27 protein-coding genes are annotated in these 43,141 nt (G+C 71.0%); 15 read left to right on the top strand and 12 right to left on the bottom strand.

Features of this window, described 5'->3' with window-relative positions; all coding sequences use genetic code 11:
* Positions 1 to 410: 410 nt before the first annotated feature.
* From MXD95_RS26985 to MXD95_RS26975, 3 genes are all read left to right on the top strand, one after another.
* Positions 411 to 1,187 carry an SDR family NAD(P)-dependent oxidoreductase gene (locus MXD95_RS26985; RefSeq protein WP_250643552.1) on the top strand — a complete coding sequence of 259 codons (777 nt, stop codon included), beginning with the start codon at positions 411 to 413 and terminating at the stop codon, positions 1,185 to 1,187.
* Between the two features lie 103 nt (positions 1,188 to 1,290).
* The gene (locus tag MXD95_RS26980; protein ID WP_250643551.1) at positions 1,291 to 1,764 is read left to right on the top strand and encodes an ester cyclase; all 474 of its coding nucleotides are present in this window, start codon (positions 1,291 to 1,293) and stop codon (positions 1,762 to 1,764) included.
* Between the two features lie 32 nt (positions 1,765 to 1,796).
* A complete protein-coding gene (locus MXD95_RS26975; protein ID WP_250643550.1) occupies positions 1,797 to 2,324 on the top strand; it encodes a nuclear transport factor 2 family protein in 528 nt (175 codons plus the stop codon).
* A gap of 63 nt (positions 2,325 to 2,387) precedes the next feature.
* Here MXD95_RS26975 and MXD95_RS26970 read toward each other — a convergent pair whose 3' ends face one another.
* On the bottom strand, positions 2,388 to 3,197 hold the full coding sequence (locus tag MXD95_RS26970) for a TetR/AcrR family transcriptional regulator (protein WP_250643549.1): 810 nt from the start codon (positions 3,195 to 3,197) through the stop codon (positions 2,388 to 2,390).
* A 171-nt stretch (positions 3,198 to 3,368) separates the two neighbouring features.
* Here MXD95_RS26970 and MXD95_RS26965 point away from each other — a divergent pair, with 171 nt between their 5' ends.
* The 7 genes from MXD95_RS26965 (at position 3,369) to MXD95_RS28755 (ending at position 14,785) form a co-directional block, all read left to right on the top strand.
* Positions 3,369 to 4,880: an MFS transporter gene (locus MXD95_RS26965; RefSeq protein WP_250643548.1), complete on the top strand. Its 1,512-nt coding sequence runs from the start codon at positions 3,369 to 3,371 to the stop codon at positions 4,878 to 4,880.
* Between the two features lie 613 nt (positions 4,881 to 5,493).
* Positions 5,494 to 5,694, top strand: a complete 201-nt coding sequence (locus MXD95_RS29455; RefSeq protein ID WP_374122159.1) for a putative leader peptide — start codon at positions 5,494 to 5,496, stop codon at positions 5,692 to 5,694.
* 297 nt (positions 5,695 to 5,991) lie between these two features.
* Positions 5,992 to 7,644, top strand: a complete 1,653-nt coding sequence (locus MXD95_RS26960; protein ID WP_250643547.1) for an ABC transporter substrate-binding protein — start codon at positions 5,992 to 5,994, stop codon at positions 7,642 to 7,644.
* Positions 7,645 to 7,655: 11 nt separating this feature from the next.
* The gene (locus MXD95_RS26955; protein ID WP_250643546.1) at positions 7,656 to 8,678 is read left to right on the top strand and encodes an ABC transporter permease; all 1,023 of its coding nucleotides are present in this window, start codon (positions 7,656 to 7,658) and stop codon (positions 8,676 to 8,678) included.
* 4 nt (positions 8,679 to 8,682) lie between these two features.
* Positions 8,683 to 9,561 carry an ABC transporter permease gene (locus MXD95_RS26950; protein ID WP_250643545.1) on the top strand — a complete coding sequence of 293 codons (879 nt, stop codon included), beginning with the start codon at positions 8,683 to 8,685 and terminating at the stop codon, positions 9,559 to 9,561.
* A 116-nt stretch (positions 9,562 to 9,677) separates the two neighbouring features.
* Positions 9,678 to 11,729, top strand: a complete 2,052-nt coding sequence (locus MXD95_RS26945; RefSeq protein WP_250643553.1) for a dipeptide ABC transporter ATP-binding protein — start codon at positions 9,678 to 9,680, stop codon at positions 11,727 to 11,729.
* On the top strand, positions 11,726 to 14,785 hold the full coding sequence (locus MXD95_RS28755; protein WP_285223789.1) for a helix-turn-helix transcriptional regulator: 3,060 nt from the start codon (positions 11,726 to 11,728) through the stop codon (positions 14,783 to 14,785). The genes MXD95_RS26945 and MXD95_RS28755 overlap by 4 nt, the downstream gene beginning before the upstream one ends.
* Positions 14,786 to 14,795: 10 nt before the next feature.
* Here MXD95_RS28755 and MXD95_RS26930 read toward each other — a convergent pair whose 3' ends face one another.
* On the bottom strand, positions 14,796 to 15,581 hold the full coding sequence (locus MXD95_RS26930) for an AfsR/SARP family transcriptional regulator (RefSeq protein ID WP_250643544.1): 786 nt from the start codon (positions 15,579 to 15,581) through the stop codon (positions 14,796 to 14,798).
* A gap of 177 nt (positions 15,582 to 15,758) precedes the next feature.
* Entirely contained in the window at positions 15,759 to 17,447 is a 1,689-nt protein-coding gene (locus MXD95_RS26925; RefSeq protein WP_250643543.1) for an RNA/DNA-binding domain-containing protein, read from the bottom strand.
* A 219-nt stretch (positions 17,448 to 17,666) separates the two neighbouring features.
* Between MXD95_RS26925 and MXD95_RS29065 the strand changes: the two genes are divergently transcribed.
* The gene (locus tag MXD95_RS29065) at positions 17,667 to 20,984 is read left to right on the top strand and encodes a tetratricopeptide repeat protein (RefSeq protein WP_250643542.1); all 3,318 of its coding nucleotides are present in this window, start codon (positions 17,667 to 17,669) and stop codon (positions 20,982 to 20,984) included.
* Positions 20,985 to 21,034: 50 nt separating this feature from the next.
* Here the strand turns inward: MXD95_RS29065 and MXD95_RS26915 are convergent, their stop codons facing one another.
* Complete coding sequence (locus tag MXD95_RS26915; RefSeq protein ID WP_250643541.1) at positions 21,035 to 21,787, bottom strand: hypothetical protein; 753 nt, start codon at positions 21,785 to 21,787, stop codon at positions 21,035 to 21,037.
* A gap of 183 nt (positions 21,788 to 21,970) precedes the next feature.
* Here MXD95_RS26915 and MXD95_RS26910 point away from each other — a divergent pair, with 183 nt between their 5' ends.
* Both MXD95_RS26910 and MXD95_RS26905 read left to right on the top strand, forming a co-directional pair.
* A complete protein-coding gene (locus tag MXD95_RS26910) occupies positions 21,971 to 23,152 on the top strand; it encodes a hypothetical protein (protein WP_250643540.1) in 1,182 nt (393 codons plus the stop codon).
* 108 nt (positions 23,153 to 23,260) lie between these two features.
* Positions 23,261 to 24,499 (top strand): ATP-binding protein, encoded by a 1,239-nt coding sequence (locus MXD95_RS26905; RefSeq protein ID WP_250643539.1) that lies wholly within the window; start codon positions 23,261 to 23,263, stop codon positions 24,497 to 24,499.
* A 51-nt stretch (positions 24,500 to 24,550) separates the two neighbouring features.
* Here the strand turns inward: MXD95_RS26905 and MXD95_RS26900 are convergent, their stop codons facing one another.
* The 5 genes from MXD95_RS26900 to MXD95_RS26880 all read right to left on the bottom strand — a co-directional run bounded on the left by MXD95_RS26900 (position 24,551) and on the right by MXD95_RS26880 (position 34,454).
* Complete coding sequence (locus MXD95_RS26900; RefSeq protein ID WP_250643538.1) at positions 24,551 to 26,260, bottom strand: protein kinase domain-containing protein; 1,710 nt, start codon at positions 26,258 to 26,260, stop codon at positions 24,551 to 24,553.
* A gap of 82 nt (positions 26,261 to 26,342) precedes the next feature.
* A complete protein-coding gene (locus MXD95_RS26895; RefSeq protein ID WP_250643537.1) occupies positions 26,343 to 29,468 on the bottom strand; it encodes a type I restriction endonuclease subunit R in 3,126 nt (1,041 codons plus the stop codon).
* On the bottom strand, positions 29,465 to 30,610 hold the full coding sequence (locus MXD95_RS26890) for a restriction endonuclease subunit S (protein WP_250643536.1): 1,146 nt from the start codon (positions 30,608 to 30,610) through the stop codon (positions 29,465 to 29,467). Before MXD95_RS26890 ends, MXD95_RS26895 begins: the two co-directional genes overlap by 4 nt.
* 89 nt (positions 30,611 to 30,699) lie before the next feature.
* Positions 30,700 to 32,682: a type I restriction-modification system subunit M gene (locus tag MXD95_RS26885; RefSeq protein ID WP_250643535.1), complete on the bottom strand. Its 1,983-nt coding sequence runs from the start codon at positions 32,680 to 32,682 to the stop codon at positions 30,700 to 30,702.
* Positions 32,679 to 34,454, bottom strand: coding sequence for an HsdM family class I SAM-dependent methyltransferase (locus MXD95_RS26880; RefSeq protein WP_250643534.1), 1,776 nt, complete (start codon positions 34,452 to 34,454; stop codon positions 32,679 to 32,681). The genes MXD95_RS26885 and MXD95_RS26880 overlap by 4 nt, the downstream gene beginning before the upstream one ends.
* Positions 34,455 to 34,903: 449 nt before the next feature.
* Between MXD95_RS26880 and MXD95_RS26875 the strand changes: the two genes are divergently transcribed.
* Positions 34,904 to 37,393 carry an AAA family ATPase gene (locus MXD95_RS26875; protein WP_250643533.1) on the top strand — a complete coding sequence of 830 codons (2,490 nt, stop codon included), beginning with the start codon at positions 34,904 to 34,906 and terminating at the stop codon, positions 37,391 to 37,393.
* Positions 37,394 to 37,463: 70 nt separating this feature from the next.
* A complete protein-coding gene (locus MXD95_RS26870) occupies positions 37,464 to 37,880 on the top strand; it encodes a hypothetical protein (protein WP_250643532.1) in 417 nt (138 codons plus the stop codon).
* Positions 37,881 to 38,030: 150 nt separating this feature from the next.
* On the opposite strand, the gene MXD95_RS26865 is transcribed toward MXD95_RS26870, so the two are convergent.
* From MXD95_RS26865 to MXD95_RS26855, 3 genes are all read right to left on the bottom strand, one after another.
* Complete coding sequence (locus MXD95_RS26865) at positions 38,031 to 40,967, bottom strand: polynucleotide kinase-phosphatase (protein WP_250643531.1); 2,937 nt, start codon at positions 40,965 to 40,967, stop codon at positions 38,031 to 38,033.
* 8 nt (positions 40,968 to 40,975) lie between these two features.
* Positions 40,976 to 42,592: a 3' terminal RNA ribose 2'-O-methyltransferase Hen1 gene (locus MXD95_RS26860; protein ID WP_250643530.1), complete on the bottom strand. Its 1,617-nt coding sequence runs from the start codon at positions 42,590 to 42,592 to the stop codon at positions 40,976 to 40,978.
* Between the two features lie 91 nt (positions 42,593 to 42,683).
* On the bottom strand, positions 42,684 to 43,141 hold a 458-nt coding region (locus MXD95_RS26855; protein ID WP_374122158.1), incomplete at its 5' end, for a WD40 repeat domain-containing protein.

The following is a 43,141-nucleotide window of genomic DNA, read 5'->3' as shown; positions in this document are numbered from 1 at the left end:
CGACGAAGAGCTCCTCGACGATCTCCTTGAACGTCGGCAGCATGCCGGCGTGGTGGGGGGGGGGGGGGGGGGGGGGGGGCCGCCCCCCCCCCCCCCCCCCCCCCCCCCCCCCCCCCCCCCCACGCCCCCGTTGTTGTTCTGTCGGCGCTCCACCGGTTCACCGCTGGCCATCCGGCCATTGTTGTCCGGGACCGGAGAGAATCCGGCGCAAAGGCCTTACCTGGCGTTTACGTTCCTTGTAGGTTCGACGAAACAGTGGATACCACGGGCCACCATCGCCGGCCGGCGCGACCTCGAACCGCGGCGCACGGAACCTCAGCAGGCCGCGCTCCGCGCGCCGCACCATCGAGAATTTCTATTACTCGATTGCGACCGCAATGTTGCAGACGCTACAGAAAGAGGGGTACTCCATGCCGACGGGAGCAGTTGTCGTCACCGGTGCCGCGGCCGGCATCGGACGGGCGTCCGTCGAGTTGTTCGCCGAACGCGGCTTCGGTGTCGTCGCCCTCGACGTGTCCAAGAAAGGGCTCGACGGCCTGCCCGAGCATCCGAACGTCGTCACGCTCGCCGGTGACGCGGCCGACCCGGCAGCCAACGACGAGGCGGTGGCCCTGGCGGTGGAACGCTTCGGCCGGCTCGACGCGTCGGTCCTCAACGCCGGGCTCGGCGGCACCCCGCCGATCGAGGCACCGGGCGCGGTGGAAAGGCTCGACGAGATCCACGCGGTCAACGTGCGCGGACTGCTGCTGGGCATCCGCTCGGCCGCCCCGGCGCTGCGCGCCGCCGGCGGGGGATCGATCGTCGTCACCGCCTCCGCGGCCGGCCTGCGGGGTGACCCCTACACCTGGGCGTACAACGCCAGCAAGGCCGCCGCGATCAACCTGGTGCGCGCCGCCGCACTGGACTACGCCTATCAGAACATCCGGATCAACGCCGTCGCGCCCGGGCTCACCGAGACGCCGCGCACCGCCGGGCAGCGCGCCGACCCCGAACTGTCGGCCGCGCTGACCCGCCGGATCCCGTTGGGCCGCTGGGCGAAGCCCCGCGAGCAGGCCGAGGTCATCTGGTTCCTCACCTCGCCGGCCGCCTCGTACATCACCGGCGCCGCCATCCCCGTCGACGGCGGGCTTACCGCCTCCAACGGCATCCTGCTGGCGCCGACCTACGACGGCGAGCCACCGAGCTGACCCGACCAAGCCCGACCCGCCTCGTTCTGCCTGTTCCTGCCTGTTCCTGCCCGTTCCGCCCAGGCTCGGGCCGTCCTCGCCCGCCGACCCGAAGGAAGCACCGATGAGCATCGAGACACAGCCCGACGTCCAGATCCACCCGGACGTCCAGATCCAGCCCGGCATCGCGGCGCAGAAGGACATCGCCCGGCGCATCTACGAGGAGGTGGTCAACCACGGCCGGGTCGACCTGCTGGAGACGTTCATCGCCGACGACGGTGACGACACCACCCGGGCGCGCTCCGGGTGGTCCAGCGGCCGCGACGGGTTCGTCGAGCACGTGCAGTGGCTGCGCACGGCGGTGCCGGACGTACGCACGACGGTGACCGACCTGCTCGCTGAGGGAAACCGGGTCGTCGTCTACTGGCGGATCGAGGGCACCCAGCGCGGCGAGCTGTTCGGGGTCGCACCGACCGGACGCCGCATCGACGCGACCAGCATCAGTCTGTTCACCTTCCGCAACGGACAGGTGATCAACTACTCGGTGCAGCCCGACCGACTCACCATCCTGCGTCAGCTCGGCGCGGTCGAGGCCTGACCAGGCACCGGCCGCACACGAGAGGGGCACCCGTGGGCCACACCGTGACGGCGACGCTGTCCGCCGCCGACCTCGCCGAGATCGGGCAGACGCTCGCCCTGTTCGCGCATGTCTGCGACAACTGGCGGGAGATCAGCGGGCGACAGGATGGCGGCCAGCCGGACGACCGGCCACCGGACGCGCTCGAACTCGTGTTCACCGAGGACGTCCGGTTCGAGTTCGCCCGCAGCGGACGGGTCCTCGACGGCCTCGCCGAGATCCGCGCGTTCCTGCGCGGGATCGGGCCGGACGCGGCCGACCATCAGACCGTCAACACGGTGGTCCTGGTCGACGTGGACGGGACCGTGCGAGCGCTGAGCCGCTACCTCGCCATCCTCGCCGACGGGTCGGTGACGAACGGCGAGTACGAGGACGTCCTGGTGCGGGCCGAGCCGGGTGGCTGGCGCATCCGGTCGCGGCGCTCGGTCCACCGTTACCCCCGCGCGTCCCAGGAGGCGCCGCTGCCGCGGGGCGAGGCCTGGCGTCCGAGCGCCGACCGGTTGCCGAGCCTGTTCTCCTGACGGGCCGGCCCGGCTCGTCGCCGCCGGGCCGCGCCGCCGCGCCGCCGGGCCCCCTGGCCGACGTCAGCCCGCGGCGGACGCCTCGGGTGCGGCGGACGCCTCGGGTGCGGCGGGCCGGGGAGCCGCCGGGGCCGCTGACGCGGCGGGGAGCCAGCTGGCGAGCAGCGCGCACAGGTCGCGCAGCTCGTCCCGGTACAGCCGGGCCGGATCGTTCACCTGCGGCCGCAGGTGGCCGTACACCTCCAGAGCGACCAGGCCGTGCAGCCGCCCCCAGACCCGCAGCGACAGCGCTGCGGCGCCGGGTGGCAGCCCGGGGAAGGTGTCCCGTGCCATCGCCGCGAAGTCGGGACGGAAATCCGACCACCGATACTCCGGCACCTCGAGCCCGGCCGCCGCGGGCCGTGTGCCCGGCGCCGCCGGCCAGGCGTCCGCGACGATTTTGATCAGAACGCCGCAGGCCCGGTGCTCGGCAGCGAGCTCGGCACCGTCCTCGGGCACCTGGTACCCCGGCAGGGGGTCGCCGTAGACGAGCTGGAACTCGGTCGGGTGGGCAACCGCCCACTCCCGGTAGGTCACCCCCACGGCCACCAGCTGCCCGAGCGGGTCGCCCGGGCGGCTGAGGCGAGCGGCCTGCAGCGCGCTGGCAAGGCCCGTGTAGATGTCCACGATCAGGGCGGTGATCAGGTCGTCCCGCGTGTCGTAGTAGCTGTACAGCGCGCCGGCCGTCATCCCCATCTCGCGGGCGATGGCCCGAAGCGAAAGCGCCGCGGCTCCGCTGTCGGCCATGTGCCGAAGCGCGATCTCCTTGATGTCCCGCACGGTCTCGGCCCGCAGCCGCTCCCGCCGGCTGAGCTGCACCCCATTCACTTGCATGACTCTACATCGACGAGTAAGTACACAGTGTTCAAGTTCTCATTGCCACTCACTGAACTCAACGGCAGACGAAAAATCGAACACTGTGTAGACTTGCGCCGTCCGGTTCGTCGGCCGCCCGCTCGGCGGCGGCGCCACGGCGGAACACGCACCCGACGAAAAGAGCCACTGGTGGTTGCCTCAGCACCCCGATCGCGGTCAGGGCTCGGGCTGACGCTCGCGCTCCTCGCGTTCGCCGAGTTCATGATCGCCATCGACTACAACATCGTTTACGTCGCCCTCCCCGACATCGGCCGGGAGCTCGGCTTCACCACCCATTCACTGCAGTGGGTGGTGAGCGCCTACGCGGTGACGTTCGGTGGCCTCCTGCTGCTGGGCGGGCGCGCCGCCGACCGGCTCGGCGCCCGTCGGGTCTTCGTCGTCGCCGTGGCGCTCTACGGGCTGTCCTCGCTGCTGGGCGGCCTCGCCGGCGAGCCCTGGCTGCTGATCACGGCCCGGGCGGTGCAGGGCGTGGGCGGCGCGCTGCTGTTCCCGACGATCCTCACCCTGATCAACACCACCTACCCGGCCGGTGCCGAGCGCACCCGGGCGATGGCGGCGTGGGGGGCAGCCGGGGGCGGCGGGCTGGCCGCGGGCGCGCTCGCCGGCGGGCTGCTGACCAACTACCTGGGCTGGGACTGGGTGTTCTTCGTCAACGTCCCGGTCGCGGCGCTCATCCTCATCGCCGCCCCCCGCCTGCTCCCGGCGGACACCCCCCGCGCCGATCGGTGGGCGGATTTCGATCTTTCTGGCGGGCTGCTGGCCACCGCTGGCGTCGCCCTGGTCGTGTTCGGCCTGGTCAGCGGGCCGGATGCGGGCTGGCTCTCGCTGCGCGCGGCGGGCGCGATCGCCCTGGGGGCGGTGCTGGTCGTGGCCTTCGCCGTCCTGGAGTCGCGCCTGCGCACGCCGCTGCTGCCGCCGCGGTTGCTGCGGTACCGCAGCCTCACCACGGCCCTGCTGGCCGTGTTCGTGTTCTCCGGCACCCTGTCCGGCGAGTACTACCTGTTCACCACCTATCTGCAGGGCGTGCTCGGATACAGCCCGCTCAAGGCTGGCCTGGCGTTCCTCCCCCTGACTCTGATCTCCATGGCCGGCGCCGGGCCCCTGGCCACCACGGCGGCCCGCCGCCTCGGTTACGGCGCCACCCTGGCACTCGCGCTGCTGCTGTGCGGGATCGGCATCGCGCTGCTCGTTCCCGGAATGTCGACGGACGGCTCCTACGTCGCCCTGCTGCCGGGCATCGCCGTGTGGGGCATCGGCGGCGGGATCGCGTTCACCGTCTGCTTCGCGGCCGCGGGGCATGGTGTCGCGCCCGAGGAGCAGGGCGTGGCCAACGCGGTGGCCTCCACCTCGCAGCAGATCGGCAGCGCGGTGGGCCTCGCGGCGATCGTCGCGGTGGCGAGCTCCGGGCTCGACGACGTCGCCCGTCCCGCCCAGGTCGTACACGGCCTGCGGGTGGGCGGGCTGGTCTCGGCCGTGGCGGCGGCGGCCGTCAGCGTGGTGATCGCCCTGTTCCTGCGCGACCGGCCGACGGCCACCCCCGCGACCCCGGACGATCTCGTCCGCCCGGGCGCCGCTCCCGACCCCGTCGCACCCCACGAGGTGCCCACGCCTCACCCAGCTAGCACAGCCTCACCCAGCTAGCACAGCCTCACCCAGCGAGCCGACCACGAACGTTGGCGGTGGTGAAACGACCGGCGTCACCGTAGGTGCTCACCCTCAACTCCATTGATCACATCGCGGGTCGCCGGTGGTCGTTCTGGTAGGGCAAATCGGACACGAAACCGGTAACTCGGACCACAGCGGTCTCCTGCCACGCAGACATCCGACAAATCAGACAGAAAGGCCGGTCACTGCGGTCGCTATGAGTAAGTATGGCGACCGTTATAGATCGCGGACAACGCACTACCACCCGCCCCAATGAGCAAGCACCGCCTCATCCCGATCAGCATGGCTTGCCCGGCCGCCGCGCCCTGGCCCCGCGCGGCGCTCGCCGGCGTCAGTCCACCGTTCATCCGCCGTCCGATCACCGCCGCATCGCGCTCCGGCGGGAATTCCGGTAAGGAACTCCCGGATGGCGAACTCCCAGTACGGTCTCCCGGCGCCCGCACCATCTCCCCATCCGTCGACGGGGAGATGGTGCGGGCGCCGAAGAATATCCGATGCCCTCGGCGCGCCCGCCCGGCCCAATTCCCAGGATGCAAGGTGGCCACTTTCACATCCCCATCCGGGGTAGGCAAATGGCTCCATTAGCCCTATGATCTGGAACGTGGATGAGCGACGGTCGGCGGCAAAGCCTCACATTCGCCACCGCCATCTCCACGCCCACCCGGTGCCGTGGAATCCGAAGGCGGCATGCCGGCCCAAGGCATACCTCGGCCTACCGCCGGTCCGTGTGTTTCTCACTGCCCGTCGGCACATCGATCTGCTTCGCGTGTCCAGCGCCGCCTGTCGCTGACCGCCGCACCGTTCCAGGCCGGCAATGGCGCCTCGCCTGGTTCAGTCTGTTTCCCGCTCCCCCGCGGATCCACCTTCGGCCACGGCTCTGCCCGGACACCAGTCTGCCCGGACACCAGTCTGCCCGGACACCGCTCTGCCCGGAACACCTCACCGGTGCCCTGGCCGAGATACATCCGCACCCAGAGAAAACCCGGGTGCGGCCATACCGTCCGTGCTCTGCCTTTCGCGGCGCGCAAGAACCATGACCGCTCTGTACCCCCCTCGTCGCCTTCCTGTCTACTTTCGGAGCCCACGCATGCGTCTCGCCAGACCCGTCCGCCTCGCACTGGTTGCGACGGCGACGGTCGCCACACTTGCCCTCACCGCCTGCGGCTCAGGTTCCAGTTCGGGCGGCGGCGCCGCGGCCGGCGCCCCGAAGGCCGGCGGGACGGTGACCTACGCGCTTGACGTCGAGCCCACCTGCTTCGACCTGCAGGTCAACCCACAGGGCATCACCGGCGACATCGAACGCGGCGTGGTCGACTCGTTGGTGACCATCGACGCCAAGGGCGCCTTCCACCCCTGGCTCGCCACATCATGGAAGGTCGCTCCGGACCTGAAGAGCTACACGTTCACCCTGCGTGACGGCGTGAAGTTCACCGACGGCACCCCCTTCGACGCGGCGGCGGTCAAGGCCAACTTCGACCGCGTCGCCGACCCGAAGACGAAGTCGCAGTACGCGGCGACCCTGCTCGGGCCCTACAGCGGCACCGAGGTCATCGACCCGCACACGGTGAAGGTCTCCTTCAGCAAGCCCTTCTCCCCGTTCCTGCAGGGCGCCAGCACGCCGAACCTCGGCTTCTACTCGCCGAAGTCGCTCACCCGCGGCCCTGACGCGCTGTGCGCGGGCGGCAGCTCCATCGTCGGCACCGGCCCCTACGTCTTCACCGGCTACACCAAGGGCCAGAGCGTCACCCTGACGAAGAACCCGGCGTACAACTGGGCGCCGCAGTCAGCCTCGCACACCGGCGCCGCCTATCTCGACAAGGTCGTCTTCCGCTTCCTCACCGAGGACCCGGTGCGCACCGGTGCCGTGACCAGCGGTCAGGTCGACATCGCCACCAGCATCTCGCCCTCGGACATCAAGACCGTCCAGGCCGACAAGAACCTGACGATCCGCAAGGTCGAGGACGCGGGTGGCACCTACGCCATCTACATCAACACCGTCCGCGGCGCGACGGCCGACGTCCGGGTCCGCAAGGCGATCCAGCTCGGCACCGACATCGACCAGATCGTCAAGACCGTCTACTTCGGCCAGTACCAGCGGTCGTGGAGCCCCCTGACGCCGTCCACCCCGTCGTATGACAAGTCCCTCGAGGGCAGCCTGAAGTACGACCCGGCGCAGGCGAACAAGCTGCTCGACGAGGCCGGCTGGACCGGACGGGACGCCCAGGGCTACCGGACGAAGGACGGCAAACGCCTGACCGTCGACTGGCCGTGGAACCCGCCGCACACCCGGGAGCAGCGCGCCGTCGTCGCCCAGGCGATCCAGGCCGACCTGAAGAAGGTCGGCATCGACATCAGCCACCCGGCCCTGGACATCGGCGCCTTCGTCGCGCTGGCCGGCACCGGCCAGTACGACCTGTACGACTTCTCCTGGACCCGGTTCGACCCGGACATCCTGCGCGGCTTCTTCAACTCGGCGAGCACCCCGGCCACCGGCGGGCAGAACGCGGCCAACCTGAAGGACCCGCGGGTCGACGAGTGGACCGACGCGGGCGCCGCCACCCTGGACACCGCGAAGCGCGCCGAGCTCTACGCGAAGGTGCAGCGCCAGGTGACGCTGACCGACGCCGCGGTGCTGCCCATCTATGTGCCGACCAAGCTCGTCGCGGTGTCCAGCCACGTGGCCGGGCTCGCGGTGGATCCGAACGGCAAGCCGCTGCTCTACGACACCTACCGGTCCTAAAGCGGCCCGCGATGACGAGCACCTCCACGACGGCGCTGCCACGGCCGCTGCCGCCCGGGCCCGGTACGGGCGCCGAGCCGGCGGCGCGCCGGGGCCTGACCGGGCGAACGGTGGCGCTGGCCGTCGCCCGCCGGGCCGGGTCCGCGCTCGCGGTCCTGCTCGGCGCGGCCACCACGGCCTTCGCCGCGCTCCAGCTCCTGCCGGGCGACCCGGTGGCGATCATTCTCGGCCCGTCGACGATGGCGTCGGCGCAGGTCCGCGACCAGATCCGCCACGACCTCGGCCTGGGCGACCCCGTGGTGGTGCAGTACCTGCACTATCTGGGCCGGCTGCTGCATGGGGACCTCGGATGGTCCTACCAGCTGCAGCAGCCGGTGTCGGCGCTGATCGGCGACCAGCTCATGCCCACGGTGCAGCTGGCGCTCGCGGCGATCGTCGTGGCGGTCGTGCTCGCGGTGCTCTCCGCGGTCATGACCGCCGGGCGCCATCCGGCGCTGCGCGCGGTGGCGAGCTTCTGGGAGCTCGTCTCGGTGTCGACGCCGCCGTTCTGGCTGGGCATCCTGCTGCTTACCGTCCTGAGCTTCAAGATCCACGCGTTCCCGGTCGCCGGCGCGCAGGGGTTCGGCGCGCTGGTGCTGCCCGCGCTGACCCTCGGCCTGCCGGTCGCCGGGATCCTCGGCCAGGTGCTGCGTGAGGGGCTCGAAGCCGCCCTTGAGCAGCCCTTCGTCACCACGGCGCGGGCCCGCGGGCTCAGCCAGACGGGGATCCGCGCCCGCCATGCCCTGCGCCACGCCGCCGCCGGACTGGTGACCCTCTCCGGCTGGCTCGCCGGCACCCTGCTCGGCGGTGCCGTGCTCGTCGAGAAGGTCTTCGCCCGCCCGGGCATCGGGGCGCTGACCCTGCAGGCGGTGAGCAGCCGCGACATGCCCGTGGTGATGGGCGTGGTGATGCTCTCCGCACTGGTCTTCGTCGCGATCTCCACCGCCGTGGACCTGCTCTACCTGGTGATCGACCCTCGACTGAGGACGGACTGACGCCGTGACGACCATCGATGTGGCGGTGGACGTCGCGGCCAGCGCCGGGCACCGGACGGCTATCCGGGCACGCCGCCCACCACGGCTCGGTCTGGCCCTGTCGGTGCTGGTCGTGGTCGTACTGGCGCTGGCCGTGGCGGCACCCGGACTGTTCACCAGCCGCCCGGCCACCGGCACCGATCCGCTGGCGGCACTGCGCGGGCCGAGCGGAGCGCACTGGTTCGGCACCGACCAGCTCGGCCGGGACGTGTTCAGCCGGGTGGTGCACGGGGCCCGCCGCTCGATGTGGATCGGCCTGACCGCCACCACGCTCGGGGTCGTCGGCGGCGCGGTGCTGGGCCTGGCCGCGGCTCTCGGCGGCCGGGTCGCCGACGCGGTGCTGATGCGGGTGGCGGACGTCCTGCTGGCGCTGCCGCCCCTGCTGCTGGCGCTGCTGGCGATGACCGTGCTCGGCAACGGCGCGATGAACCTGGCGCTGGCGGTCGCGATCTCCAACGTGCCGGGCTATGCCCGGGTGGTCCGCTCGGAGGCACTGGTGGTCCGGCGCTCCGGTTACGTGGAGGCGGCGGTCGGCCTCGGCCTGCGCCGCCGCCTGCTCGTCGGGCGCCACATCCTGCCCAACACGCTCGGCCCGCTGCTCGTCGTCGCCACGGTCGGGTTCGGCACCACGATGATCGCCGTCTCGGGCCTGAGCTTCCTCGGTTTCGGTACCGAGCCACCCACGCCAGAGTGGGGACTGATGCTCTCCGAGGGCCGCAACTACCTGTCCACCGCCTGGTGGGCCGGGGTGTTCCCGGGCGCGGCGATCACCGTGACCGTGATCGCGGTGAACGTGGTCGGACGGTTCGCCCAGGCGCGCTACAGCCGGAGGTCCCACCGTTGAGCAGCTCGCCCCCCGCCCCGGCCAGCACCGTGCCTGGCAGCCCAGCCACCTCCCGAACCGCTCCGGCCGAAGCTGCCTCGGCCGGGAAAGGCGCGAGCGAAACCAACAGCGTGACGATCGACAGCGCCGCGACCAGCGGCCCGCAGAGCAGTGGCAGTGGCAGTGGCGCTGGTCCGGCGCTGGTCGTCGACGGGCTTACCGTCACGTTCGACGGTGCGTCCCGGCGTGGCGGGAACCGGCAGGTGCACGCCGTGCGGGACGTCTCGTTCACGCTTGAGCGGGGCGAGTGCCTGGCCATCGTCGGCGAGTCGGGTTCGGGCAAGAGTGTCACGGCGCGCACCCTCGTCGGGCTGACCGGTCGGGGCGCCACCGTGCGCGCCCGGGCACTGTCGTTCGGCGGGCAGGACCTGATCGGGCTGCGCGAGGGCGCCTGGCGCCAGGTGCGCGGGCGGCGCATCGGCCTGGTGCTGCAGGACGCGCTGGTCTCCCTCGACCCGCTGCGCACCGCCGGGGCGGAGATCGCCGAACCGCTGCGCACCCACCGCACCGTCGACCGCGCCCACCGGTATGAGCGGGTCCTGCGCCTGCTCGCCGATGTCGGCGTGCCCGAGCCCGCGCGGCGCGCGGCGCAGTACCCCCACCAGCTCTCCGGCGGCCTACGCCAACGGGCCCTGATCGCCTCGGCGCTGGCCGCGGAACCGGAACTGCTCATCGCCGACGAGCCGACGACCGCCCTCGACGTCACCGTGCAGGCCCAGGTACTCGATCTGCTGCGCCAGCTCACCGTGGACGGCATGTCGGTGCTGCTCATCAGCCACGACCTGGCGGTGGTCGCCGGGCTCGCCGACCGCGTCGTGGTGATGTACGGCGGGCTGGTCGTCGAGCAGGGACCAACCCGGTCGGTGCTCGCCCATCCGCGGCACCCGTACACCCGCGCCCTGCTGGCCGCGGTGCCGGCGCTGCACCCTCGGGGCGCGCGGCTCTCGGTCGCGGCGGCCGGCCGGCCCGGTCATCCGCGGGGCTGCCCCTACGCGGCCCGCTGCGCCCGCGGCGACGACCGATGCCGCACCGAGCTGCCGGCCATGCCACGCGCGGGGTCCGCGACCGACGCGGACGCTCCCGGCGCGGTTGTGCCCGGAGCGGTTGTGCCCGGAGCGGTGGATCTGGACGTACCCGGCGCGTTCGAGCACCAGGCGCGCTGCTGGCATCCGGAGCCGGCGGACGGGCCCCCCGCGGCGCCGGCAGTCGTACCCGCGCAGGCCGGGCCGGCCACGGCGACTCCGCTCGACACCACCCCAGCCGACACCACGCCAGCGAACACCACGCCAGCCGACACGACGCCGCCCGACGCCACCCCGCTCGACGCCACGCCGGCGGCCACTCCCACCCAGGCCGCCCCGTTGATCGAGGCGGACGGCCTGCACAAGCGGTACCGCTCCCCCGACGGGACCTGGCGCACCGTGGTGCGGGACGTGTCGCTCACGCTGGGCTCCGGGGAGGTCCTGGGCGTGGTCGGCGAGTCCGGCTCGGGGAAGACGACGGTGGCCCGGATCGTGCTGGGCATGGTCGAGCCCGACGCGGGCAGCGTGCGGCTCGCGGGCGAACCCTGGAGCGGGCTGCCCGAGCGCACGCGCCGGGGACGACGGCCGGGCATCCAGGCGATCCACCAGGACCCGCTGGGATCGTTCGACCCCCGGTTCACCACCGAGCGGATCATCGGCGAGGCGGTGGCGGCGGCAGGTGTCGGTCGTGCGCGGGAGCGCCGGGACCGGGTCGTGGAGCTGCTCGACCAGGTCGGGCTGGACGCCGGCCTGCTGCGGCGCCGTCCGCTGGAGCTCTCCGGCGGGCAACGGCAGCGGGTCGCCATCGCCCGGGCGCTCGCCCCCCGCCCCCGTGTGCTGGTCTGTGACGAGCCCGTCTCCGCCCTCGACGTCTCCGTGCAGGCACAGATCCTCGACCTGCTCGGCGACCTGCGCCGTGACCTGGGCGTCGCCATGCTGTTCATCTCCCACGACCTGGGCGTCATCCGCCATGTCAGTGACCGGATGATCGTCATGAGGGACGGTGCGGTCGTCGAGGCCGGCGAGGTGGACCAGGTCTTCGACCATCCGCGCGCGGACTACACCCGGGCGCTGCTCGCCGCCGTGCCGCGGCCGGTCCCGCGATGAGCGGCGCGGCGTTCGCGGCGCGCCGCCAGGCCTCGGTGCGCACGACGCAGCGACGCCGGCTGCTGGCCGCACTGGACGACGTCGTGGCCGGCCAGGGCGGCATCGTCGAGGTCGGTGGCGACCCCGGCTTCGGCAAGACCCATCTGCTCGGCGAGCTCACCCGGCAGGCGGCCCGGCGCGGCGTTCCCCTGCTGACGGGCCGCTGCGCCGCCGTCGACCAGCAGGTCCGCTTCGGCGTCTTCCACCGTCTGCTGGCCGTCGCGCCCGCCGGCGCATCCGATGACGGCGAGGCGCTCCTGCCAGGCGGGATGCTCACGGCGCTGCTCGCCGAGGTGCGCACGGGCGACGACCCGATCGGCCTGTTCGACACGGCCCGGCTGCTGCTGCGCCGGATTGCCGGCGACGGCCTGGTTCTGGTCGTCGATGACGCGCACTGGGCGGACGAGACGTCCGTCGCGCTGGTGGGCCATCTCGTCCGCTGGCCGGTGGACGCCCCGCTGCTGCTGGTCGTCGCCCACCGGCCGCGGCAGAGCTCGCCACGCCTGGTCGACGCTCTTGCCCGCGGCGGGGAACTGGACACGGTCGACCAGATCGTGCTGGAGCCACTCACCGTGGACCAGTCGGCTCGGCTCGCCGGTCTGCCCCCCGACGACGAGAGAGTGCTGGACCTGCATGAGGCGAGCGAGGGCAACCCGCAGTACCTGCTCGCGCTCGCCCGCGATCCGCAGGGTCCCGCCGGTCCGCCGTGGAGTGGACGGGGCACGGCCGTAGGCCTGACCGGCCATCAGCTCATCGGCACGGTGCTGGCGGAACTGGCCGACCTCGGACCGGAATGCGCGAGCGTGGCCTGGGCCGCCGCGGTCCTCGGCGGTGCCTTCGACGTCGACACCCTCGCGCCGGTCGCCGATCTGGCGATCACCCCGACCTGTGCGGCCGTCGCCCTGCTGACCAGCCGCGACCTGCTGCGCCCGGTGCACGGCGAGGCCACCTACCGGCTGCGCGACACCCTGCTCGCCGGGGTGGTGTACACCTCCCTGGACCCCCACTGGCGCCGTGAGGCGCACCGCCGGGCGGCCCGGACGCTGGGCCTGGCTGGCGCGCCGGCCGCGGTCCTCGCCGTCCACATCGAACGGTTTCCGCAGGACGCCGGGCTGCACGAGGTGCACCTGCTGGCCGACGCGGCGCGCGAATCGCTGGGTTCGTCCGCCCAGGACGCCGTGCGCTGGCTGCGGCTGGCGCTGCGCGTCCTCGCGCTCGCCGATCTTCCTGATCCGCGCCAGGTCGACCGGCTGCGCGGAGAGATCTCCCTCAGTCTCGCCCGGTCCTACGGCAGTGCCGGGATGGTCGCCGAGAGCCGTACCCAGATCCGCCAGACCCTGGAGCTCGCCTCCGCCCGCCCGCCCACCGAACGAGCCGGCATCGCCAGCCTGTGCGCCATGCTCACCTACGCGATCGGGCAGCACGCCGACGCCCTGGCGATGCTGGGCGCGGAGATCGAGGCGGCCATCGGTGACCCGTCGGGCGGCGTCGACGGTTCCCCGCTCGCCCATCCCCCCAGGTCCATCGGTCCGGCCGAGCCCGCGCCCACCAGCGAGCCAGCCACCAGCGAGCCAGCCACCGCCCTCTCCGCCGTCGCCGCCGCGGCCGCCCGACGGGTGATCAGCCCCGCCGCGCGGCCCGCCGTGATCAGTCTGCTGCTCGCCCGGGCCGCGGTGGGGCTGCTGAACGGCTCCGCGCCGCCGCCGGGCGAGCTGGGTCTGCTCCTGCACCTCGCCCGGGACGAGGGTGACCGCACCGCGGAGGTCGGGGCACTCGCCCTGCGCGGGGTCGTCGAGGCGCTCGGCGGCGACATCGCGGCCGCGGCGCAGTCGGTGACCGGCTGCGCGACCCTTGCCGACAGCCTCCCGGACGCGGCGCTCGCCGACCATCCCGAACATCTCGCGTTGCTGGGCTGGGCGGACTCCGTCCTCGGCCGGCAGATCGACGCCGAGCGGCATTTCAGCCGGGGCACGGCGCTGGCCCGCGCCTCCGGCCGAGGTGACGCCCTGCCGCTGCTGCTCAGCGGTCTTGGCGCGGTCTACCAGCGGGTCGGCCGGCTGCCGGAAGCCCGGCGGGTCGCCGCCGAGATGCAGCAGCTGATCCGCAACACCCGACGGGGTCACCACACGAGCCTGGCCGAGGCGCTCGAGGCGCTCGCCGGCATCTGGATCGACGGGCACGGCAGCCGGCGGGCCGCCGCCCTGGTGGAGCAGGCCGCGGTCGAACGTTCCGCCGCACGCCCCGCCGCGCGCCGGTCCTGGTGGTGGGACGTCGCCGCGATCTGGACGGCGTACGCCGCCATGGCGGACGGCGGCGAACCCCGCCGGATCACGGCGCTGATCCTCGACACCGGCGGCGGCGAATCGCTGGAGCTCATCTCCCCGGTGCTGCATCCGATGGCCTTCGAGGCTCTGTGCGCCGCCGCCGAACGGCTGGGCGACGTCGATTCGGCGCGGCGCTGGGCCGACCAGGCCGAGCAGGCCGCCCAGCGGCTGGGGCTGGACTACCAGCGGGGCCACGCGGCGGCCGCGCGGGCACACGCGCTGTGCGCGATGGAGCAGCCCGAACCGGCCGGCCAGCACTACGCGCGGGCCGCGGACCTGTTCGCCGCCGCCGGCATGCTCTCGCTGCGGACCTACCTGCTCGTCCAGGCTGGCCGGTGCTACGCCAGCGCCGGCCAGCCCGCCGACGCCGAGCGCCTCCTCACCCAGGCCGGCGAGCTCGCCCGCCGCTGCGGAGCCGTCCGGCTTGGCCGCCAGGCGCTCACCCTGCTGCGCGGACTAGAACGCCTCGACCCGGGAACCAACGTCCTGGACGTACTCACCCCCCGGGAACGCCAGATCGCCACGGCGGCCGCGGGCGGCGCGACCAGCCGGCGCATCGCCCTCGACCTGGGGCTGAGCCCCCGCACCGTGGACGCGCACCTCACCCGGATCTACCGCAAGCTCGGCGTCTCCTCCCGGGTGGCGCTGGTCCGCCTGACCGGCCTCGCCGATGCTCCCGCCGCCCGGGGTTAGCCGGTCGCGGTCAGCCGGTGGAGGACAGCACGAAAGGGTCGTCGTCGAAGCGACCGTCGTCGGCCAGGATCGCCCGCTGGATCTCACGCAGCGGGCGGCCCGGTTCGAGGCCAAGCTCGTCGGCGAGGATCTGCCGGGCCCGCTGGTAGACGCGCAGCGCATCCGCCTGCCGCTCGGAGCGGTAGAGCGCGAGCATGAGCTGACGGTAGAAGGCCTCCCGCAGGGGATGCTCCAAGGTCAGCTCGAACAGCTGCCCGGTGAGCTCGCGGTGCCGTCCGCCGAGCAGGCCCACCTCGATCATCATCTCGAGGCACTCGAGCCGGGACTCCTCCAACCGGGTGACGAACCCGTCCACGATCGGGCCGTCGCGCACGTCGCCGAGCGCGGGCCCCCGCCACACCGCGAGCGCCTCGGCGAACCGCTCCGCTGCCTGCAGATGCTGCCCGGCCCGGGCGAGCACCCGCCCGGCCATGACCCCGCTCTCGAACTGGTGCAGGTCAACCGACTGCGCGTCGACGTTGAGCAGATAGCCCGGCGGACGGGTGAGGATGGGGCACACCGGGCGCAGCGGGCAGGTCAGCGCCTTGCGCAGCTGGGACACGTAGACCTGCAGCGTCGCGGTCGCCCGCCGCGGCGGCTCGTCCGGCCAGATCTCGGCGACCAGCAGGTCGCTCGCCACCACCTGCCCGCGCCGGGCCAGCAAAGCCGCCAGCAGCACCGTCATCTTCGGCGCGCTGAGCTGCACCCGCCGGTCACCGGACAGCACCCGCAAAGGTCCCAGGATCTCGTACCGCACCAGGATGCCCCTCAGAGGTAGTAGTCACCGATCCCGCGGGGCCGCCGGCTTCGTCGGCGGTGCCCACGTTGGCACCGTCTCACGCGCCGGTACGGGTGCGTAGAGCGAGAAACTTCGTAGTCCGGGCGAACCGCTCCGGTGGACGCAACAATCGAGCAATGTCCTGGGAGACGCGCGTCACGAAAGAGTGTAATGGGCGCCGCGCCGGGTGCCCTCGCGTATGAGCTGGCCCGCCGTCACCATCCGCCGCAGCAGACGGGTGGCCTGCTCCGGCGTGACCGCGCAGAGCTCGGCCGCCTGCGCCCGGCTGACCCGGCCGTGGGCGCGAACATACTGCAGCACCATGACCTCCTGCTGCGACCGTTCGAACCCGCGGACCCGGACGTAACCAGCGGGCGTGCGCAGCGACCGGTGCAGTGCGGCGGACAGGTGCCAGGTGCGCCCCTTGCCATCACCGCGCGCCTCCACCCAGCCTCGTTCCACCATCCGGATGAGGATCTGCCGGGTCTCCGCGGGGGTGCGCTGCACCAGGGTGGCGAGCTCCCCGGTCGTCGCCCGGCCCTCCTGGCTGAGCTCGGCGAGCACCTGCAGTTCCGCGAGCCCGATGGCGCGGCCCTGCCGCTGTTCCTGTTCCAGCAGCCAGCGGGTCATCGCCAGGTTGGCCGGGCCGCCGGGCAGGATCGCGACGACATGGTCCGAGGTGGTGCGCCCGTAGTCGGGCGCGGGCCGCCCCAGCCGGAGCTGTTCGGCGAAGATGCGGTTGACCCCACGGCCTGTCCGCTCGGCGAGGCCGGTGCGTTTGAAGGCGTCGGCGAGCAGCCGGCTTCGGGGATGCGGCGGCGCGACGAGCAGGGTGTCAACTCGGATGTCGGGCGGAAGACCGCCTGGACTTGAAAGTGCGAGATGATCATCATGCCACTGCACGTGGACCGCGCCGAGCCGGGTGTAGTCCCGGTGGATGAGTGCGTTGGCCAACGCCTCGCGGAACGCCGTCTCCGAATACGCCGGCACGGCGACACGGAACAGCCCGAGCTGGATCTCCTCGGCACTGTTGCGCGCGGCGAACCGTGCGAAGACCTCCTCCGCGAGCCGCAGCAGCGGAAAGTACATGAACTCGTTGACCTCGACATCGAGCCCGCGCAATACCTGAAACGCCGCCTCATGGGTCGGCACGTGGCGCCGCAGCGATTCAACCCGCCCGAACAGCAACAGCGCGCCGGTGGTGATCTCGCCGTCGGCGCGGGCCAGCCCCAGAGCACGGACGATCTCCTGGTCGGCCAGCGTGGCGAGCACCCGGTCGGCCAGGTCGCCGGCGCGGCCGACCATCGACCGCAGCCGCTCGAACTCCAGGGGGTCGAGGTCCTGCCAGGTCGCCGTGGCGGCCCGCAGGGCAGCCCAGTCCACCGCTCCCCGGTCGACCTCGTGCGCCAACATCTCGTGTGCGTGGTACGGCAGGCACACCGGCCGGCCATCAGCGCCGAGCGCCCGCCGCACGTACGTACCACGCATCGTTCCGATCACCCGAGGACTGTCGGGCACCTCGATGACGATCACATCCTGACCGTCGACATCCACGACGTCCGCGGTCACCGACAGCGGCGGCTGGGTGCTGTTCGCCACCAGTGCCTGCAGGCGAAGCGGGTCGGTGCGGGCCGACTCGTGTCGGGGCCGCGCGCCCGTGACGGCGCCGTCGTCCTCGACCCCGACGAGCAGGACGCCGCCCCGGCCGTTGGCCAGGCACACCACGGCCTCGATCAGGTCCCGGTCCGCAAGCGGCCGGCGCGATTCGCCCTTGAACTCGACGTCGAACCGCTCGCCCCTGGTCACCCAGGCGCGGACCCTGGTCGCCAGATCCTCCGCCGGCACGTGATCGCCTCCGGTTATACGACACTTATGCAATAGTTATGCGACTCGCTGGCAGGGGTCGCAGGATGCATCATAAGTGCTTCATAACTGAGCGCCGGCCAGGCCACCGAACGTGCCGGCCGCCCATACTCGCTCACCTCTGTAACGATTGCTCGCGACGGCCGTCCGGCGCCGGTGGCCGTACCGTGCTCGTTTGGGTGACTATGCGATGCTGTCCGGGTGACGTTCGGGGGCGAAGGGGACGCCGTCGACTGTTTCGTGTCGTATGCCGGGGACGGGCAGCCCTGGGCGGAGTGGATCTCCGCGGCGTTGGAAGGGGCGGGGCACCGAGTCGCCAACCACGCCTGGGATGTGGTGCCCGGCACGCACGTGGTGGTCTGGCTGGACCGGATGATCCGGCAGGCCGGCTGCACCATCGCGGTTGTCTCCGACGACTACCTCGACTCCGCGCAGGCCCAGGCCGAATGGGGCGCCGCCTGGTCCCCGCCGGTCGACGGCACCGCCCAGCGCCCGCTGCTCGTCGCCCGGGTCACCGAACGACCCATCCCAGGGCTGCTCGGTCAGATCGCACCGATCGACCTGGTCGGCCGCGGCGAATCGGCCGCCGAATCCGTGTTGCTCGGCGCGGTGCGGGCGAGCCTGGGCCGGGAATCGCCCGGCGCCGGTGAGAGCGGGCTGGTGCGGTTCCCGGGGGCGGCGGCACGGCCGGTCTACCCGGCGGAACTGCCCGCGGTCTGGAACGTGCCTCGACCGGCAGCCCGTTTCCTCGGCCGCGCCGACGACCTCGCCCAGCTCGACACGGCACTGGCCGGCAGTGGACTGGTCGCGGTGACCGGACTCGCCGGCATCGGCAAGACCAGCCTGGCCGCCGAGTTCGTCAGCCAGCATCGGCTGGACTACCAGGCGGTCTGGTGGGTACCCGCCGGCCGTCCCGAACTCGTCGGGCAGCAGGTGCGGGCGCTCGCTCCAGCGCTCGGCCTGCCATCCCATGCCGAACCGGCGGCCGTGCTCGCCCACCTCGACATGGCCGGTGGACGCTGGCTGCTCGTCCTCGACGACCTCGCCGACGCCGCCGATCTGCCCGGCTGGCTGCGGCCGTCCGAGGGCGCCGGACGGGTGCTGGCGACCTCCCGCGGCTCGACCTGGGACTGGGAACGCCAGCTCAGCGGCCCGTGGAACGGCCAGGTCCTCGGCCTGCGGCCGCTGCCGCGCGCCGAATCGGTGGCCTTGCTCGCCGACCGTCTGCCCGGCCTCGACGCGGCCCTCGCCGACCGGGTCGCCACCCATCTCGGTGACCATCCGCAGGCACTCGACCAGGCCGCGCACCAGATCATCGACATTCACGGCGACGCCGACGGCTTCCTCGCCGGCCTGGAACGCGCCGCCGTGCCACTGGCCGCGCTCGGCGACCGTCCGGTGCCGGGACGACCCGAGACGACCATCGCCACCCAGTGGGATGAGGCGATCCGCCGGCTCGACGCCGACAATCCCGCCGCGGCGACGCTGGTGCGGCTCGCCGCGCACGGCGACTCCACCCGCCTGCCGCTGCGCCTGCTCACCGCGGAAGCCAGCACCGGAACCAGCATCGGCGGCACCGGCACGGATACCGACATCGGCGCCGGCACACTGCCCGGCGACCGGTTACGCGCCGTCGCCGCCGACCCGCTGGCACTGGCCGCCACCACCGCCGCCCTCGAACGCACCGGGCTCGCCCACCGCGACGGCTCCGCCGTGGCGATGCACCCGCTGGTACGCGCCGCCGTGCGCGCCCAGACCACGCCGGAACAGGCCGCCGACCTGGTCGACGGCCTCGGCCGGATGCTGCACGCCGCCCTGCCCGAGACCGTCACCGCGCACCCCGAATCCTGGCCGGCGTGGCGCGAGCTGCTCCCCCACGCCCTGGCCGTCCTGGACGCCACCGCCCCTTCCCCCGAAGCCCCGCATGCCCCCGGTGCCCCGCCTGCCGGCACCCAGCCCGCCGAGGCGCCGCCCGCGGACATCCCGCCCGCCGACACCGTCCGCACCGACACCGCGCACACCGCCTGGCTGGCCGAACACGCCGCCGCCTACCTGCTCGAGCAGGGCCATCCCGAGCAGGCCGAACCGCTGGCGGCCCGCGCCGTCGCCGCCCGCGAGCACCTCGACGGCCCGCGGCATCCGGACACCCTCGCCGCCCGCGACGTCCACATCCGCACCGCCCTCGCCGCCGACCACCTGACCGTCGCCGGCCCGCTCGCCGAACGCAACGCGGCCGACCGCGAGCGCCTGCTCGGACCGGAGCATCCCGACACCCTCGCCAGCCGGGAGACCCTGGCCCGCGCCTACCAGCAGGCCGGCCACCTCGACCACGCGCATGACCTGATCACCCGGAACCTGGCCGACCGCGAGCGGATCCTCGGTCCCGAGCATCCCGACACCCTCGAGAGCCGGCACCGCCTCGGCACGGTCCTGGACGACACCGGCCGGGGCGACGACGCCGCCCGCGTCCTACGCCCCACCCTCACCACCCGCGACCGCGTCCTCGGACCCGAGCACCCCGACACCCTCACCACCCGCTACCAGCTCGCCACCACCTACCAGCGGATGGGTGCCGTCGGCGATGCCCTCGCCCACGCCGAACCCGCCCTGGAGGCCCGCACTCGCGTCCTCGGACCGGATCATCCCGCCACCCTCGACAGCCGCCATGGCCTCGGCGTCACCTACGAACAGGCCGGCCGGACGGCCGACGCCACCCGCGAACTCAACCAGACCCTCACCGGACGCGACCGCATCCTCGGACCCGACCACCGCCGCACCCTCGACAGCGCCGACGCTCTTGGGCGTATCCATCGGCGGACAGGTCAACCGGAACTTGCCCTGCCCTTGTTCGATCGCGCTGCGACCGGTCGCGATCAAGTGCTCGGTCCCGACCATTCGGCGTCCGTCCAAAGCCGCGAGCAGCTTGCCGCCGTATTCGTCGCCATGGATCGACCGGCCGAGGCAATCCCCCATCTCGAACGTGTCCTCGACCGGCACGAACGCGTCCTCGGGCCAGCGCACTCCCTCACCATCGAAGCTCGCGAGAAAGTCGCGGATCAGCTCCTCGGCGCCGGTCAGCCCGAGGCCGCCCGCCATCACCTGGAACGGCAGCTCGTCATCCGCGCGCATACGGCCGGCGCGAACGACGAGCGCACCCTGCGCACCGCCGCCACCCTCGCCGAAACCTGCCGCCGGACCGGCCGGCTGCCGGAGGCCGTCCACCTCAGTGAGCGCGTGCACACCGGTCGCACCGACACCCTTGGCCCGGACCATCCCGAAACCCGTGCCAGCCGGTTCGTCCTCGCCGACACCTACCGCCAGGCTGGCCGGCACGCCGACGCGGCATCCCTCGATCGGGCCAACCTCGCCGACTCGACGCGCGAGCACGGTCCGTTTCACCCGGACACGGTCCGCGCCCGGCTCTCCCTCGCGGACGCTCCCCGCCCGGAGGCGGGCGAACCGCGTCCTCCCGAGCGACCGGCCGCCCCCGAGCCCAGGTTTCTCCGGCCCGGCCCCTGATCGAAGCCACCGATCCGCCGCGCGGGAGGACTACCGCGGACGGCCAAACGTCAGCGTGCGCCAGGCGAATCTCCGGAGTCGTCGCCCGGTCGCTCGTCCACGTCGTCGTCCCACACGCGCCCGAGGTTCTCAAGCCGGTCGAACAGGCTCTGCTTCCGATTGCCAGCGGCCGCCTCACCGGCCGCGCGGTCCCGCGCCTGCCGTTCCGAGGCCGCACGCTCCCGATCCGCCCGGGACCAGGCCTCCGCCCGCGCCCTCGCCTCCTCCTGCTGCTTCCGGCTGAGCTCATCCAGCTCCCGTTGAGCCATCTTGTACTCGTGCTCGGCGGCGAGGCGGTTCGTCACCTCGTGGTCCCAGCGGGAGTCCCAGGTGCGGCTGAACGAGCGATCCCAGTCGACGGGACGCAGGGGCTTCGCCGGCGCCGGTGCGGACTCGGTCGGCCAGACAGGCGCGTCCGCCTCCGGCCAGGCGGCCGGCTCGGCAGACGCAGTGGACTCAACCGACCCGGCGGGCTCCGCAGGCCCAGCGGACTCAGCGGGCCCAGCAGGTCCAGCGCTGGCGACCACACCGGCTGATTCGGTCGACTCGCCTGCCCGGTCGGGCGTTACGGGCGTGACGGGTACGGCGGGCGTGACGGGTACGGCGGACGCGGCCGAGTCGTCACCGGCCGGCGGTGAACTGGCCCAGTGCTTCGTGGCTTCGAGCCAGGCCGCGATGCCCTCACCCGGCCGCCCAAGGTCGTCGAGCGTCAGGTCCTTGGCGGGTTCATGGTCTGGCTGCGGCTCGGGGGACGACTCGGGCATGGCGGACCTCCAGCGGCTACGACTACCAGTCATGATCCCACCGCTGTCCGACCGCGCGGGCGGTAACCCCTGCCACGACAGGTCCCAGCCAAGCCCCACGACCAACCATGACCAACCACGACCAAACTGATAGACCACCTGGCTCCACCCGAAGGTGTGTCCGGCGGATGGCAACATGGCCGCATGGCAACGGTCAAGGTCCAAGCTGGGCAGTCGATCCTGGAGGGGTTCGACAGCAGGGACCAGATCAGGCTGGAGGATGACATCGAAACGCCCCGCGGCCGTCTGATCCTGGCCGCACGTGACGCGCTCCGCGACTACCTCGCGGAGCGGCAGCGAATTCGCGAGTCCGCCACCATCCAGCGATGGCGCGACGAGGGTGTATGGCCCTACAAGGTGGAGCCCAAGACTCCAGTCGAGGCCGCAACCCGCGACACCTTTCGAGTTGTGGCCATGGCGGCTTCACGCACCATCGACGAAAGCAGGAGCAGCCATTCGAAGGCGCTCGCTCTACGGCTCCTCAAGGAGACCTTCGAAAGCGATCCCGGTTCCCTGTTGCCAATACTGACCGACTTGGCTCGCCTATCGAAGTCACGTGTTGACGAGCTTGCCCGACTCCTTCAGCACACCACGCTTAGTCAGCTGATCCAGACCGGCCACGAGATCGGGGCGCGGATGGAATTCCTCAGTGGGCTAACCACCATCCTGTTCGACCGACAGATCAAAAGCCGCCTGCTTGAGCGTCGCCAGCTTCATCGGATCTTGGCGCACGAGACTTGGATCTTCGGCGAGGAGTGGACCCTCACCGGCGACGACGAGCGGCTGACCAAGGTCCTCGGCAAATTTCTGTCCAAGCTCGGCAAGGATGTCGAACTAGCGGATCTCAAGGAGGTGCGGTTGGAGGATGGCTCCGACGCCATCCCGGATCTGGTCCTCGGCCGGCGCCTCCAGACCAACGCCGACTCCTTCGAGCAGCTGGTCGTTGAGCTCAAGCGGCCGAGGCACAGACTCGACGACGATGATGTCAGTCAGCTTCGGGGGTACGCCAGTGCCATCGTCAACGACGAAACCTTCACTCAGCCAAACGTGAAGTGGGATTTCTGGCTCGTCGGCAACGAGACCACTCGAACTCTCGACGAGCAACGCAACCAGCCGCACCTGCCATATGGCGTCCTCCAGGACACCGGAACTTACCGAATCGTCGTCAAACAGTGGAGTGAGCTGATCTCCGACGCCGACCACAGGCTTAAGTTTGTCCAGAATTCGCTGGATTACGAGACCTCACACGACTCGGGTCTCGCCTACCTCCGCGAAAAATACGCACAGTTCCTACCGGTGGAGGCCCACGGGGGTGGCCGGGACTGAGATGCCGCCGCAGCACCCGTGCCCGGAGCGGCGGAGCCGTGTCAGATCAGTGTTGATCTATGTGCTAATTTGGGATCCCAACCTGTGCTGTCTGTCGATTGGAAGCACGTGAGCAGCTATGTTCCGCGCCTGCTCGACACGGAGCTCACGGCGGTGCTTGCCGCCCACCCGGCCGTTCTCGTCGTCGGCCCACGGGCCTGTGGCAAGACGACGACGACCCGCCGGCTGTGCCACTCCGTCCTGCGCCTCGACGTCCCGGCGCAGGCCGCGGTGGTGCGGGCCGACCCCGACGCCGCGCTGCGCGGGCTCACCGAGCCGATCCTGATCGACGAATGGCAGCTGGTCCCCGAGGTGCTGGGCGCCGTCAAGCGCAGCGTTGACGACGACCCACGACCGGGGCGTTTCGTCCTGACCGGCTCCTCCCAGGCGGATCTGACGGCTTCCGGCTGGCCCGCGACAGGCCGGATAGTCCGCCTGACGATGTATCCACTCGTGGGTCGGGAGCGCCATGGCGACCCGACAGAGCTCTCTGTGATTGATCGGATCATTGAGGATGGCGTCGAGACCTTCACCGATCCGGCACCCGGCTGGGACCTGAACACCTACCTGGACGAGGCTCTGACCAGCGGCTGGCCCGAAGCGATCCGCGCCCCGGCTGGACGCGCGCGCGACCGCTGGCTGACCGGCTACGTCGACCATCTGGCAACCCGCGAGGCACCGACGCTTGGCGTCGCCCGGGACCCCTTGCGAATGCGGCGCTATCTCCAGGCCATCGCCGCGAACACCGCCGGCGTGCCCACCCACAAGCTGCTCTATGACTCGGCCGGTATCGACCGGACAACGGCCGTCGCCTACGACGATCTTCTCGACACTCTCATGATCACCCAACGGGTGCCCGCGTGGGCCGGCGGCCGCACGCTGCGCGCTGTCCGTCTTCCCAAGCGCTACCTCATCGACCCGGGCCTACTCGGCCCGCTCCTGCGCATCGACCAGCGCCGCGCCCTCCGGGACGGCGACCTCCTCGGCCGCGCCATCGACACCCTTGTCGCGGCCCAGTTGCGTTCCGAATGCGCCCTCAGCGCCATCGGCGCCGACCTCTACCACCTGCGCGACGCGAACGGCCGGCACGAGATCGATCTGATCGTGGAAACCAGAGCCGGCCAGCTCCTCGCCATCGAGGTAAAGGCGTCCGCCGCACCGTCGGCGGCCGACGCCCGACACCTCGAATGGTTCAGGGACCAGACTGGTGCGAGCTTCGCCTGCGGCCTGCTCCTGCACACCGGCCCCCGGCCGTTTCGCCTGGCCGACCGCATCATCGCCGTCCCCATCGCCAGCCTCTGGTCATAAGGATCAGCCCCAGCGCGACCGGGGCCACCCTGACCGACCCCGAGCGGAGACCTACGACAGGCCGCGGCCGAGCCTATCGATGATCTTTTCGAGGTTCTGGAGTTCACCGGAAGCGCCGGAGCCGTAGGCCGCGGCCAAGGCTTGGCGGAGGGACTTGAAGGCGGCCAGGGCGGCGGCGGTCTTGCCGGTGGTTGCGAGCATGAAGGCGGCGGTGCGGCGCGCTTCGAGGAGGCGAAGGTGCTCTTCGTTCGCGGTGTCGGCGTTGTCGAGGTAGGCGCGGAGTCGATCCAGGGCCTTCTCGGGTTCGCCGATGCGGGCGTAGGAGAGGCCGGCGTAGTAGGCGCCGTCGAGGACCCACCGATGGCCGGGCTCCAGGCGATAGCGCAGGCAGTCGGCGCGGACGGCATCGTTGAGGGCGGCCGCCCGGGTGAACCTGTCGGCGAGGTAGAGCGTCTGTGCCAGAGCGCGGCGCAGGTCAAGGCCACGGGGGGGATCCTGGGCGCCGGCCGCGACGGCCACATCGAGCAGGTCGATGGCCTCCGTTGGCCGGTCCGCGGCGACGAGCGTCGCAACGTGAGCCAGCAGCCCGTCCACCGCCGCGTCGGACAGTGGCACGTCAGCCAGTCCCGGGTGGTCCAGCTGGATCGCCAGCGATCCAGCCTCAGGCGGAGCACTGGCCGCAGATGCGCCTAAGCCGGCCGCGGCGGGGCGTGGTGCGGTTCCGCCGCCGTTCACGGCGGCCGTCTGACGGGGCACGACGAGCAGCGGGTTGCGGAACGGCTGCGTCGGATCGAGCCCGTCGCGGGAGGGTGTGGCCGGCGGGGCCGCGGCCCACGGGACGAGGGCGTGGTAGGCATCCTCTGCCGTGGGACGGGTCCGGAGGTCCTTGGCGAGCATCGCCTTGACAAGCTCGGCGAGCTCGCTGGGCACGTCGGGCCGCAGTGAGGTGACCAGCGGCGGGTCGGCCGTGACATGCAACTCGCGCAGTGACACTCCGTCGCCGGTCGGGTAGAAGACCCGTTCGCCGGTCAGCAGGCCGAAGACCAGACAACCAAGAGAGTAGATGTCGGAGGCGGCCGTGATCACGCTGCCGAGGTGCTGCTCGGGCGACATGTAGTCCGGGGTGCCGATGGTGTGGTCGACCTGGGTGAGCCGGGGCGGGGCGTCGGCGCCGCGCAGGATCGCGATGCCGAAGTCGAGGACCTTCACGAACCCGCCGGGCACGAGGATGAGGTTTTCCGGCTTGATGTCGCGGTGGACGACGTCGACCGCGTGGACGCTGGCCAGGACGGCGGCCACCTGGGCGCCGATACCCGCCACGCGGGCGATGCCCAGCGGTGCGTTGTCGTAGTCGGTGTCCTCGATGAGCCGCGCCACTGTCGATCCGCGCAGTAGCTGCATCACAAGCCACACCCGGCGGCTGCCGTCGGGGAACGTGTGGACGCCCGTGTCGAAGACCGCGGGAATGCCTGGATGCTCCAGGCTGGCGGTGGTGCGGATCTCTCGGAGAAACCGCTTCTCGTTGATCGTGCGCTGTTCCACGAACGCGATCCGCTCCGGGCTGCCCGCAGCGCCCGGCGGGTTGCCAGGCGGCCGGAGCAGCTTGATGGCGATCGGCCGGTCGAGGCGCTCGTCGTAGCCGTAGAACACCTCGGACATGCCGCCGCTGCCGAGCAGCCCGTCCATCCGATACCGGCCGGAGAGCCGGATCCGGTCGTCCGACGGGTCGCTGGTGGTCGTGGTCGTGAGTGGGTCAGTCACGCCTTCTCCCGCGTCGCGCGCTGTAGGCCTTGCCGCGCCCCGAACCTGGCACCAATCCTCCCCCGTCGGTGGCCCGTGTGCCTCAGGTGGTCTCGCGGAGCATCTCGGCGCGCAGGCGTGCCAGGGCCTCGTCGCGGGCCGGGTCGGTGATGATCCGGTAGGCACGTTGGCGGGCGGCTTCCTTGACCGCTTGCTGGAAGTCCGGGTTGTCGAAGTACAGCTTCATGAAGTCCTCGTTCTTCGAGGCGTTCTCCGCGACGATGTCATCGAGCCGGCCGTCGACGACCTGGCCGAAGCGCGCCTCGTCGTTCATCAGCGCGACCTGCTGCATCTGCGTGTTCTCGACCAGGCCGGCGACCTGCTGGTAGAACAGGATTTGGTCGGAGGTTCCCAGGTCCAGGCCGAAGCGCTTGTTGAGATCGCTGATGACGTCGGCGAGCCGGACCACCTCCGGTTCGACGTAGCCGCCGCCGTCGGCCGCATGGCCACGGACGATCTGTTCGCCGGACGGTGAAAGTGACACGTCGTGGTGGCCGGTGAAGTCGAGACGGTAGTGCGACAGATCGGCGTCGCCGATATCGACGGCTGTCGCGGCCCGGCCCGGCAGGCGGCGCAGCAGGATCCGGCCGTACTGGTAGAGCCGCTCGAGCGTCGCGTCGCCCCAGTCGATGACCTGGGCGAGCAGGCTGTAGGCCCGGCAGTATTTCTGCAGCGCGTCGCGGAACTCCTCCCGCTCCGCCACGGTCGCCAGCGCGGTGAACCGGTCGACCGCGGGGCCGAGCAGGCGGTGCAGCTCGGCGTGCAGCTTCTTCTCGGCGGCGCCCGGCATCCGGTCCGGGATGGCCGATCCGAGTACTCGCATGAACGCCTCCATCTCGGACACGTTCAGGACCTGGAAGTCCATCACCTCGTGCTGCTTGCGGTAGAGCAGGTTCGCGTCGGGCTGCTCGGTGAGCGTGCTCTCGAACCAGGGCTTGAACGAGTTCTGGATGTCCTCGGCCGCGTTGACGAAGTCGACGATCCGGACGTCGTCCTGGGACTTCAGCGGATGGGTCCGGTTCAGCCGGGAGAGGGTCTGAACAGCGGCGACGCCCGTGAGCGGCTTGTCGACGTACATCGCGCACAGCAGCGGCTGGTCGAAGCCGGTCTGGTACTTGTCCGCGACCACGAGGATCCGGTACTCCTCCTGGTTGCGCGCCGCCGCGTCGGAGTCGTCCGCCTTGGTGTAGGCGAACCGATCCGGTAGCCGAGACTCCGGGAAGCCGTTGATCTTTGACTCGGTGAACTCGTGGCCGCTCTCCTCGTCGGTCAGCGAACCGGAGAACGCGACCAGCGGGCGGCAGTTCGCGAGGCCCCTGTCGTCTACGTACCGGCGGATCGCCTGGTAGAGGTTGAGCGCCTTCTGCCGGCTGTCTGTGACGACCATCGCCTTCGCCCGGCCGCCGAGCCGACCGGTGATGTTCGCCTCGAAATCCTCGACGATCAGTTTCGCCTTCTGGGCCGCCGACTCCGGATGCGCCTCGACGAGCTGGACGAGCTTGCGCCGCGCCTTCTTCTTCTCGACCTCCGGGTTGGAGATCTCCGAGTCCTGCTGTTCGACGGCGGCACTGGAGAGGAGCCACATCGCGTCATAGGTCAGGTAGTTCGCGAGGACGTCGAGGATGTAGCCCTCCTCGATCGCCTGCTGCATCGAGTACACGTGGAACGGTGCGTACAGCGGCTCGCCGTCCTCGTCCAGGTGGTCCGGGTCAAGCGTGCCGAAGAGCTTCAGCGTCGCGGACGTCGGGGTGGCGGTGAAGGCGAAGTAGGACAGGTTCGGTTGCTTGCCGCGAACCCGGGTCAGGTAGGTCGCCTCGAGCTCGTCGGGCTCCCGTTCCGACTTCGAGCCGATCGCCTGCTTGAGCTTCGCGGCCTGCTCCCCGGTCTGCGAGGTGTGCGCCTCGTCGATGACCACCGCATAGCGCTTCGAGCCCAGGCCCTTGCCCGCGACCTTGTCGAGGATGAACGGGTACTTCTCCAGCGTCGAGATGATGATCTGCGACGTCGAGTCCGACAGGGCGGCCGCGAGCTGACCCGAATCCACCTCGATCTTCTTGACGACTCCCGGGGTGTGGTCGAACTGGTAGATCGTGTCCTGGAGCTGCTGGTCGAGCACGAGCCGGTCAGTGATGACGACGATCTTGTCGAAAACCTTCCGGTTGTTCGCGTCGAACAGGGTCGACAGGCGGTGCGCCAGCCAGGCGATCGTGTTCGACTTTCCGGAGCCGGCCGAGTGCTGCACCAGATAGTTCTGGCCGGCGCCGTGCTCCCTGGCGTGGCGGACCATCGTCTGGACGGCGTGCCACTGGTGGTAGCGGGGGAAGATCCGACCCAGCTCGTGAACTCGCCGCTTCGAGCCCTTCTTCTGCTCCTTCGTGTCGACGTGCACGAATCGCTGCAGCATCTCCAACCAGTTGTGCCGGTTCCAGATCTCCTCCCACAGGTAGGAGACACGGTAGGAACCCTCCGGGGCCGGCGGATTGCCAGCGGCCCCCGACTCACCTGGCCCGTTCGTGCCCAGGTTGAACGGCAGGAACCGGGTGTCGGGACCGGTCAGCCGGGTCGCGACGAACGCCTTGTCCGGGTCGACGGCGAAGTGCACCAGGGCACGCTTCGCGAAGAACAGCTCCTTTGGGTCCCGCCTGCGGTACTGCGCGACCGCGTCCTCGGCCGACTGCCCGGTCATCCCGTTCTTCAGCTCGATGGACGCCACCGGCAGCCCGTTCACGAACAACGCCAGGTCGACGGACTCCTGCGGATTCCTCGCGCTGAAACGAAGCTGCCGGGCGACGGTCAGGACGTTCGCGTCGTACTCCTGCAGCGCGTCGACCGCGAGCGTGTGCCCAGGCCGGAAGTAGGCGAGCTCGATCTGCACACCCCGGTCCCGCACCCCCTGCCGTAGGACGTCCAGCACCCCACGCTCGTCGATCTGCGCCGCCACCCGCTGGCAGAACTGCCCATGCGCAAGCTCCTTGGAGCCGTAAAGCTCAACAAGCCGATCCCAGCTCTTCTGCTGCGTGGCCCCGATGAACCGAACCAGCTCAGCGGTATCCAGCCCAAGCTCGGCATCAAACCCGAGCGTAGGCTGCCCCGCCTCCCACCCACGGCCAAGCAGCTCCCACTCAACCCGATCCTCAAACGCGTGCTCCCCGTACACCCCCGGCGTCATGCGACTCCCTCCAAACCCCGCGCGGCCGTGACATCAATCTGCCCAGTAACAGCAGCTGTAATCAGTGCTTGACGACGTTCCGCGAGAGCGCCTATTTGCTTTAGAAGCCGCACGTCCAACTCGACCACTGCCCTTAGCCGACCATCAATACGCTTGACAAGCTCACGTTGCGTCAGGAGATCCGGCAATGGTACGCGGAAATCGCGAATCTTACTGCTGCTGGTTGATGCGAGATTCGTCGTCTTGTTGCCAGTGCTTTCGAAGTACTGTCGCGCTCGCGATGTTCGCGTAAACAACGCCAAATACTCGGGCTCTATTGCACGAAGGTCCGGCCGCACGGCGAAGACGTGATTCTGGTGTAGGCACTCTGGTATCTCTCCGTGCCAAACGGTTCCCCGACCGAGCTTGTCGAGGTCGCCACCCTCGGTCATCAGAACGTCCCCGATCCGCAGGCGCGAGGCGGCCGCAGTCTTTCGCGGCACCGTGATCTCGGCAACGTCACCAAGATCGACACGGCCGACCTGAACATTCGCGACGCGCAAGTACGGCAATGTGACGGCGTCGTCGTCGTTTCGACGTCCGCTGTCAACTGTCACTCCGGTCTGGACAAAAGCCATGTACCCAAGGCGGATGGCCGGGATTGAATTTAGACGATCAATAGAGTCGTCGATCAGGCTCCGAGTCAGCTCGTCAAGCAGTTCCCGCTGCCGGAGCCTCTGCGTCACCAGCCGGTCGATGCGGGCGGTCTCAGCGTCAAGGAAATCTGCGATTCGGCGCTGCTCGTTGAGGTCCGGTAGGTCAACTATCCAGTTTCTAAGGAGATCATCTGGGACCCGCTTCTGGCCCGCAACCCCATACATCTCCGCAGCGCCAGACTTCAGGAACTCGCGACCGTAGAAGATGTACAGAAGGAAGCGTGGGTCGATGTCCGGTCCAGGCCGCACAACATGAATTTCTGTAGTGCCCGCCCCTACCTGACCAGGGATATCGGGCACGAGAATCGAACGACTCGCCTCAAACGTTGGCGTAATCTTCGGGACGAGGACATCCCCCGACTCGAAACGAGTATAGCCCGTAACAACAACCGCCTTCTTCTTAACTTGACTGAGGTCGAGCATGCCCCCAGGCCAGAGATTCTCCATCGGAAGGAACGTCAGGTCAGCATCCCCAGATAGACGATCAAACTTTGGACTAGCTGGATTGACCCTAGCGACGTGACGAAGACGTGTTTTCACGCGGTCACCTCGCCGAGGAGCTTCTGGATCTGGGCTTCCAGGTCCTTGAGTTCGGCGTCTATCTCGGCGAGGGGCCTGGGGGGTGTGTAGACGTAGAAGTGGCGAGTGAAGGGGATCTCGTAGCCGACTTTCGTCTTGTCCTCGTCGATCCAGGCGTCGGGGACGTGCGGGGTGACCTCGCGGGCGAAGTAGGAGTGGATGTCCTCGTCGAGTGGGACGTTCTCGAAGTCGCGGAGGTCCGGGTCGGGGATCGGCTCGCCCTTGTGGAGCTGGACCTCGCCCGCCGGGTCGGAGACGGCGACGGCATTCCAGAACGCCTTCAGGTGCGCGGCGGTGCCGGGCAGGCTCGCACCCCCGGCCATCGCCGCAGCCAGCATCCCGGCCGTGGCCTCATCCTTCGTCCACCAGACCGAGCCGATCGCGTCGTGCAGGGCATCGACCAGCTTCTGCCGGCCGTCCCACTTGGCGAGCGCCTTCGCCTCGGTGAGGGCAGCCAAGGTGTCCTCTGTGATCTCGAAGCGCTGCTTGAGCGGCCGCTCGACGGTGATGCGGTGGTAGCCGAAGTCCCGTGTCCCGAAGATTTTCACCTTGCCGTGATCCGGGTGCGCCGGATCGCCGGCAACCTCCAGCGCCCGCTCATACAGCTTCGTGATGTGCTTGATCTGCGCCTCGGAGATGAGTTTACGTTTGTCGCCGAGGGACTTGCGCATCTTCTCCCACTGGTCACGGGCGTCGAGCAGGATCACCTTGCCGGCGAGCTTCGCGGGCTTCCGGTTCGAGAGGATCCAGAAGTAGGTGGAGATCCCGGTGTTGTAGAAGAGCTGGTCGGGCAGAGCGACGATGCCTTCGAGCCAGTCGTTCTCCAGGATCCAGCGCCGGATGTTCGACTCGCCGGACTCGGCAGCACCAGTGAACAGCGGTGAGCCGTTGAATACGATCGCAAGCCGGGCTCCCTTGCCCTCAGCCCGCTCCATCTTCGAAATCATGTTCTGCAGGAAGAGGAACGACCCGTCGTTGATGCGCGGCAGGCCAGCGCCGAAGCGGCCCGCGTAGCCGAGCTCGGCCTCCCGGTCGATGTCGTCCTTGACCTTCTTCCATTCCACCCCGAACGGCGGGTTGGCGAGCATGTAGTCGAACCGGCGCCCGGCGAAAAGATCTTGACTGAACGAGTTACCGAGCTTGACGGCGCTATCCTGGCCGCGCAGCAGCATCTCCGCCTGGCAGATCGCCCACGACTCGGGGTTGAGCTCCTGGCCGTAGAGGAAGACCTGCGCGTCGGAGTTGAGCGACTTCAGGTGATCCTCGGCGGTGGTCAGCATGCCGCCGGTCCCGCAGGCGGGGTCATAGACGTTGATCACCTGTCCAGGTCCGGCGACGACGTCCTCGTCGGGGGCGACCAGCAGGTTGACCATGAGCTTGATGACTTCACGGGGCGTGAAGTGCTCACCGGCGGTCTCGTTCGAGTCTTCCGCGAACTTGCGGATCAGGTGCTCGAACACGTAGCCCATGTCGTGGGGCTCGAGCTTGTCGAGATCGCGCATCTTCGCGAATTCCCCGACCACGAGGTAGAGCAGCTTCGCACTCGCCAGCCGGCCGATCGTCTCGTCGAACCGGAAGCGCTCCAACACCTCGCGGACGTTCGGCGAGAAGCCGTTGACATAGTCCCGCAGGTTCTTCGCGACCACCGACTGGTTCGTCGCATCGGAGGCGATCGTGTCGAAGTCCTGCTTGGAGGTGTTGTAAAACGGCCGGCCGGCCGCGATTTCCAGCAGCCGCTGCTTGTTCGTAAGGGTCAGCGACGCATCCCTGTCCCGGACCGTCTGCCGGGTGTCGCCCATGACCGCGTCAAGACGTCTCATGAGCGCGAACGGGAGGATCACGCCGCCGTACTCGTGGCGCCGGTAGTCACCGCGCAGCAGGTCGGCCACCGCCCAGATGTCGGCGGCCATCTTCGAATGGCTGGGCCCCGGGGAAGTCACAGGTTCTCCTTGTGCGTCGGCGTCATCGGGGGAAGCCGGTCGGGGGTCAGGGTTCCGGCGGTCAGCCCGTGCAGGGTCTGGTCAATCACGGTGGTGCCAAGCCTGGCGAGCGTCGTCAATGCCGTGCGCAGTTCGGACAGTCGCCGGAATTCGGCGCCGTAGTGGCGCTGCTCGGCGATCGAGAGCCGTGGGATCCGGCAGCGCCGCAGGTCCTCGCGGCCGAGCACGCCGATTGTCCTCGGGATCGGCACAGCCTCGACTTCGGGTCGTAGGAACGTCGCCACGAAGTCGGGGTCGAGCCGGGCCAGGTCCGGCTCGATGATGTGGGTCGTCATCGAATCGGTCCGTTCCTCGCCGGTCGCCGCGATGACGCCCGGAGTACGTGGCCAGACGAGGACGTCGCCGGCGTGCGGCGTCGTGCCCCGCGGCCTGATTTTCAGAGCGCCCACGCGTTCGAGCTCCGCGAGCGTCACGTAGGCGAAGTCGCCGCCTGCGCGGGCAGCCGCATAGTGCGGCAGTCCGGCGCCGAGCCGGGCGTGGACCGCTTCAAGCTGCCTCGTGACCAGCGCGATGTCGTCGGCACCGGCCTGCGCCTCGGTGGTCACGTACCGGGAGGGCAGGACGTTGGCCTCGCCGTCCTGGAGCAGCCGGGCCCGGCTCACCGCGCGGGTCGGTGCGGGGCCGGGTCGCACCCGCCCCGCGCCACCTGGCATGGCCAGGCCGAACAGCTGCCGCCACTCACCGAACTGTTGCGGTACCGCCGCCAGGTCGACAGCGGCGGAGAAATCGACCAGGACGACCGGCTCGTCCTCCTCGTCGCCGCGCGGGCGGCGCAGCACCCAGAGACAGGTCTCGCCGGCCATGGCGCTCATCTCGGCCGGTAGCGCGATCACGGCGCGCAGCGCGCCCTTGCCGATCATCAGGTTCCGAATCGCCTGCCCTGACAGCGAGACACAGGCACGCGGCGAAACGGCGACGACGGCGGTGCCACGCGGGCGCAGGTGGGCGTAGCAGTGCTGCACCCAGGCCAGATCGCCGTCGCGGGGCGCCGGGCGGCCGAACTCCCAGCGGCGGTCCGTCGCCAGCTCGTCGGCGGGCCAGCCCGGCCGGTCGAACGGTGGCTCGCACACCACCGCCGCCGCCTTGCCGAGCAGCTCGGTGAACCGGTTGCCACGCAGCGAGTCGCCGAGGCGGACGTCGTACGGGCCGGCGAGCGGATGGCCACGCAGACCGAGCGCGGCGCTGCGTGTCAGCCGCTCGTCGATGTCCTGGCCGAACAGGCGAACCCCGTTTTCGAACCTGTCCGCCGCCGCCAGCAGGAGGGTGCCGTCGCCGCAGGCCGGGTCGAACACGACCGGCAGGTCGTCCGCGGTGGCGAACAGATCGTCGTCCCCCGCGCCGGCGGCGACCGTCGGTGGCAGCAGCGAGACGAGGACTCGGGCCAGCCGCTGCTCGGCCACGACGTTCCGCCTGGCCCGCTCGACGGGCTCGTCACGGGTCGCCCAGCCACCGGTCGGGCCGTCCAGAGCCTGCGTTCCGGTCTCCGTGCGACCCGCCCGCGCGAGCTGCCCCGCGCGGCCGGAGCGTTCCAGCCAGTCCGCGACAGCGACCCAGCGAAACGTCGGGTTGGTCCCGTTGCCGCCGACGGGCCCGGGGAAGTCGTCGTAACGCCGGCGCCAGTTCGACACGGCGGCACGGCCGACGCCGATCCGCCGCGCGATGGCGGCGGCCGTCAGCTCTTCCTGCCCGTCGATCTCCACATGCCGGACCATACAGGCCTGATCGCCCCCCAGGCAAGCCGTGTGAACAGTTTTGGTTCTCGTACACAAATTGACTGTTCACACTTGACGAACGGTCCGGCATGGACCTAAGCTGCTGAACTGTCGCGGATCAGTCGCGATGCGCACATACCATATCTATTCAGTGTCACCTTCCGGACACGGAGGCGACCTTCCGCTCGGCCCTAGGCCAGTTCCACCCTCGGCGCCGGCGTCATTCCTCGCCATGCGTCCTCCCCCAGTCTCCGATACGCCTCGCGCCGCCCCTCAGGCGGCCTGGGCATCCCGGCGCCGGCCGCGTGTTCACAGCGCTGTCCGGCCACCGCCGGCTGACCGCCGGCCGGGCTCACCCGCGCCCGTCCGGTCGGACGACAGCGACAGCGCCTGCCGCTCGTGAACGACCCCGACATCGCGAACACTCACTCGACATCCCGGAGGCAATGATGACCGAGACAGATCTGTCCGAGCCGGGCGCGTCGGCGCCGCAGGTCATGGCGACGCCGATCGCTGAGCTGGCGGCGATCCGGCTGGAGGCGGCGACGTTGCCCGACGCGGCGCGGGCCGCGCTGCGGGAGGCGTTCGGTGCGGTGGAGACCCCGGCGGCCAGCGCGCTCGGGCACATCCACCTGGAGTCGATCACCGTCACCGGGTACCGCGGCATCGGCGCTTCCACCAAGCTGGCACTGCCCACCGGCCCGGGCGTGACACTGGTGATGGGGCGCAACGGCTCCGGGAAGTCGAGCCTGGCCGAGGCTGCCGAGACCGCCTTCCTCGGCACGAACACCCGCTGGAATCGCCAGGAAGACGCCCGCCGTGGCACCTGGCGCAACCAGCATGACCTCATCCGTCGGCCCCGGATCGAGGTGGCTCTCACGGTCGGCGGCGGCCGGGCGACGCTGACCCGCACCTGGCCAGGTGACGACTTCACGGACTCCGAAGGCGTGTTCGCGCGCCGTGGGCACCCAGCCGTGCCCGCCGAGCAGGCCGGCTGGGCGCGGGCCGCGGACGAGTACCGGCCGTTTCTCTCCTACGCGGACCTCGGCTATCTGATCGATGACAAGGCGGTCCGGCAGTATGACGTCGTCGACAAGATCCTCGGTCTCAGCTACCTGACCGCCGTCGACAGCCGACTCAAGGACGAGCAGAGCCAGCATGCGGCAGCGGTCAAGGACGTCGGCAAGGGGCTGACATCGCTCACCGCCGCGCTCGAGGACCTGCTCCGTGACCTGCCCGAGGAGACGCGCGCCCGTGCCGCGCTGGACGCTCTGGGAACGAACACTCCGGGAAAGAGGAGGTCCAGCCCCGACTTCGCGGCGCTTGACCGGATGTTGGCGGACCCACCCTTGGTCGAGGACGGTGACCTCGCCGAACTGCGCCAGCTCGCCGACCTTCAGGGCCCCGACCTCGACCAGGTCGACAGGGCGGTGCAGCGGCTACGCGAGGCCCTCGCCGCCGCGGTGGCCGTCACGGGCACCAACGCCGAGGACGCCTCGCTGCGCGCCGACCTGCTCTTGCGGGCACTCGACTACCGCGAGCGGCACTCCGACGTCGAGACGTGCCCGGTCTGCGGCACCGAGCAGATCCTCGACGAGGACTGGGCACGGCAGGCGGAGGCACAGGCCACCGTGCTACGTGACGAGGGGCAGGCGGTCAAGAAGGCGGACGACGCGCTGCGGGCGGCCGAGACCGGACTGAAGACGCTCATCGTCGCGCCGCCCGCGATACCACCCGCGCTCGCCGCGGTGCGGCAGGCATGGCAGATATGGCAGGCATGCGAATCGCGCACGGACCTGGCCACGCTGGCCGACGAGGCCCCCGGCATAGCGCGGACGCTGGCCGACGCCTGTGCCAGCGCCCGCGCACGAGCCCGGGCTGTGCTGGCCGGACGCGACGATCGGTGGCGTCCTCTGTTCGCCAACCTGCAGATCTGGACCGACCAGGCCCGCGCCGTGGACGCGGCCAAGGCACGCCGCGGCGGCGTGAAAAAGGCCCGCTCCTGGCTCGACTCGCTCATCCAGGACCTGCGCCGGGAGCGGCTCACCACCTTCGAGGCCCAGGCGCAGGAGATCTGGGCGGCACTACGGCACGAGAGCAACGTCAACCTCAATAAGGTCGGCCTGGCCGGCAAGGAGACCTCGACCCTGCGCCAGCTCATCCTCGACGTCTCCGTCGACGACGCCAACGCCTCGGCGCTCGCCGTGATGAGCCAGGGCGAACTGCACTCGCTCGCGCTGGCGCTGTTCCTGCCGAGGGCTCGCACCGCCGACAGCCCGTTCGGCTTCCTCCTCATCGACGACCCGGTGCAGTCCATGGACCCCGCCAAGGTCAACGGGCTCGCCCAGGTTCTCTCTGATCTGGGCAAGCAGCGGCAGATCGTCGTTTTCACCCATGACACCCGCCTCCAGCGGGCGTTCACCAGCCAGGACCTGCACGTCACGATCCGTCGGGTCGAGCGCGGGACGGCGTCGAAGGTCGAGATCGAGAACGCGCTCGACCCCGTCAAGCAGGCGCTCAAGGAGGCCCGAGGCTTCGCGCACGCCGTCAGCAGCAAGAACAAGAACCTGCCGGCGGCGGCACGGGCCCACGTCCTGCCCAGCCTCGGCCGAATCGCGCTGGAGAACGCCTTCACCGAGGCCGCCTGGATCCGCTACCACAAGGCCGGCGGAGCCGAACCCATCTTCGACGAGGCCCTCTCCGAGGCGGAGAAGTTCACCAAGCTCGCGGCCCTCGCCCTCTTCGGCGATGCCAAGAGGTCCGGCGATGTCTACGGCGAGATCAGGAACCGCTGCGGCGACTGGGCGGTCAAGGTCGTCCAGGACTGCCAGAAGGGCAACCACCCCGGCGGCGCCACGATCGACGACCCGGTCCGTTTCGTCGACCTCGTTGAGAGCATCGCCAACACGGTTCGCCGGCCAAGCACCGCCACCAACTGACCCGCTCGTCCACCGCCCATCCCTGTCTCCGCGCCGACCGGGAAGAACCCGACTCCACCTGGAGAAACCAGTGAGCACGCCACCTGCCGGCACGACCGGCGCCACGATCAACGAACTGCTCCAGACCGCCGATCTGCTGGTCGCCGGCCGCATCCAGGTGACGCCCACCGCCCGCCACCGCGGCGCGGCGGTCGTCCTGCGCACCGCCCTGGAGATCGCCGTCGACGCGGCGCTCGCCGCCGCCGAGCCGGGCCGGTCCATCCCGACCATGACCGCCAAGCTCCACTGCCTGCGCCACTACAGCACCCCCGCCACCGCCGGACGGGCCCGCCGCGCCTGGTCGCATCTCTGCGTCGCCTGCCATTACCACCAGTACGAAATCGGCCCCACCAGGTCGCAGGTCCAGGCCTGGCACGCCGAAGTCTCCTCCCTGGCCACGCAACTCGGCCATCCCGTCAACCGAGGAGCCCCCACAAACGTCACATGATCACAGCACCCCGCGAACCCGCCACCACCCAGCCGGCACCACAAAAAAAGGGGGGTCAGGCCCTGCCGGCACCACAAAAAAGGGGAGGTCTAGGCCCTGCCGGCACCACAGGAGGGGGGTGGAGAGCCTGCGTCGCGAGGCGCCGCCGCGTCACAGGCGGGGGTCGACGGGCTCTGACTCCAGGGCGAGGATGGCGAACACGCATTCGTGGACGCGCCACAGGGGCTCGCCCGCCACCGCTCGTTCCAGTGCCTCCAGGCCGAGGGCGTACTCGCGGAACGCCAGCGACCGCTTGCGTCCCAGGCCGCGGGAACGCAGCCGGTCCAGGTGCTCGGGCTGGGTGTAGTCGGGGCCGTAGACGATCCGCAGGTACTCGCGGCCCCGGACCTTCACCCCGGGCTGCACCAGCCCGCGTTCACCTCGGGCCAGACCAGCCGCGGGTTTGACGACCATGCCCTCGCCGCCGGCGGCGGTCAGGTCCTCCCACCAGCGAACACCGGCGGCGATCGAGTCCGGGTCGCCCGCCCGCACCAGGATGTGCCGGGTCGGTGCCACCAGGTCCGGGTCGGCGGCGGCGAGCCGGTCGGCGATCGCGAGGTGCCAGCGGTGATCCCGGTCGACGTAGGTGGTTCCGGCCGCGCGACCGGTGGCGAGGAGCATGAACGGGGCGATCCGCACGCCGGTCAGGCCGTCGGTCGGCCAGCAGTAGTGCCGGTAGGCGGCGGTGAACGCCTCGGCGTTGTCGCGCCGCGCCTGGGTGCGTCCGAGCAGGTCGGCGACGTCGATGCCGCGGCCGGCGGCGGCGGTCAGCGCGTCGAGGGCGGCCGGCAGTGCGGTGCGGGCCGCGGCGCCCGCGGCGGCGTACTGGCGGGTGATGAGCTCGCCGGCCTTGGCGCTCCACGGCATGATCTCGGCGTCGAGGACCAACCAGTCGGCGGCCAGCTCGTCCCACAGACCAGCGTCCTCGACGGCGGCGCGCAGCCGGGCGAGCATCCGCTCAGCCAACGACCGACCTGCAAACGGCTCACCGGCCGGCGGCTGACCTGCCAACGGCTGAGCGGCCGACGGCTGAGCGGTCGACGGCGCGGGCGCGGGGAAGAACGGCCGGCCCGTGCGGGTGTGGACGACACCGGTCGACCCGTCGGTCGCGCCGAAGCGGGCGGCGGCGACATCCGCGTTCCGGCACAGTACGACGACGGCCCGCGAGCCCATGTGCTTCTCCTCGCAGACCAGCTCGTCGACGCCGTCCGCGCGGTACGCGGCGAACGCCTCGCCGGGATGTTCCAGCAGCCCCGGCAGCGTGGTCGTCGGCGGCGGGCTCATCGTCGGCGGCAGGTAGACGAGCCAGCGCGGGTCGAGCGCGAACCGGCTCATCACCTCCAGCGCCGCCAACGCGTTCTCCTCCCGGACCTGAATTCGCCCGCCATGACGGGTCTCGATGAACCGCCGACCCAGCACATCCGAGATGTCCAGCAGATCGGCGCCCGCAGGACCGGGGCGCCGCGCGCGCACCTGACCGTCCCGAGCAAGGGACGGCTGCGACCCGAGAGAAAGCTCCGACCCGGGAGCAAGTTGCGACCCGAGGGGAAGCTGCGACCCGAGGGACGGCCCCGGCTCGGGCGCCGCAGGCCCGAGCGGTGGAAACGCCGCAAGCAACGCCTCGGCCGAGGAGGGGTCGGCCGACTGCCCCGCGGGCTCCGCGGACGGCGCGGACGGCGCGGGCCCCGCAGGCGGCGCGGGCTCCGGGGCTACCAGCCCGTCGGCCGGCTGCGGCTCGGCCAGGGGACGGGCCGGTTCGACGTAGACGCGGGCCGCCGGGACGGCGACCAGCTCACGCTCCGGGTAGCGCAGGGCGCTCAGGCTGCCGCCGAACACGCAGCCGGTGTCCACGCACAGGGTGTTGTTGACCCATTCCGGCTCGGGGCTGGGTGTGTGGCCGTAGACCACGGTCGCCCGGCCGCGGTACTCGCGCGCCCACGGGTGACGCACGGGCAGGCCGTACTCGTCCGTCTCGCCGGTGGTGTCGCCGTAGAGCGCGAACGAGCGCACCCGGGCCGAGGCGCGGCCGTGGTAGGCCTCCTTCAGCCCGGCGTGCGCGACGACGAGACGTCCCGCGTCGAACACGTAGTGGGACACCAGGTCCTGGCAGAACGTCGTCACCTGCGCCTGGAACGCGGCGGGTTCGGCGCCGAGCTGCTCCAGGGACGCGGCCAGCCCGTGGCTGACCGTCACCTTCTTGCCCTGCAGGGCGCGGACCAGCTTGTTCTCGTGGTTGCCGCAGACGACATGACCGCTGCCCTCGGCCACCATGCCCATCGCCAGGCGCAGCACGCCGGGGACGTCCGGACCGCGGTCGACGAGGTCCCCGACGAACACGGCGCGCCGTCCGGCCGGGTGCCGCGCCGATGTCGGCCGGCCGGCCTCGTCGCGGCTCAGGTCGTAGCCGAGCCGGGTGAGCAGCAGCTCCAGCTCGTCCCGGCAGCCGTGGACGTCGCCGATGATGTCGAACGGGCCGGTCTCGTGGCGCAGGTCGGTGAACAGCTTCGTGTACTCGACGCTCGCCGCGGCCACCTCGTCCACCGAGCGCAGGACATGGACCCGGCGGAAGCCCTCCCGGGCCAGGCCGCGCAGACCACGGCGCAGGTCGCCGGCCTGACGGCGGATGACCCCCGGTCCGAACGGCCGGTCCGGCCGCTCGGCGTTGCGCGCCACGCAGACCTTCTCGGGCACGTCGAGGACGATCGCCACCGGCAGCACGTCGTGCTCCCGGGCAAGGGCGACCAGCGACGCGCGGGCCTTCGCCTGGACGTTCGTCGCGTCGACGACGGTGAGCCGGCCGGCCGCGAGCCGCTTACCGGCGATGTAGTGCAGCACGTCGAAGGCGTCCGGGGTGGCGCCCTGGTCGTTCTCGTCATCGGCGACGAGCCCGCGGCAGAAGTCCGAGCTCAGCACCTGGGTCGGTGCGAAGTGGGTGCGCGCGAACGTCGACTTCCCGGAGCCGGACACCCCCACGAGCACCACCAGGCACATCTCGGGAATCGCCAGCACCCGCGGACCGACGTCGGACGCGCTGGTGGGGTCGGTCATCGTCGTCGTCATCCTGTCCGTTCGAGGATCGCGAGCTGGGTGGGGGCGCCAAGGTCCGGATCGGCGTCCCCGACGCCGCCGACGCGGGCGGTGTACGGGTAGGTCTCGGTGAGACCGCGCACCCAGGCGGCGAACTCGGCGCGGGTCCACTCGAACCGGTGGTCCCGGTGGCGCAGCGCCCCGGGCGCCAGGCCCGCATAGCGAACGTTGAACTCGACGTTCGGCGTGGTGACCACGAGGACGCGGGGCCGCGCCGCGCCGAGCACGGCCTCGGCCAGCGCCGGCAGCCGCGGCGGGTCGAGATGTTCGACGACCTCGCTGAGCACCGCCGCGTCCAGGCCGGCGAGGCGCGCGTCGGTGTAGGTCAGCGACGAGGCCACCAGCCGCAGGCGGTCCCGGACCCGCTCGGGCATCCGGTCGAGCCGCAGCCGGCGGGCGGTGAGCTCGAGTGCCCGGTGCGACACATCGACCGCGATCACCTCGGTGAAGGACACGTCGGCGAGCAGCTCGGCGACCAGTTTCCCGTCACCGCAGCCCAGGTCGGCGACGCGCCGCGCCCCCGCCGCCCGCAGCACGCCGAGCACGGCCTCACGGCGCGACTGCGCCAGCGACGGCGGCTTCGGCTCCGAGACGCTCGCGCTGGCTGGCGTGCTCGCGCTGGCCAAGGTGGCCGCAGTGGCCAAGGTGGCCGCAGTGGGCGCGGTGGACGCAGTGGGCGCGGTGGACGAGATGGGCGAGGTGGCGGGGGCGGCGCCGGGCTCAGCCGGGTCTGGTGCGGAGTCGGCCGAGACGAGGCCGGGCTCGAAGCCGGTGGTGATGGCGTCCTCGGGCACGTCGTCGACGGTGGCGAGGCGGGCCAGGGCGGAGCTGGCGAGGCCGCGCCGGTGGGCGAGGTAACGCCGGGCGATGAGGTCGCGTTCGGGATGTTCCCCGAGCCAGCGGGCGCCCTCCCGGACGAGCTTGTCGGCCTCGTCCGGTCCGACGTAGTAGTGCTTGCCGTCGTCGAGGACGGGCAGCAGCACGTAGATCTGGGTGAGCGCGTCGGCGAGGCGCACGGTGCCGGTGAGCGTGACGTCATGGTGGGATGCGATGCCCCACTCGGGGAACCGCGGGTCCAGCGGGGTGGGCACGGCCTCGACCGTCCAGCCCAGCGGCGCGAACAACCGTCGGGCGAGCTCGCCACCGCCACCCCGGCACGGCAGCGCGGGAATGCGGATCTCCAGCGGGATGGCACGGGCGGCAAGGTCCGGTCGGGCCTTGCAGACGCCGGCCATCGCCGTGGAGAACACCCCGGCGAGGGCGACCGCGAGCAGGCTCGACGCCGCGTACGGCCGGTCATCCACGTAGTGCGCCTCGACGCCCGCCGTCGCCGCACCGGCGCCCGCACCCAGGCCACCCGACCTGCCACCGGCACGTCCCGCGCTGCCAGGCCGGCCGCGCACGAGGCTGACCGGGTCGATGTCGAGCAGCAGGGCGGCGGTGGTGCGCTCCTCGGTGGCCTGCGGGTAGAAGACATGCGCCGGACCGGCCGCCGTGGTGAACCGCTGCGCCCGGTCGGGATGCTTGTGCAGCAGGAAGCCCAGGTCGGTGGCGGGCCGTACGGTCGTCGACACGGTCAGCAGCACACCGGCATTCTGCCAAGCGATGGACATCCCGGGCCAACGACTTTCCCACTCCGCCTGCCGGGCCCGCTGTTCCTGCCGCCTGGCCCGCTGGTCAGGGGGTGGGGGGTGACTGGTCCAGGGGTGGGAGGGGGCCCCAGGTCTCGGCCGGCAGCCGCACGAGTTCGCCCCGGCGGAGCACCTGCCAGCCGAGCCACCGCCACGCCTCGCGCGTCGCCCCGAGCAGCCGCCCGTCGGCGGCGGACCAGACCGCGAGTTCTCCCTCGGCAAGCTGCTCCAGGCGCCACCCGACCGGATCACCGCTGACGGCATCCCACACCCGCACCGACCCGTCGTCGCCGCCGGTCAGCACCCGCGACCCCTCCGGACTCCACCCCACCGCCCGCACCGCACCGGTGTGGCCGGTGAGTGCGAGCAGTTCCCGACCAGACCCCACATCCCACACCCGCGCCGACCCGTCGCCGTCGCCGGTCAGCACCCGCGACCCCTCCGGACTCCACCCCACCGCCCACACCCAGCCGGAGTGGCCGGTGAGCGCGAGCAGTTCCCGAC

The organism is Frankia sp. AiPa1 (genome assembly GCF_023243075.1).
GTDB lineage: Bacteria > Actinomycetota > Actinomycetes > Frankiales > Frankiaceae > Frankia.
The sequence above is the reverse complement of the archived record's forward strand: the minus strand, read 5'-3'. Positions and strand labels throughout refer to the sequence as shown.

Coding starts and splice junctions, on each gene's coding strand:
- MXD95_RS26985 (WP_250643552.1), top strand. CDS start 411: ATGCCGACGGGAGCAGTTGTCGTCACCGGTGCCGCGGCCGGCATCGGA.
- MXD95_RS26895 (WP_250643537.1), bottom strand. CDS start 29,468: ATGACGCCGGGGGTGTACGGGGAGCACGCGTTTGAGGATCGGGTTGAG.
- MXD95_RS26970 (WP_250643549.1), bottom strand. CDS start 3,197: ATGCAAGTGAATGGGGTGCAGCTCAGCCGGCGGGAGCGGCTGCGGGCC.
- MXD95_RS26955 (WP_250643546.1), top strand. CDS start 7,656: ATGACGAGCACCTCCACGACGGCGCTGCCACGGCCGCTGCCGCCCGGG.
- MXD95_RS26915 (WP_250643541.1), bottom strand. CDS start 21,787: ATGCCCGAGTCGTCCCCCGAGCCGCAGCCAGACCATGAACCCGCCAAG.
- MXD95_RS26880 (WP_250643534.1), bottom strand. CDS start 34,454: ATGGTCCGGCATGTGGAGATCGACGGGCAGGAAGAGCTGACGGCCGCC.
- MXD95_RS26865 (WP_250643531.1), bottom strand. CDS start 40,967: ATGACCGACCCCACCAGCGCGTCCGACGTCGGTCCGCGGGTGCTGGCG.
- MXD95_RS28755 (WP_285223789.1), top strand. CDS start 11,726: ATGAGCGGCGCGGCGTTCGCGGCGCGCCGCCAGGCCTCGGTGCGCACG.
- MXD95_RS29455 (WP_374122159.1), top strand. CDS start 5,494: ATGATCTGGAACGTGGATGAGCGACGGTCGGCGGCAAAGCCTCACATT.
- MXD95_RS26980 (WP_250643551.1), top strand. CDS start 1,291: ATGAGCATCGAGACACAGCCCGACGTCCAGATCCACCCGGACGTCCAG.
- MXD95_RS26910 (WP_250643540.1), top strand. CDS start 21,971: ATGGCAACGGTCAAGGTCCAAGCTGGGCAGTCGATCCTGGAGGGGTTC.
- MXD95_RS26875 (WP_250643533.1), top strand. CDS start 34,904: ATGACCGAGACAGATCTGTCCGAGCCGGGCGCGTCGGCGCCGCAGGTC.
- MXD95_RS26890 (WP_250643536.1), bottom strand. CDS start 30,610: ATGGAGAATCTCTGGCCTGGGGGCATGCTCGACCTCAGTCAAGTTAAG.
- MXD95_RS26960 (WP_250643547.1), top strand. CDS start 5,992: ATGCGTCTCGCCAGACCCGTCCGCCTCGCACTGGTTGCGACGGCGACG.